The 51,925-nt window shown below is 71.5% G+C and carries 49 protein-coding genes (1 of these 49 running past the window's edge); 16 read left to right on the forward strand and 33 right to left on the reverse strand.

Annotated features, from left to right (window positions below; genetic code table 11):
- Together CLV40_RS29775 and aspS are read right to left on the reverse strand one after the other, a co-directional pair.
- Nucleotides 1-146 carry the 5' portion of a DUF389 domain-containing protein gene (locus tag CLV40_RS29775; protein WP_104482330.1) on the reverse strand. The gene continues 796 nt to the left of window position 1, outside the view, so only the first 146 of its 942 coding nucleotides appear in the window; its start codon is at nt 144-146; its stop codon lies off the left edge, out of view.
- Between the two features lie 6 nt (nt 147-152).
- A complete protein-coding gene (aspS, locus tag CLV40_RS29780; protein WP_104482331.1) occupies nt 153-1,964 on the reverse strand; it encodes an aspartate--tRNA ligase in 1,812 nt (603 codons plus the stop codon).
- Between the two features lie 417 nt (nt 1,965-2,381).
- Between aspS and CLV40_RS29785 the strand changes: the two genes are divergently transcribed.
- Nucleotides 2,382-3,305, forward strand: coding sequence for a helix-turn-helix domain-containing protein (locus tag CLV40_RS29785; RefSeq protein WP_104482332.1), 924 nt, complete (start codon nt 2,382-2,384; stop codon nt 3,303-3,305).
- A 321-nt stretch (nt 3,306-3,626) separates the two neighbouring features.
- Here the strand turns inward: CLV40_RS29785 and cobA are convergent, their stop codons facing one another.
- The gene (gene cobA, locus CLV40_RS29790; RefSeq protein ID WP_104482378.1) at nt 3,627-4,838 is read right to left on the reverse strand and encodes a uroporphyrinogen-III C-methyltransferase; all 1,212 of its coding nucleotides are present in this window, start codon (nt 4,836-4,838) and stop codon (nt 3,627-3,629) included.
- A 163-nt stretch (nt 4,839-5,001) separates the two neighbouring features.
- Here cobA and CLV40_RS29795 point away from each other — a divergent pair, with 163 nt between their 5' ends.
- Complete coding sequence (locus tag CLV40_RS29795; protein WP_104482333.1) at nt 5,002-6,444, forward strand: flavin-containing monooxygenase; 1,443 nt, start codon at nt 5,002-5,004, stop codon at nt 6,442-6,444.
- Here CLV40_RS29795 and CLV40_RS29800 read toward each other — a convergent pair whose 3' ends face one another.
- The 4 genes from CLV40_RS29800 to CLV40_RS29815 form a co-directional block, all read right to left on the reverse strand.
- Nucleotides 6,445-7,365 (reverse strand): hypothetical protein, encoded by a 921-nt coding sequence (locus CLV40_RS29800; protein ID WP_104482334.1) that lies wholly within the window; start codon nt 7,363-7,365, stop codon nt 6,445-6,447.
- 135 nt (nt 7,366-7,500) lie between these two features.
- Entirely contained in the window at nt 7,501-8,331 is an 831-nt protein-coding gene (locus CLV40_RS29805; protein WP_146108287.1) for an alpha/beta hydrolase, read from the reverse strand.
- Nucleotides 8,332-8,766: 435 nt separating this feature from the next.
- Complete coding sequence (locus tag CLV40_RS29810) at nt 8,767-9,912, reverse strand: bifunctional cobalt-precorrin-7 (C(5))-methyltransferase CbiE/decarboxylating cobalt-precorrin-6B (C(15))-methyltransferase CbiT (RefSeq protein ID WP_104482336.1); 1,146 nt, start codon at nt 9,910-9,912, stop codon at nt 8,767-8,769.
- A gap of 32 nt (nt 9,913-9,944) precedes the next feature.
- On the reverse strand, nt 9,945-10,910 hold the full coding sequence (locus tag CLV40_RS29815) for a cobalt-precorrin-4/precorrin-4 C(11)-methyltransferase (protein WP_104482337.1): 966 nt from the start codon (nt 10,908-10,910) through the stop codon (nt 9,945-9,947).
- Between the two features lie 63 nt (nt 10,911-10,973).
- Between CLV40_RS29815 and CLV40_RS29820 the strand changes: the two genes are divergently transcribed.
- Nucleotides 10,974-12,140, forward strand: a complete 1,167-nt coding sequence (locus CLV40_RS29820; RefSeq protein WP_104482338.1) for an 8-amino-7-oxononanoate synthase — start codon at nt 10,974-10,976, stop codon at nt 12,138-12,140.
- An 803-nt stretch (nt 12,141-12,943) separates the two neighbouring features.
- Here CLV40_RS29820 and CLV40_RS29825 read toward each other — a convergent pair.
- Both CLV40_RS29825 and CLV40_RS29830 read right to left on the reverse strand, forming a co-directional pair.
- Nucleotides 12,944-13,378: a GNAT family N-acetyltransferase gene (locus CLV40_RS29825; protein WP_104482339.1), complete on the reverse strand. Its 435-nt coding sequence runs from the start codon at nt 13,376-13,378 to the stop codon at nt 12,944-12,946.
- Nucleotides 13,379-13,391: 13 nt separating this feature from the next.
- Nucleotides 13,392-14,156, reverse strand: a complete 765-nt coding sequence (locus CLV40_RS29830; RefSeq protein WP_104482340.1) for a S1 family peptidase — start codon at nt 14,154-14,156, stop codon at nt 13,392-13,394.
- Nucleotides 14,157-14,300: 144 nt separating this feature from the next.
- Between CLV40_RS29830 and CLV40_RS29835 the strand changes: the two genes are divergently transcribed.
- From CLV40_RS29835 to CLV40_RS29845, 3 genes are all read left to right on the forward strand, one after another.
- Nucleotides 14,301-15,218: a M15 family metallopeptidase gene (locus CLV40_RS29835; protein WP_245931648.1), complete on the forward strand. Its 918-nt coding sequence runs from the start codon at nt 14,301-14,303 to the stop codon at nt 15,216-15,218.
- Nucleotides 15,219-15,220: 2 nt separating this feature from the next.
- Nucleotides 15,221-15,553, forward strand: coding sequence for a YnfA family protein (locus tag CLV40_RS29840; RefSeq protein ID WP_104482341.1), 333 nt, complete (start codon nt 15,221-15,223; stop codon nt 15,551-15,553).
- 219 nt (nt 15,554-15,772) lie between these two features.
- Nucleotides 15,773-15,997, forward strand: a complete 225-nt coding sequence (locus tag CLV40_RS29845) for a hypothetical protein (RefSeq protein ID WP_146108288.1) — start codon at nt 15,773-15,775, stop codon at nt 15,995-15,997.
- Nucleotides 15,998-16,044: 47 nt separating this feature from the next.
- On the opposite strand, the gene CLV40_RS29850 is transcribed toward CLV40_RS29845, so the two are convergent.
- On the reverse strand, nt 16,045-17,097 hold the full coding sequence (locus CLV40_RS29850; protein ID WP_245931649.1) for a M48 family metallopeptidase: 1,053 nt from the start codon (nt 17,095-17,097) through the stop codon (nt 16,045-16,047).
- Between the two features lie 158 nt (nt 17,098-17,255).
- Between CLV40_RS29850 and CLV40_RS29855 the strand changes: the two genes are divergently transcribed.
- Nucleotides 17,256-17,792 (forward strand): YbhB/YbcL family Raf kinase inhibitor-like protein, encoded by a 537-nt coding sequence (locus CLV40_RS29855; RefSeq protein ID WP_104482344.1) that lies wholly within the window; start codon nt 17,256-17,258, stop codon nt 17,790-17,792.
- A 57-nt stretch (nt 17,793-17,849) separates the two neighbouring features.
- Nucleotides 17,850-19,244 (forward strand): mycothione reductase, encoded by a 1,395-nt coding sequence (locus CLV40_RS29860; RefSeq protein ID WP_104482345.1) that lies wholly within the window; start codon nt 17,850-17,852, stop codon nt 19,242-19,244.
- Here the strand turns inward: CLV40_RS29860 and CLV40_RS29865 are convergent.
- A complete protein-coding gene (locus CLV40_RS29865; RefSeq protein ID WP_245931650.1) occupies nt 19,237-20,391 on the reverse strand; it encodes an MFS transporter in 1,155 nt (384 codons plus the stop codon). The two genes, CLV40_RS29860 and CLV40_RS29865, sit on opposite strands and share 8 nt — an antisense overlap.
- Nucleotides 20,392-20,571: 180 nt before the next feature.
- Here CLV40_RS29865 and CLV40_RS29870 point away from each other — a divergent pair, with 180 nt between their 5' ends.
- Nucleotides 20,572-21,243, forward strand: coding sequence for a FadR/GntR family transcriptional regulator (locus CLV40_RS29870; RefSeq protein ID WP_181043815.1), 672 nt, complete (start codon nt 20,572-20,574; stop codon nt 21,241-21,243).
- Here CLV40_RS29870 and CLV40_RS29875 read toward each other — a convergent pair.
- Nucleotides 21,240-22,760 carry a cobyric acid synthase gene (locus tag CLV40_RS29875; RefSeq protein WP_104482347.1) on the reverse strand — a complete coding sequence of 507 codons (1,521 nt, stop codon included), beginning with the start codon at nt 22,758-22,760 and terminating at the stop codon, nt 21,240-21,242. The genes CLV40_RS29870 and CLV40_RS29875 overlap by 4 nt on opposite strands.
- Nucleotides 22,761-22,809: 49 nt before the next feature.
- Here CLV40_RS29875 and CLV40_RS29880 point away from each other — a divergent pair, with 49 nt between their 5' ends.
- Nucleotides 22,810-23,532 (forward strand): alpha/beta fold hydrolase, encoded by a 723-nt coding sequence (locus CLV40_RS29880; RefSeq protein ID WP_104482381.1) that lies wholly within the window; start codon nt 22,810-22,812, stop codon nt 23,530-23,532.
- On the opposite strand, the gene map is transcribed toward CLV40_RS29880, so the two are convergent.
- The 7 genes from map to dxr all read right to left on the reverse strand — a co-directional run bounded on the left by map (nt 23,519) and on the right by dxr (nt 32,916).
- Nucleotides 23,519-24,376 carry a type I methionyl aminopeptidase gene (gene map / locus CLV40_RS29885; RefSeq protein ID WP_104482348.1) on the reverse strand — a complete coding sequence of 286 codons (858 nt, stop codon included), beginning with the start codon at nt 24,374-24,376 and terminating at the stop codon, nt 23,519-23,521. The two genes, CLV40_RS29880 and map, sit on opposite strands and share 14 nt — an antisense overlap.
- A 24-nt stretch (nt 24,377-24,400) precedes the next feature.
- The gene (locus tag CLV40_RS29890) at nt 24,401-26,203 is read right to left on the reverse strand and encodes a penicillin-binding transpeptidase domain-containing protein (protein ID WP_104482349.1); all 1,803 of its coding nucleotides are present in this window, start codon (nt 26,201-26,203) and stop codon (nt 24,401-24,403) included.
- A 36-nt stretch (nt 26,204-26,239) separates the two neighbouring features.
- Nucleotides 26,240-28,243, reverse strand: a complete 2,004-nt coding sequence (locus CLV40_RS29895) for a tetratricopeptide repeat protein (RefSeq protein WP_146108289.1) — start codon at nt 28,241-28,243, stop codon at nt 26,240-26,242.
- A 99-nt stretch (nt 28,244-28,342) separates the two neighbouring features.
- Nucleotides 28,343-29,200, reverse strand: a complete 858-nt coding sequence (locus tag CLV40_RS29900) for a GNAT family N-acetyltransferase (RefSeq protein WP_181043816.1) — start codon at nt 29,198-29,200, stop codon at nt 28,343-28,345.
- Nucleotides 29,201-29,244: 44 nt separating this feature from the next.
- Nucleotides 29,245-30,408, reverse strand: a complete 1,164-nt coding sequence (gene ispG / locus CLV40_RS29905) for a flavodoxin-dependent (E)-4-hydroxy-3-methylbut-2-enyl-diphosphate synthase (protein ID WP_104482352.1) — start codon at nt 30,406-30,408, stop codon at nt 29,245-29,247.
- A gap of 17 nt (nt 30,409-30,425) precedes the next feature.
- On the reverse strand, nt 30,426-31,643 hold the full coding sequence (locus CLV40_RS29910; protein ID WP_104482353.1) for a M50 family metallopeptidase: 1,218 nt from the start codon (nt 31,641-31,643) through the stop codon (nt 30,426-30,428).
- Nucleotides 31,644-31,647: 4 nt separating this feature from the next.
- On the reverse strand, nt 31,648-32,916 hold the full coding sequence (gene dxr, locus CLV40_RS29915; RefSeq protein WP_181043817.1) for a 1-deoxy-D-xylulose-5-phosphate reductoisomerase: 1,269 nt from the start codon (nt 32,914-32,916) through the stop codon (nt 31,648-31,650).
- Between the two features lie 208 nt (nt 32,917-33,124).
- Between dxr and CLV40_RS29920 the strand changes: the two genes are divergently transcribed.
- From CLV40_RS29920 to CLV40_RS29930, 3 genes are all read left to right on the forward strand, one after another.
- Nucleotides 33,125-33,397 carry a GlsB/YeaQ/YmgE family stress response membrane protein gene (locus tag CLV40_RS29920; protein WP_104482354.1) on the forward strand — a complete coding sequence of 91 codons (273 nt, stop codon included), beginning with the start codon at nt 33,125-33,127 and terminating at the stop codon, nt 33,395-33,397.
- A 110-nt stretch (nt 33,398-33,507) separates the two neighbouring features.
- Entirely contained in the window at nt 33,508-33,777 is a 270-nt protein-coding gene (locus CLV40_RS29925) for a DUF2631 domain-containing protein (protein ID WP_104482355.1), read from the forward strand.
- A 279-nt stretch (nt 33,778-34,056) separates the two neighbouring features.
- Nucleotides 34,057-34,545 carry a beta-class carbonic anhydrase gene (locus CLV40_RS29930; protein WP_104482356.1) on the forward strand — a complete coding sequence of 163 codons (489 nt, stop codon included), beginning with the start codon at nt 34,057-34,059 and terminating at the stop codon, nt 34,543-34,545.
- A 120-nt stretch (nt 34,546-34,665) separates the two neighbouring features.
- Here the strand turns inward: CLV40_RS29930 and CLV40_RS29935 are convergent, their stop codons facing one another.
- From CLV40_RS29935 to CLV40_RS29950, 4 genes are read right to left on the reverse strand one after another with little or no spacing between them, the layout of a single operon-like run.
- Nucleotides 34,666-35,097: a type II toxin-antitoxin system VapC family toxin gene (locus tag CLV40_RS29935; RefSeq protein WP_104482357.1), complete on the reverse strand. Its 432-nt coding sequence runs from the start codon at nt 35,095-35,097 to the stop codon at nt 34,666-34,668.
- Nucleotides 35,094-35,381, reverse strand: a complete 288-nt coding sequence (locus tag CLV40_RS29940; RefSeq protein WP_425428246.1) for a FitA-like ribbon-helix-helix domain-containing protein — start codon at nt 35,379-35,381, stop codon at nt 35,094-35,096. Before CLV40_RS29940 ends, CLV40_RS29935 begins: the two co-directional genes overlap by 4 nt.
- A gap of 22 nt (nt 35,382-35,403) precedes the next feature.
- Nucleotides 35,404-36,510: a dual-specificity RNA methyltransferase RlmN gene (gene rlmN / locus CLV40_RS29945; RefSeq protein ID WP_104482359.1), complete on the reverse strand. Its 1,107-nt coding sequence runs from the start codon at nt 36,508-36,510 to the stop codon at nt 35,404-35,406.
- Nucleotides 36,511-36,546: 36 nt separating this feature from the next.
- Nucleotides 36,547-37,071 carry a hypothetical protein gene (locus CLV40_RS29950; RefSeq protein ID WP_146108290.1) on the reverse strand — a complete coding sequence of 175 codons (525 nt, stop codon included), beginning with the start codon at nt 37,069-37,071 and terminating at the stop codon, nt 36,547-36,549.
- A gap of 254 nt (nt 37,072-37,325) precedes the next feature.
- Between CLV40_RS29950 and CLV40_RS29955 the strand changes: the two genes are divergently transcribed.
- A complete protein-coding gene (locus CLV40_RS29955) occupies nt 37,326-38,018 on the forward strand; it encodes a PadR family transcriptional regulator (RefSeq protein ID WP_245931651.1) in 693 nt (230 codons plus the stop codon).
- Between the two features lie 6 nt (nt 38,019-38,024).
- Here the strand turns inward: CLV40_RS29955 and CLV40_RS29960 are convergent, their stop codons facing one another.
- Both CLV40_RS29960 and CLV40_RS29965 read right to left on the reverse strand, forming a co-directional pair.
- On the reverse strand, nt 38,025-39,491 hold the full coding sequence (locus CLV40_RS29960) for a S8 family serine peptidase (RefSeq protein WP_104482361.1): 1,467 nt from the start codon (nt 39,489-39,491) through the stop codon (nt 38,025-38,027).
- Between the two features lie 169 nt (nt 39,492-39,660).
- On the reverse strand, nt 39,661-40,413 hold the full coding sequence (locus CLV40_RS29965; protein WP_181043818.1) for a class I SAM-dependent methyltransferase: 753 nt from the start codon (nt 40,411-40,413) through the stop codon (nt 39,661-39,663).
- 133 nt (nt 40,414-40,546) lie between these two features.
- Here CLV40_RS29965 and CLV40_RS29970 point away from each other — a divergent pair, with 133 nt between their 5' ends.
- A complete protein-coding gene (locus tag CLV40_RS29970; protein ID WP_245931652.1) occupies nt 40,547-41,398 on the forward strand; it encodes a VOC family protein in 852 nt (283 codons plus the stop codon).
- Here the strand turns inward: CLV40_RS29970 and CLV40_RS29975 are convergent.
- The 5 genes from CLV40_RS29975 to rpsB all read right to left on the reverse strand — a co-directional run bounded on the left by CLV40_RS29975 (nt 41,395) and on the right by rpsB (nt 45,505).
- Nucleotides 41,395-42,246: a phosphatidate cytidylyltransferase gene (locus tag CLV40_RS29975; protein WP_104482362.1), complete on the reverse strand. Its 852-nt coding sequence runs from the start codon at nt 42,244-42,246 to the stop codon at nt 41,395-41,397. The two genes, CLV40_RS29970 and CLV40_RS29975, sit on opposite strands and share 4 nt — an antisense overlap.
- Nucleotides 42,247-42,337: 91 nt before the next feature.
- Nucleotides 42,338-42,895: a ribosome recycling factor gene (gene frr, locus CLV40_RS29980; RefSeq protein ID WP_104482363.1), complete on the reverse strand. Its 558-nt coding sequence runs from the start codon at nt 42,893-42,895 to the stop codon at nt 42,338-42,340.
- Between the two features lie 41 nt (nt 42,896-42,936).
- Entirely contained in the window at nt 42,937-43,662 is a 726-nt protein-coding gene (pyrH, locus tag CLV40_RS29985; protein ID WP_104482364.1) for a UMP kinase, read from the reverse strand.
- Between the two features lie 88 nt (nt 43,663-43,750).
- The gene (gene tsf / locus CLV40_RS29990; protein WP_104482365.1) at nt 43,751-44,566 is read right to left on the reverse strand and encodes a translation elongation factor Ts; all 816 of its coding nucleotides are present in this window, start codon (nt 44,564-44,566) and stop codon (nt 43,751-43,753) included.
- A gap of 84 nt (nt 44,567-44,650) precedes the next feature.
- Nucleotides 44,651-45,505 carry a 30S ribosomal protein S2 gene (gene rpsB / locus CLV40_RS29995; RefSeq protein WP_104482366.1) on the reverse strand — a complete coding sequence of 285 codons (855 nt, stop codon included), beginning with the start codon at nt 45,503-45,505 and terminating at the stop codon, nt 44,651-44,653.
- Between the two features lie 353 nt (nt 45,506-45,858).
- On the opposite strand from rpsB, the gene CLV40_RS30000 reads away from it, so the two are divergent.
- On the forward strand, nt 45,859-46,428 hold the full coding sequence (locus CLV40_RS30000) for a M23 family metallopeptidase (RefSeq protein ID WP_104482367.1): 570 nt from the start codon (nt 45,859-45,861) through the stop codon (nt 46,426-46,428).
- A 1,216-nt stretch (nt 46,429-47,644) separates the two neighbouring features.
- On the opposite strand, the gene CLV40_RS30005 is transcribed toward CLV40_RS30000, so the two are convergent.
- The 3 genes from CLV40_RS30005 to dprA all read right to left on the reverse strand — a co-directional run bounded on the left by CLV40_RS30005 (nt 47,645) and on the right by dprA (nt 51,020).
- Entirely contained in the window at nt 47,645-48,580 is a 936-nt protein-coding gene (locus CLV40_RS30005) for a FliA/WhiG family RNA polymerase sigma factor (protein WP_181043819.1), read from the reverse strand.
- Entirely contained in the window at nt 48,552-49,679 is a 1,128-nt protein-coding gene (locus CLV40_RS30010; RefSeq protein WP_342752317.1) for a tyrosine recombinase XerC, read from the reverse strand. Before CLV40_RS30010 ends, CLV40_RS30005 begins: the two co-directional genes overlap by 29 nt.
- A 210-nt stretch (nt 49,680-49,889) precedes the next feature.
- On the reverse strand, nt 49,890-51,020 hold the full coding sequence (dprA, locus tag CLV40_RS30015; RefSeq protein ID WP_104482369.1) for a DNA-processing protein DprA: 1,131 nt from the start codon (nt 51,018-51,020) through the stop codon (nt 49,890-49,892).
- Nucleotides 51,021-51,925 lie beyond the last annotated feature (905 nt).

The raw sequence follows: 51,925 nt of genomic DNA on the forward strand, positions 1-51,925 counted from the left end.
GCGACGTCGGCCTCGATGACGTCGCCCGCGGGCTCGACGGCCGCGCCGCGGAACAGGACCAGGTGCGTGGCACCGGCGTGCTCGCGCAGGAGGGCGACCGCCCGCTCGGTGATCCCGGGCGGGCAGATCGCCCTCAGGTGCAGCACCGGCGCCTACTGCGCGGCGGGTTCCGGCTTCGCGGTCTCCGGCTTGGGCGGCGCGGGCTTGAAGTCGACCCCGGCCTCCTTGCGCTGCTCGGCGGAGATCGGCGCGGGGGCGCTGGTCAGCGGGTCGAAGCCGCCGCCGGTCTTGGGGAAGGCGATGACCTCGCGGATCGAGGACTCCCCGGACAGCAGCATGACGATGCGGTCCCAGCCGAAGGCGACGCCGCCGTGCGGGGGCGGGCCGTAGGAGAACGCGTCGAGCAGGAAGCCGAACTGCTCCTGGGCGGTCTCCCGGTCCAGGCCCATGACGTCGAAGACCCGCTCCTGCACGTCGCGGTTGTGGATACGGATCGACCCGCCGCCGATCTCGTTGCCGTTGAGCACGAGGTCGTAGGCGTAGGCCAGGGCGTTGCCCGGGTCCTGGTCGAACCGGTCGATCCAGTCCGGGGTGGGCGAGGTGAAGGCGTGGTGCAGCGCGGTCCAGCGGCCACCGCCGACGGCGACGTCACCGGCGCTCTCGGCGCGGGAGGCCTCCTCGAACATCGGGAAGTCGACGACCCACAGGAAGGCCCACGCGGACTCGTCGATCAGCCCGCAGCGGCGGCCGATCTCCAGGCGGGCCGCGCCGAGCAGGGCGCGGGCGTCGTCGGGGTGGCCCGCGGCGAAGAACACGCAGTCGCCGGGCTCGGCGCCCGCGGCCTTGGCCAGGCCGTCGCGCTCGGCCTCGGAGAGGTTCTTGGCGACCGGGCCGCCGAGGGTGCCGTCCTCCCCGACGAGCACGTAGGCCAGGCCCTTGTGGCCGCGCTGCTTGGCGAACTCCTGCCAGGCGTCGAGCTGCTTGCGCGGCTGGCTCGCCCCGCCCGGCATGACCACGGCGCCGACGTACGGGGCCTGGAAGACGCGGAACGGGGTGTCGGCGAAGTACTCGGTCAGCTCGGTCAGCTCGACGGCGAAGCGGATGTCGGGCTTGTCGGAGCCGTAGCGGGACATGGCCTCGGCGTAGCTGAGCCGGGGCAGCGGGGCGGCGATGTCGTGGCCCGTCAGCTCGCGCCAGATGGCGCCGATGATCCGCTCGCTGAGCGCGATCACGTCGTCCTGGTCGACGAAGCTCATCTCGATGTCGAGCTGGGTGAACTCGGGCTGCCGGTCGGCGCGGAAGTCCTCGTCGCGGTAGCAGCGGGCGATCTGGTAGTACCGCTCGAGCCCGCCGACCATGAGCAGCTGCTTGAACAGCTGCGGCGACTGCGGCAGCGCGTACCAGGAGCCGGGCCGCAGCCGGGCGGGGACCACGAAGTCGCGCGCGCCCTCGGGCGTGGAGCGGGTCAGCGTGGGGGTCTCGACCTCGACGAACCGCTCGGTGTTGAGCACGTCGCGGGCCACCCGGCTGACCTCGCTGCGCAGCCGCAGCGCCTTGGCGGGGGCGGAGCGGCGCAGGTCGAGGTAGCGGTAGCGGAGCCGGACCTCGTCGCCGACGCTGAGGTGGTCGTCGAGCGGGAAGGGCAGCGGCGCGGACTCGCTGAGCACGGTCAGCTCGGTGACCAGCACCTCGATGGCGCCGGTGGGGATCTCCGGGTTCTCGTTGCCCGCCGGGCGGGCGGCGACCTCGCCGACGACCTTGACGCAGAACTCGGCGCGCAGCCGGTGCGCGCGCTCGGCCATCTCACCTTCGCGGAAGACCACCTGGGAGACACCGGAGGCGTCGCGCAGATCGATGAAGATGACCCCGCCGTGATCGCGCCTGCGGGCCACCCACCCGGTGAGGGTGACGGTCTGCCCGGCGTGCTCGGCGCGGAGGGTTCCGGCCTCGTGCGTGCGGATCACGGTGTGCGCTCTCCTGTCCAGATCTTGGGATCGTGCGCGGGATCGAGCCAACGGCGTCCCGCGCGTGTGCCGGTCAGGCTAACCGGTGCCGCGCCGCGACCGCCGGCAGGATTCCGCGAGCGCTTCCAGCCTTCCCGACCAGCCGCGATGTCTGGGAACGCGCGGGAACGAAGTGAACCCTTTGGCGGTGAAACGCCGACTGATCGGCGGTATAGCACCGGGGCCGTTCAGCCTATCCGGTGACGCCAGGCAGCGAACTGGTTACCCATGAATTAACACTGACGCTATCCAGCGGGCCCCCTAGGACGTAATGTGACCGACAGGGCGTAAGGGGTAACCCAGGGAGTGAACATGGGTAGCGGTATCACCCGCGAGCCAGTTCGTGAGCTTCACCAGAACGGGAGTGTTCGCCATGCGTTGACCGCCGACCAGCCGGAATCGCTGGCGGCGGACGCTTTCCCCACCGCGCTGAGGTCCGCGATCCAGGCCAGTGGTTTGAGCCTGGACCGCATCCAGTACCGGTTGCGTGCCCGCGGGGTGTCGATCAGCGTCACGGCGCTGAGCTACTGGCAGTCCGGGCGCCGCAGGCCGGAGCGCGCGGAGTCCTTGGCCGCACTCGGCCACCTGGAAGACGTCCTCGGGGTGCCCACCGGATCGCTGATCGCCCTGCTGGGGCCGCCGCGACCGCGCGGGCGGGTCAACCGGGAGTCATCCCGGTTGACGGTCGAGGCGCTGTGGGGCAACAGCGAGCCCGTCTCGCACCTGCTCAAGCGCATCGATTTCACGACGGACGCCGCGCTGACGAAGCTCAGCCAGCACGACAAGATGGAGATCGCCGTCGACCGCGGCGAGAAGGCCCTGCACATCCGCCAGGTATTCCGCGCCGAGCGGGATGGGGCCGATCGCACGCTGATGGTGTACGACCTGGAGGTCCCCGGGAGACCGTTCCCGGAGATCGTCGCGGGTGACACGTGCCGGATCGGGCGTGTCGCCCAAGACCCCGCGGCGGGTCTGGTCGCCGCGGAGATCCTGTTGGACCAGCCGCTGAACCGGGGCGAGACGACGATCGTCGACTACTCCCTGCGGCACCCGGGACCGCCGTACTCGCGCGGCGACGACAGCTACTGCCGGAAGTTCCCGGGTCCGGTCCGCGAGTTCGTGCTGGAACTGCGCTTCGACCCGCGGGCGCTGCCCGCGTATCTGGAGCAGTACACCGTGGATATGGACGACCAGGTGACGAACCGGCGCAAGCTGGACGTCACCCTGGACGGCAAGGCGCACGCCGTGGCCTTGGACTTCGGTCCCGGGATCCTCTGCGCGCGCTGGGAGTGGCCGGACTAGCGCCGGTCCGTCGGACACGGTCAGGGTGAGTGGGAACCCGTGTCCGCCACCGAGGTGGCGGGGATGGGGTGGGGACCAGTGGTTCCGCGGCCGTCCGGTGGCCGACGACGAGTATCCGCGCTCGTCGACGACCCCCGGGGACGCGTTGGGGTTGGCACGCCCGCCGACGCCACCGCACGCGGCAACGGGCAGACCCGGTCCCATCAGGGCTCTTGGGCGGCGGGACTCCGGTCCCGCCGCCCAAAACCGTGTCCGGACACGGCTTCCGAGATTTCCAGTATGCCCCAGCGCCGAGATCTCGGGGGAGATTTCGGGTTAACGCTACGCGAGTTCCCCGACCATCCCAGCCACTGGACCGATCACCGTCACCGCGGGCGGCCGGAACCCCTGGGCCTCGACGTCGGCGGCCACCGCGTCGAGGGTCGACCGCAGCACGCGCTGGGCGTGGGTCGTCCCCTCCTGCACGACCGCGACCGGCGTCGAGGCCGGGCGACCGCCCGCGATGAGCGCGTCGGTGAACCGCGCCAGCTTCTCCACGCCCATCATCAGCACGATGGTGCCGGTGAGCCGCGCCAGCGCCGACCAGTCGGTCAGCGAGGCGGGGTCGTCGGGGACGATGTGGCCGGAGACGACGACCACCTCGTGCGCGACGCCGCGGTGCGTCACGGGCACGTCGGCGACCGCAGGCACCGCGAACGCGGAGGTGACGCCCGGAACCACGGTCACCGGCACGCCCGCCTTGGCGCAGGCGATGAGCTCCTCGAAGCCGCGGCCGAACAGGTACGGGTCGCCGCCCTTGAGCCGCACCACGAACCGGCCCGCCTTGGCGTGCTCGACCAGTGCCTCGTTGATCGCGTCCTGGCTGGCCGCGCGGCCGTAGGGGATCTTGGCCGCGTCGATCACCAGCACGTTGGGCGGCAGCTCGTCGAGCAGGTCGCGCGGGCCGAGCCGGTCGGCCACGACCACGTCGGCGCGGGCCAGCAACCGCCTGCCGCGCACCGTGATCAGCTCGGGGTCACCCGGCCCGCCGCCGACCAGCGCCACGCCCGCGGGCTGCCGGTCCTGGGCGCTGGCCCGGCCCTCGCGCAGGGCGTCGAGCAGGCCGTCGCGCACGGCGGCCGAGCGCTGGTGGTCGCCCTGGGCGAGCACGCCGACCAGGAGCCCGTCGTGGTCCCCGGTGGCCGGGGTGACGGCGCTGCCCGCGATGCCCGCGTCCGCGCGCACGCAGAACACCCGCACCCGCTCGGCCTCCGCGGCCACGGCGGCGTTGACCTCGGTGACCGACGTGCAGCACAGCACGTACCACGCGTCGGCGAGGTCGCCGTCCCGGTAGGGCCTGCGGTGCCAGGTGACCTCACCGGCGTCGGCCATGGCCTGCACGGACGGGGTGACCTCCGGCGAGACGACCTCGACCGAGGCGCCCGAGCGGACCAACCGGGGCAGCCGCCGCTGCGCCACGGTGCCGCCGCCGACCACGACGACGCGGCGCCCCGCGAGGTCGAGGCCGGCCAGGTAGTGCTGCTCCACTGACATGCCGGACAGCATGCCCGGTGGGACCCACCGGACCGGAGTGCGCCGCACGACAGTGTGATCGAGGTGACCGGGCGGGTGACCGGGTGCCGCCCGACCGGGTATGACGCTGGGTGATTGGTACGGTGCCCGCCGGATCGGGCCGGATCCGCCGGAGAGGAGCGCCATGCCGCACGAGCACGTCGACGTCCTGGTCATCGGGGCCGGGTTGTCCGGTGTCGCCGCCGCCTGCCACCTGCGCACCAGGGTGCCGGACGCGAGCGTGGCGGTGCTGGAGGCGCGGTCGGCGATCGGCGGCACGTGGGACCTGTTCCGCTACCCGGGCGTGCGGTCGGACTCGGACATGTACACGCTGGGCTACTCCTTCCGCCCCTGGCCGGGCGCGTCGGCGATCGCCGACGGGACGTCGATCCGCGAGTACATCGTCGACACCGCCCGCGAGTACGGCGTCGACCGCCTGGTGCGCTTCGACCACCGGGTCACCGCGGCCGAGTGGAACTCCGCGACCGGCCGGTGGACCGTCACCGCCGCGCACGGCTCCGAGACGGTCCGGATGACGTGCGGCTTCCTGTTCTCCTGCGCGGGCTTCTTCGGCTACGAGCACGGCCACACCCCGGAGTTCGCCGGTCGGGACCGGTTCGGCGGGACGGTGGCGCACCCGCAGCGCTGGCCGGAGGACCTGGACTGGACCGGGAAGCGGGTGGCCGTCATCGGCAGCGGTGCCACGGCCGTCACCCTGGTCCCGGCGCTGGCCGAGCGGGCCGCGCACGTGGTGATGGTGCAGCGGTCGCCGAGCTACGTGGTCTCGCTCAGCTCGCGGGACCCGGTCGCCGGGCTGCTGCGCCGGGTGCTGCCCGGTCGCGTCGCGCACCCGGTGCTGCGCTGGAAGAACGCCTTGTTCGCGCTGTCGTTCTTCACCCTGGCGCGGCGCAGGCCCGCCCTGGTGCGCAAGCTGATCCGCTGGGGCGCGCGTCGGCAACTGCCCGCGGACTACCCGGTGGACACGCACTTCCGGCCGGACTACGACCCGTGGACGCAGCGGGTGTGCTTCGCCGCCGACGGGGACCTGTTCCGGGTGCTGCGCACGGGCCGCGCCGAGGTCGTCACGGACCGGGTCGAGTCGTTCACCGAGCGCGGCCTGGCGCTGGCCTCCGGCGGGCACGTGGACGCCGACATCGTGGTCACCGCGACGGGTCTGCACGTCGTGCCGTTCGGCGGGGTGGCGATCACCGTCGACGGCGTCGAGGTCGACTACTCGGACACGGTGACCTACAAGGGGATGCTGCTCGGCGGCGTGCCGAACCTGGCCGTGGCCATGGGCTACACCAACGCGTCGTGGACGCTCAAGATCGACCTGGTGGCCCAGTACGTGTGCCGGTTGATCATCCACATGCGCGAGCGCGGGCTCAGCCGGGTGACGCCGCGCCCGCCGGAGGGGCAGGCGACGGAGCCGTTCGTGGACTTCACCTCCACCTACGTGCGGCGGACGGTGCACCTGATGCCGCGCCAGGGCGAGGCACCGCCGTGGCGGCTGTACCAGAACTACCCGAGGGACGTCGCCCTGCTGCGCCACGGCCGGATCGAGGACCCGGACCTGGTGTTCGGCTGATCAGCCCGCGACGCGCCAGAGGCCCTCGATGCCCTCGGTGCGGGCGCGGTGGTCGACGTAGAGCAGGGTCTGCACGGTCTGCGTGAACGGCGTGATCACGGTGGTGGCCAGGATCGTGACCACCGCGTCGACGGCGCCGTTGTCGTGGGTGACCGTGGCCAGCAGCGCCGTGAGCGCGCCGAGCACGAGCCCGGTCATGGCGCCCACCAGCGCCATGTACCCGAAGACCCGCCACCAGCCCACCGCGTGCACCAGCGACTTGGACCGCGCCAGCGCTTCGGCCGGGCCGAGGCCCTCGACCACGGCGACCGACGGCGCGAACGACCACGCCGTGGCCAGGTAGGCGATGATGCCGAACACCGGCAGGACGAGCAGCGAGCCCGACTGGCCGGTCGCGACGATGCCGAACACCGCGATGGCGCCGATCAGCAGGTAGACGAGCCAGGACAGCAGGCTGACCCCGATGAGCTTGCCCACCGACGGCCGCAGCCCGCGCAAGGCGGCCGAGGCGCTCGTGCCGTGCCCGAAGACCGCGCGCGGGACCACGACGTTGACCACGCCCGAGATGACCACGCTGAACAGGCCGATGATGACGATCAGGAGGCCGAAGCTGCCCAGCAGCGACCACAGCCCGGACCAGTTCACCTTCGTCGAGTCGACCGCGGTGGACGTCACCACCTGGGTGGCGCTGCTCGCCGAAGCGCCCGCGATGAGGCGGGTGAGCACCTCGGACGCCGCCGTGACGAGCAGCGACACCCCGACCAGCGCCCCCGCGTTGAGGCGCAGCGCCTGCCACGCGCCGCTGAGGATGTCGCCGAGTTTCAGCGGCCGCAGGGGGACGATGCCCAGCCGCAGCGCCCCGGTGTGGTCGGTGGCGGGCTGCGGCGCCATCTCGGGCATGGGCTCGTGCTGCTCACTCATCGCGTCAAGGTCCCCAGTTCACGCGCGCGGGTTGTCCACGCGAGGAAGCAAGGCTACCCGGCGCCCACCCCGGGGCTGTGTCCCATAAGTCCTACCCCACAGTCAGCCGCCCACCTGTAACGGCGCGGAGGGGCCCTACAGGTGCTCGGCGGCGAAGGCCAGCGCCTCGGGGAGCGCGGTCTTGAAGTAGTCCGGGGTGTGGCCGCCGGGGGTGAACGACGCCTTGGCCGCCTTGGCGCGCTCGGCGAGCTGCCGGGCCCGCGCGATGTTCGGCGCCTCTGTGCCGCACCACACGCCCAGCGGGACGTTGCCCAGTTCCGTGCTGTGCCGCAGCGGCTCCGACCGCTCCCACTGGCCGCGATCGTCGAAGATCTTGCTCTTGTCCGCGTCGGCCCAGCTGTCGAACAGCGCGGGGCTGATCATGGCCACCGCGGCGAAACCGGGGTTCTTGGCCTGGTTGAACGCGCCGGAGGCGCCCTCGCCGACGCCGATCACGGCGAACGGGGTGCTGGCCAGGTCGTGGTAGGTCAGCCAGCCGGGGAGGTCCTGGTTGAGCATCCGCTGCGGCTCGTCGTCCTTGTCGCCGACCCAGTTGCCGCCGTCGACGGCGGCGACCGCGAAGGGCGGGGCGCCGCTCGCGACGACCTTGTCGAGCATGGCGGGCAATCCGTACTCCAGGAACGCCTTGGCGCCGCCCGGCCGGTCGTGCAGGGCCACGCAGACGGGCAAGGAGGCCCGCACGCCGGTCGGCCGGATGATGACGATGTCGACCTCGCGGTACCGACCGGGCGAGAGCACGCGGTCGGTGACGACGGGTTGGGCGTCGGTGGAGTCGGTGAGCGGCTGGGCGGTCTGGGGCGGCGGGGCGCCCTGCGCCTGGCAGCCCGCGATGAGCCCGGCGCCGAGTCCCACGCCGACGGCTAAGAGCGACCGCCGGGAGAGTCGAACAGTTCGCGCAGTGTTCACAATTTCTCCGCTCGTCCCGAACCCCTGCGGCGATCCTATTGGTCTAGCAACGGTCCGTGGGCCACTGTGCCGAACCTGTTGCGCGATCCGGTTCGGCACATTGCCGGGGAGCGCTCCCGGGACGATTGCGCCGGTCGACAACGGACGTGGGGCGTCCTTCTTGAATGGTCAACCGATAACCGTCGTGGGCCGAAAAGCCGGTGATCCACTTTCGATCGGCAAGTTGCGTTTTTCCTTGCGCACAAGCGTTCCGGCCAGTGACTCCCGACCTCGAGCGGGCGGCAAGGCACGTGATTCACCGGAATTCCCGCGGCTCCGACGGCGAACTGGCGCGGCGCCAAGCCGGTTCCCGCGTTTTCCACCGGACACACGGGGTTGACCGGGCGTTATCCGCGCACCGACGTAGACCAGTTCGCGATCCGCGCGGTTAAGCGATCAGTCGCGGGCGGCCCAGATCAGGAACGTGGAGCGGGCCGTGGTGCTGCCGTCGAGGCGCGTCGCGGTGAGGTGGCAGGCGTCCGGGGCGTAGCCGGCGTCGGCGAGGACCGCGCGGGTGCGGCCCAGTTGGTCGAGGCCGTCGTCGGCGGTGATGACGAGCCGGGCCGGGTTGGCGGCGGCGCAGGCGCGGACGACGTCGGGGTCGGTGGTGCCGAGGTGGATGGCGTCCGGGCGGGGCAGGTCGGCGAGGGACCGGGGTGGGGGCTCGTCGACCAGGAGGAGGTCGACGGCGTGCGCGGCGGCGTTGGCGACGATCCGCACGCAGAGGCCCGGGTCCGGTTCCACCGCGATGACGGCGGCACCGAGCCGGGCCGCCTCGACGGCGACCGCGCCCGCACCGGCGTGGACGTCCCACACCAGGGTGCCGGGTCGGGGTGCCAGGCGGGACAGGGCGACGGCGCGGGCCTCAGCCGGGAGGACGACACCTTCCCGGGTGGCGAAAGCGCTTTCGTCCAGGGCCCAGGACGGCGGCGGGACCGGGTCGCCGCCCGCGATCCAGGTGTCGTGGCCCGCCGACTCGGGATCGGCGAGGCACAGGACGAGAGTGGGCTCGCGCCACACGCGCCGCGCGGCGGTCGCCGCGTCCACAGTGGACAACTGCTCGGCGGACCCGCCGACTCCCTCGACCACGGTGAGGGTTCGGCGCCAGCCCACCAACTCCGCGCCGAGTTCGGCGGGACCGGCACCGGGGGCGGTCAGGACCGCGACGGCCTTGTTGGCGCGGCAAAGGTTAACCGCGCGGCGGTAGTCCCTACCGCGCGCGCTTACGACCTTGATGTCGTCCCAGGGCCGTCCGAGTGTGGCGGCGAGACGTTGCACGTCGGTGAGCGTTGGTACTACGGCGATAGGTAAGCCGTGTGCGCGGAGAGTGCGTAAGACACCGAAGAAGCCGGGATCGCCGTCGGTGACCACTACGGCGGATTCGGCCGTTCTCAACGCTTCCAGCGCGGACTCGTCGAGTGTCGTGAACACGCGCTCGTCGCCGGTGTCGGACAACGCGCGCGGGCCGACGACCACATCGGCCTTGGCCAGCGCGGCCACCAACGCACCGGAGTCCCCGAACCCCACCACGGTCACCGTCATGGCGGGTATTCGACCACAGCGCTACCGGCCGGTCAGGACTTGCGGGGTGCCCGCTTGGCCGTAGTGGTCCGGGCGCGCGGCTGCTGCTTCTTGGCCGCAGCGGCGGGCTTGGTGGTCTTGGCGGCCGCAGCGGGCTTCGGCGCGGGCTCGGGCACGTCGGCCTCGGGTTCGGGCGTCTCCGGCTCGGGTGCCTCGACCACCGCCACCGAACCGTTGCCCCGCTTGGACCAGCTCTCGCCGGACTTGGCCGACCGCCAGCTCCGGGACGTCCAGCGGCGGCCCGGCTCGGACTCGCGCGGCGCGTACCCGGCTCGCGGCTTGGACTCGCGCACCGCGTCGCCGACCAGGAACAGCGCGTGCCGCCACAGGTTGGCGGCCTTGACCTCGGCCGCCAACTCGCCGAGGGTCGTGCGCAGCAGCACCTCGTCGGACCGGCTCACCTTGTAGGCGACCACCACCGGCACCTCCGGGTCGAGCCCGGCCAGCGCCTCGGCCAGTTCGGCGGCGCGGGCGGCGGGGGCGTGCACCGCGACCGTCCGCCCCTCGACGGCCAGTTCCCGCACCCGGTCGAACTCGGCCTCGGTGAAGACGAACGTGTCCACCCCGCCCAGCTCGGTGACCGCGTTGCCGGTCGCCGCCGCGGCGGCCGAAACCGGCGAGATACCCGGGACGACCTCGACGTCGAGCCCCAGCTTCCCGCACAGCTCGCGCTGCTCGCGCAGGTCCGGGCTCAGCGCGGGGTCGCCCGCGACCAGCCGCACCGCGCGGTGGCGGCGGCTGGCGAGCCTGCGGTACAGCTCGGCGAGCTCGTCGGCGTCCAGGCGCGCGTGGTCGACCAGTTCGGCGTCGACGCGGACTTGGCCGCGCAGCCACACCGGATCGGTCGTGCCCGGCGTGTACAGCACCAGGTCCGCCTCGGCGATCCGGCTCGCCCCGCGCAGGGTGATGAGGTCGGCCGCACCCGGTCCAGCTCCCACGAAACTCACGGCGCCACGCATTGCACGACCGTATCGTCCGGCCCCGAGGGCACCCGGACCTGGGCCGGTGCGAGACTCGCCCGCGTGAACCCCGACGCACCCGACCCCGCCGACCAGGTCTTCGACTGGCTCGACGCGCACGCCGACGACCGGCGCCGCGCGGGCCTGGCCAGGCAGCTGCGCCCGCGCGCGCACGACTCGGACCTGCTCGACCTCGCGGGCAACGACTACCTCGGCCTGGCCAGGGACAAGCGGGTCATGGGCGCGGCGGCGGCCGCGGCGCTGCGCTGGGGCACGGGGTCGACCGGGTCGCGGCTGGTGACCGGGAGCACGGACCTGCACAGCGAGCTGGAGTTCGAGCTAGCCAGGTTCTGCGGGACCCAGGCGGCGCTGGTGTTCTCGTCGGGCTTCACGGCGAACCTGGGCGCGGTGACCGCGCTGTCGGGCAAGAACTGCTCGATCGTCACCGACTCCCACATCCACGCGTCGCTGATCGACGGGTGCAGGCTCTCCCGGGCCGAGATCGCGGTGACCGGGCACTGCGACCCGGCGGCGGCGGCGCGCGCGTTGTCCACGCGGCGGACCGAGCGGGCGGTGTTCGTCACCGACTCGGTGTTCAGCGTGGACGGGGACCTGGCGCCGCTGGCGGAGTTGGCGGCGGCGTGCCGTCAGCACAAGGCGGCGTTGATCGTGGACGACGCGCACGGCCTCGGGGTGCTGGGTGAGGGCGGCCGGGGCGCGGTCGCGGCGGCGGGGTTGGCGGGGGCGCCGGACGTGGTGATCACGGCGACGCTGTCGAAGGCCCTGGGGGCGCAGGGCGGGGTGGTGCTCGGCCCGCGGCGGGTGATCCGGCACCTGGTGGACAACGCGCGCAGCTTCATCTTCGACACCGGCCTGGCCCCGGCGAGCACGGCGGCGGCGTTGGCGGCGCTGTCGGTGGTGAAGGAGGAGCCGGAACGGCCGGCGCGGGCACTGGAGGTCGCGCGGACCCTCGCCGAGCGGTTGGCGGCGGCGGGGTTGGCGGTGAGCGAGCCGACGGCGGCGGTCGTGTCGGTGCGGGCGCCGTCCCCGGACGCGGCGGTGACCTGGGCGAGCGAGTGCCGGGAGGCGGGGGTTTGGGTGGGGTGCTTCCGGCCGCCGTCGGTGCCGGACTCGATCTCGCGACTGCGGTTGACCGCGCGCGCGGACCTGAGCGAACGGGAGATCGACCGCGCGGTGGACGTGATCACCCGGCACGCGCCCCGGGCGTGACCTGACGCGGCGCGCGCGGAGGTCTGGGTGGGCGACGCGCCTTCGGCCGTCCTGTCCTGGCACGACATCCGCACACGGATCGACCAACCCCGACCCGTGCGCCCGGAGACACATGGGGCGCCAGCCCGGGCGTGCACGGGGCGGCACCCGCTCACGCGGCGCGAGCCGAGTCTGGGTCGGAGCAGGCGACACGCCTTCGGCAGTCCCCTCCTGGCACGACATCTGCTCAGGGATCGACTAACCGCGCCCGAAGGCCCTCGGTGGCGCACTTTGTCCCGAGACGTGCCCCACGCGGCACGAGCGGAGGTCCGGGTAGGCGACGCGCCTTCAGCAGTCCTGTCCGGCACGACATCTACACACTGATCGACCAACCGCGACTCACGCCCCCAGAGTCCCCCGGCAGCGTGCCCAGCCTGTTGCGAGGCTGCTGGAGTCGCAACCGGAGGCGATCAGGGCTGATCGCTTGGGGTTGTCCGCGTGCACGCACGACCCCCGGTAGCGCGGCGAGCATGTCCGACCGCTCGCAGGCGACCGATCTGTTGATCAGGAGATGCGGGGCTCGGAACCGCGCGTCCGAATGCCCGCCAGTTGATCAAGACGCGCCTCCGGCCCCCGGTATCCAGCTTACCGGCGGCGACCGACGGTACCGGCGGGTAGAGACCATGCCTGTGGACAAGTCCGACCCCGGGTGGGATGGCGGCCGGGTTGTCCACAGGCATGATCGTCTTCGCCCGGAAACGTCGGTGCGGGCCGGGAAAATTGATTCCGGGGGCCGGAGGCGTGCGCCTGGTCGGTTCGCCCGGTCAGCTCGCCGGGCGGCGCATGCGGATGTGCGGGATGCCGTCCTCCAGGAACTCCTCGCCCTCCGCCACGTAGCCGAACCGCGCGTAGAGGCCCTGGGCCTGGGTTTGGGCGTCGAGCACGCTCTCGTCCGCGCCTACGACCGCCAGGGCCGCGGCCATCAGCTTCCCGCCCAGGCCCGTACCGCGCGCGGACTCCGCGGTGCACACCCGGCCGATCCGGCGTTCCGTGCCCGGCGCGCCGAGTACCCGGAGGTAGGCCGCGAGCGCGTCCGGCTCCTGCCACCACAGGTGGACGGTGTCGGGGTCCAGGTCGCGGCCGTCGACGTCCTGGTAGGCGCAGTCCTGCTCCACCACGAACACCGCCGCCCGCAGGCGCAGGATCGCGTACAGGTCGGCGGGTTTCAGGTCCGGGCCGGTCGCGCGGTGCAGTGCCACGTCGACATGGCTATCACACGTGCGCGGCGATGAGGTCCGCGTAGGCCGCCACGCGCGTGTAGACGCCCGGCTTCCCGGCCTCCGCGCAGCCCTCGCCCCAGGAGGCGATGCCGACGAGCCTGCCGTCGACCACCAGGGGGCCGCCCGAGTCGCCCTGGCAGGTGTCGACGCCGCCCTGGGGCAGGCCGGCGCAGACCATGGCGGACGCGTAGAAGCTGTCGTAGTCGCCCGCGCACTCGAGGTCCGACACCAGGGGGACCTGCGCGCCCAGCAGGTACCGCGACGAACCGCCCGACGGGGTGGTGCGGCCCCAGCCGAGGATCGTGGCGTCGGTGCCTGCCGTGTACAGGGTCCGGTCGCCCGCCAGGGGCAGCGGGCGGTACGGCAGGCGGTCGGCGAGGCGCAGCACCGCGACGTCGTCGCCGCGGGTGACGTCGACGTAGTCGGGGTGGACCCAGATACCCGTCACGGCGGTGATCACCCCCGCGCCGCCCTGCTTGTCCTCGCGGCCCGCGACCACGCGCACGTCGGCGGGGTCGAAGGCGACGGCGCAGTGCGCGGCGGTGACCACGCGGTCCGGGGCGACCAGGGTGCCGCCGCAGAACTGGAAGCCCTCCGGGGTGACCAGGTAGACCGCGTACGGGTGGTCGGCGATCGACACGCGGCCGCCGCCGACGATCTGCTCGCTGGCGTCGGCCTTGAAGAACTGGCCGAGGATCGCGGCGACGACCGCGAAGATCGCCAGGCCGCCGAGGATCCGGCGGGTGAGACGGCTCATGGCTTGGGCTCCTGTCGAGGGGACCGCGGGGAGGCACCCCGGAACCGGGGAGTCGGGTGACGACGCTAGGTCAGAACGCGTCCGGACCGTAACTCTGCGTTGTCGCTAGATCGGGTGGAATCGCCGGTGCGGCATGCTGGAGCCGTGCACCGCACCGCCGTCCTCGCCGCCGCCGCGCTCACCGCCCTGGTCACCGTGGCGGGCTGTGTCACGCCCGAGCAGCAGCGGGCCAGCCAGCTCCAGACCACCCCGCCCAGCCGACCGGCACCCACGGTCACCACTCCCCCGCCGACTCCCCCGCCGACGACAACAACCACCGCGTCCCCCACGCCGACCACCACGACCGCCCCGCCGACCGCGGCCGCCCCCGCCTGGGTCGTCGGCGCCCACCCCCTGCCCCGGCGCTCCGACGGTTTCGGCGAGGTCCTGACCACCCCGCCCGTGCTGGTCAACCGCTCCCTGCCGACCAAGGACCTGCTGCCACCGCCCGCGGGCGACGGCTACCGGTCCACCGTCGCCGAGGTGCCCGACGCGGTGCTCAACCGCAGCACCTGGCAGCCGTCCTGCCCGGTCACGCGGGCCGACCTGCGCTACCTGACCATGTCCTTCTGGGGGTTCGACGGTCGCGCGCACACCGGGGAGATGATCGTCAACGCCCGGGTGGCCGCCGACGTCACCAGGGTCTTCGGTCAGCTCTTCGCCGCGCGCTTCCCGCTGGAGGAGATGCGCGTCACCGCACTGTCCGAAATGGACTTGCCGCCGACCGGTGACGGCAACAACACGGGCGCCTTCGTCTGCCGCCCCACCCGGGGCGCGACGACCTGGTCCGCGCACGCCTACGGGCTGGCCGTGGACGTGAACCCGTTCTGCAACCCCTACCGCAAGGGCAGCCTGGTACTCCCCGAACTCGCATCGTCCTATGTGGACAGGTCGAACCGCCGCCCCGGCATGGTGCTGCCAGGTGAGGTGGTCACCCGCGCGTTCGCGGGCATCGGCTGGGCCTGGGGCGGCACCTGGACCTCGCCGGTGGACCTGCAGCACTTCAGCGCGACCGGGAAGTAGCCGTGGACGTCCTGCGCTCGATCGGCTTCTTCCTGCTCGCCGCCGTGGCCGAGATCGGCGGCGCGTGGCTCGTGTGGCAGGGGGTGCGCGAACACCGGGGCTGGCTGTGGGTGCTCGGCGGGGTGGTCGCGCTCGGCGCCTACGGCTTCGCCGCGACGCTGCAGTCGGACGCGCACTTCGGCCGGATCCTGGCCGCCTACGGGGGTTTCTTCGTGGCGGGCTCATTGGCCTGGGCCGTTGTGGTCGACGGCTTCCGCCCGGACCGCTGGGACTACCTCGGCGCCGCGCTGTGCCTCGCCGGGGTCGCGGTGATCATGTGCGCACCGCGCACCTAGCCCGGATACCGCTCGTCGCGCGATAACCGCCACCCGTCGGAACTCTGTAACGGCGCGCACAGGCCCCGCGACCCTGGTATGGATCGCGCGGACGACAGGGAACCCGTGGCACAGCGGCGTTTTCGCAGGTATCGACAGTGCAAGGGTCCAGACCATTCGCCCGCACTCGTCGGTGCGCCGCGCGGTCGGGACTGGTGCGACTCAAGGAGGACGCAGGTGGTGACGAGCACGAAGTCGGAGCCCAAGAGCGGCCGGGTATGGCTCTTCCTGGCGGTCTGGCTTCTCTGGTTCGCGGTCGGTTTCCCCTACTCGGCCCCGACCTGGCAGACCACGGCGGGGGTCGCCGCGGTGGCCACGGGCGCGGCCACGCTGATGGTCGGGGCGGCCACGGCCATCGGCTGGTGGCAGCACCGGCCGAAGCACTCCAGGCATCGCCAGGACTGACGCGGAAACCCGGGTTCCCCCGCCTGCGCCGGGGGAACCCGCGCACGTCACTCGGTGTCGCCGCCGGTGCCGTTGGACCCGCGGTCGCCGCCGAACCGGTTGAACACCCTGCCCGCCGCGCCGGACACCACGTCCCCGACCTCGCTGAGCATCTTGGCCAACGGGTCCACCGAGTTGGCGAAGGAGTCGCGGTACGAGCGCGCCGCGGACTTCACGTCGTCGGCCAGCGAGCCGGTGGCGTTGTCGTCGTCGCGGCGCTGGTACTCGCCCGCCAGGATCGACCGGTACTCCTCCGACGCCGCCCACCGCTGCAGCTGCGCGGCGCGGACCACGGAGAACGGGTGGGTCATCCCCTCCACGTAGCGCAGCTTGTGGATGCTGTCGCGGATGTCGTCGACCTCCTCGTACTCCTTCGCCTGCTGGAGGAACGACGGGATGTCGATCTGCGTGAGGTCGGTGCCGCCCGAGAGGTAGACGTGCGTGCGCAGCGCGGCGGCCGGGTCCTGCGAGACCAGCAGCCCGGCGCGGTCGCAGGTCAGCTCCGCCTTGCGGAACCACTCGCGCAGCGCGGCGATGATCGCGCGCAGCCCGAGCGCGCCCGCGGGCACGAAGGCCACCGTCTGGCTCAGGTTGATCAGGCGGATCAGCAGCGTGCGCAGCACGGCGTGCCCGGAGAGCACGTGGCCCATCTCGTGGCCGATGACGAACCGCAGGCTCTCGGTGTCCAGCGCCTCGACCAGGCCGGTGCTCAGCACGATGAACGGCTCGTCGATGCCGATGGTCAGCGCCTGGGCCTCGGCGGAGCGCATGACGTACAGCGGCGTCGGGGTATCCAGGTCCAGCGTCTCCGCGGCCTCGTTGCGCAGCCGGTCCAGCTTCGGGTACTGCTTCTCCCCCACGCGGATGGTCGAGGCCAGGGCGAGCAGCCGCTCGCCGCGCTCGGAGAACAGCCCGGACGCGGTCTTGAGCACGTCGGACAGGCCGGGGACGGCCCGCAGGCTCGCCATGGTGCCGCGGTCGGCCGGGTGCTCGTAGGCGCGCGGGCTGATCCGCGGGAACCGCACCCGGCTGGTCGACTGCGAGACCTCGTTGTCGGTCACAGAACTGTCCTCCCCATGTATCCCCTGACTGTGCTCCCCAGAGTAAGCGCAGACCAGGGTCCGGTTGGTCCGCATTCGGGGAGGACCCGTCCCACGACCGCCCCCGCGCGCGACTAGATTCGCCCGCGGGAGAGTCACCACCTCTGGAGGAAGAGCCCATGAGCCTGGAACGCCCGGTCGCCCCGGACCCGTACGAGCTGCTGCCGCGGGTCGGGTCGTTCACCGTGACCTCGACCGACGTGCGCGACGGCGAGATGCTGGACCTGGCGCACGCGCACGACTCGGCGGGCGGTCGGAACACCTCCCCGCAGCTCGCGTGGAGCGGCGCGCCGGAGGGCACCAAGAGCTACGTGGTCAGCTGCTTCGACCCGGACGCGCCGATCCCGAGCGGGTTCTGGCACTGGGTCGCGGTGAACCTCCCGGCGGGCACCACCGAGCTGCCCACCGGCGCGGGCGCGGGCGACGACAGCCTGCCCGGGGACGCGTTCCACGTCCGGTCGGACTTCGGTTCCCGCGCGTACGGCGGCGCCGCGCCGCCGCAGGGCGACCACGACCACCGGTACTACTTCGTCGTGCACGCCGTGGACGTCGAGAAACTGGATGTGGGCCCCGATGTGAGCCCGGCCGTGGTCGGCTTCAACCTGGCCTTCCACACCCTGGCCAGGGCGATCATCACCCCCACCTACGCGCACTGACCGCGGGCCCGGCCGGTCCGGGAATGCGGTGTCCCGGATTTGGGGTTGGATGGCGGTGTGGCCCACTACGACCTGGTGATCATCGGTACCGGCTCCGGGAACTCGCTGCTCGACCCGCGGTTCGCGGGCCTGCGCGTCGCGCTGGTCGAGCGCGGGGTGTTCGGCGGGACGTGCCTGAACGTCGGGTGCATCCCGACGAAGATGTTCGTGCACGCCGCCGACCTGGCCGCCGTACCGTCCACCTCGTCCCGGTTGGGGGTGGACACCACGTTGGACGGTGTCCGGTGGACCGACGTCCGCGACCGGATCTTCGGCCGGATCGACCCGATCGCCGCCGGGGGTCGTGAGTACCGGCAGCAGCACCCGGACAACGCGAACGTCACCGTCTACCTCGGTTCGGCCAGGTTCACCGGTCCGCGCGCGCTGACGGTCACGCCGAACGACGGGTCACCGGTCGAGGAACTGACCGCGGACCGGGTCGTGCTGGCCGCCGGGGGCCGCGCGGTCGTTCCGGACATCCCGGGACTGACCGAGGTGGACTTCCACACCAGCGACACCGTGATGCGTTTGGACGAACTGCCGCGCAGCATGGTCATCCTCGGTGGCGGGTTCGTGGCCGCCGAGTTCGCGCACGTGTTCTCCGCGTTCGGCGTGGCGGTCACCGTGGTCAACCGGTCCGACCGGCTGCTGCGCGCCGAGGACCGCGACGTCAGCCTGCGGTTCACCGAGCTGGCCCGGGAGCGCTGGGACGTGCGGCTGGAGCGCAAGGCGGTCCGCGTCGAACGCGCGGGCGCGGGTGTGCGGCTGCACCTGGAGGGCCCTGGCGGCGCCGAGTCCGTCGAGGCGGACTCGCTGCTCGTGGCGACCGGCCGGGTCCCGAACTCCGACCAGCTCGACGTCGCCGCGGGTGGGATCGAGGTCGCGCCGAGCGGTCACGTGCTGGTCGACCAGTACCAGCGGACCACGGCGGAAGGCGTGTGGGCGCTGGGCGACATCTCCTCGCCGTACGAGCTCAAGCACGTGGCCAACCACGAGGCCCGGGTCGTGCAGCACAACCTGCTGCACCCGGACGAGCCGATCGCGTCGGACCACCGGTTCGTGCCGCACGCGGTGTTCACCTCGCCGCAGATCGCGTCCGTCGGGGTCACCGAGCAGGAAGCCGAGGAGCGCGGGCTGCGCTGGGTCAGCGCGACCCAGGCCTACGGCGGCATCGCCTACGGCTGGGCGATGGAGGACACCACCGGGTTCGCCAAGGTCATTGCCGACCCGGACACGGGTCTGCTGCTCGGCGCGCACATCATCGGCCCGCAGGCGCCGACGGTGATCCAGCCGCTGATCCAGGCCATGAGCTTCGGCTTGGACGCCCGCTCGATGGCCCGGGGCCAGTACTGGATCCACCCGGGCATGCCGGAGGTCGTCGAGAACGCCCTGCTGAACCTCCCGCTCAGCTAGACCGCACGGTGCCGGGACGGCCCGCGGCCCAGCCGAAACAGGCCTGCACCGCGAGCACGACGAGGACCAGGACCAGCGACGTCGTCCAGCCGCCGGTCAGGCCGCGCAGCAGGCCGAAGAGGAACGGGCCGAGCGCGCCGATGAGGTAGCCCGCGCTCTGCGTCATGGCCGAGAGCGCGGCGGTGTCGGCCGGGTCGCCGGTGCGCAGCGCGATGAGGGTGATGGCCAGCGGGAACACGCCGCCCATGCCGAAGCCGATCAGCAGCGTCCAGAGCAGCGGGGCGGCCGAGGGCGCGGCGAGCAGGCCCGCGATCCCAGCGGCGCCGAGTGCCGTGGTCAGCACGATGACGACGGACTGGGACCGGGCCCGGACCGCGAGCGGGGGCAGCAGGAGGCCTAGCGGGACGCCGAAGAGGCTGGTGATCGCCAAGTGGACACCGGCGGTGGTGCGGTCGACGCCCGCGTCGATCAGCACCTCGGGCAACCAGCCCATGACGACGTAGGCGAACAGCGCCTGCAGACCGAAGAACACGGTCACCGTCCAAGCGAGGCGGTCGCGCAGCAACGACCCGACCGGACGCGGCGGTGCCGCCGCCACCGCCCCCGGCGCGTGCCGCGCGCCCAGCGACCAAGCGGCGAGCGCGGCGGCCCCGAGCAGCGCCCACGCGCCCAGCGCCATCCGCCAGTCGCCCAGGGCGTCGGAGAGCGGTGCGGAGACGGCCGCGCCGAGACCGCCACCCGCGGACAGGGAGGCCATGTAGACGCCGGTCATCAGACCGAGGCGGTTCGGGAACGACTGCTTGACCACGACCGGCAGCAGCACGTTGCCCACCGCGATGCCCGCGCACGCCACCAGCGTGCCGCCCAGCACCGCGGCGGACGCGAAGGCCCCGTGGCCGAGCACCCGCAGCAGGAGGCCGACCGTGATCAGGACCAGCGCCGAACCGACGGCCCGAGCCAGGCCGAACCGGGCGCCCAGCCAGGGCGCGACCACCCCGGCCACGCCGAAGCAGACCACCGGGACGGCGGTCAACGCGCTGGCCCAGGCGTGGCCCGCGCCAACCGAGGTGCGGACCTCCTCCAGCAGGGGTGCCAGACTGGTGACGGCGGGCCGGAGATTCGCCGCCGCCAAGGCCACCCCGAACACCAGCGCCGTGCTGCCGATCAGGGCAGTGGTTCGGGCACTGTTTCCGGTCGAGTGCGTCGAGTGTGTCCCACGTGACGGTGTCGACGTGGCAATCTTGACGTCCTCGGTGTTCCGCCCGTGGTGGATCGCCATAGTCTCAAGTATCGCAAACATAGGATGTTTGGCTGAAAGGATGGCGCTGTGCCGCTGGCCACTACCCGGCGTTCCGGCCTCGTCGACCAGGTGATCGAGCAGATGCGCTCGGCCATCTCAACCTCCGAGTGGAAGGTCGGCGAGCGCATCCCGACCGAGCCAGAACTGGTGAACGCCCTCGGTGTCGGGCGCAACACCGTGCGCGAGGCGGTCCGCGCGCTCTCGCACGCGGGCCTGCTGGAGGTGCGCCAGGGCGACGGCACCTTCGTGCGCGCCACCAGCGAGTTCTCCGGCGCGGTGCGCAGGCTCGCGGGCACCGAGCTGCGCGACGTGCTCCAGGTCCGCCGCACCCTCGAGGTGGAGGGCGCGCGGCTGGCCGCCGCCCACCGCACCGAGGAGGAGCTCGCGGAGCTGACCGGGCTGCTCGACGCGCGTGACCGGTCCATGACCGCCAAGGACTACGACCTCGGCGTCGACCAAGACGCCCAGTTCCACCTGGCGGTCGTGCGCTGCTCGCACAACCCCCTGCTCGCCGAGCTGTACCAGGGGCTCACCGAGGTGGTGCGCGCCTCGGTCGCCAGCACGGTCAGCACGAAACCGAACCTGGCGACCCTGGACCACCAGGGCCTGCTGGAGGCGATCCGCGCGCAGGACACCGAACGCGCCGCCGCCGAGGCGGGCGGGTTCCTCGACGAGCTGCTGGCCGACCTGGACGATTAGTCCGCGCCTGGCGAGAGCAGGCGGGGATTCGCGGGTGGTCCGTGGTCGATGAGTCGCTGGACCGCGTCCGTGTCCAGGTGGTCGGCGACCAGGTCGCCCAGCAGGTCGAGCTGCGCGGCGCGCGCGGCGGCGAAGTCGGTGTCCGGCGCCGGGCGGAATCCGGACCGGTCGGCGAGACCGGCCGCCCACGCCAGCAGGGCGCGGCGCACGCCGTCGTTCTCCAGGAGTCCGTGCCAGTGCGTGCCCAGGACCGGACCGTCGACCGCGCCTTCCGACCTACCGTCGGCCAAAGCGACCAATCCGGGTAGGCCGTTGCGCACCACCCGGCCGTGGTGGATCTCGTAGCCCGTGGCGTCCTCGCCGAACGCCGTGCCCACCGGGCGGTCGAGCGTCTTCGCCGCGGCGAACTCGATGTCGACGTCGAGCAGGCCCAGCCCGTCGACGGCACCCGCGCCGGACTCGACGCGGTCATCGATGCGGCGGCCGAGCATCTGGAAGCCGCCGCAGATCCCCAGCACCGGCAGCCCCGCGGCGGCGTGCGCGGTGACGGCGTCCGCCAAACCGGTGCGCCGCAGCCACGCCAGGTCGTCCACAGTGGACTTGGAGCCGGGCAGCACGACCAGGTCCGCGTCGGCCAGCCGTGACGGCTCGGTGACGAACCGCACCGACACCCCCGGCTCGCAGGCCAACGCCTCGACGTCCGTGGCGTTGGAAACCCGCGGCAGCCGCACTACGGCCACTCTCAGCCACTGCGTACCCACCGGGGGTGCGGGACGGCCGACTACGCCATCCGCGGTGTACGAGAGAGTGTCCTCGGCGTCGAGCCACAGTTCCTCCCGCCACGGCAGGACACCCAGGACGTCACGTCCGGTAAGAGCGCGCAGTTGGCGCAACCCGGGCTCCAACAGCGCCGGGTCGCCACGGAACTTGTTGATGACGAAGCCGCTAATCAACGCCTGGTCGGCGGCATCGAGCAACGCGAGCGTTCCGTAGAGGTGCGCGAAGACGCCACCCCGGTCGATGTCGCCCACTACGAGCACGGGTAGGTCCGCCGCGCGCGCCAAGCCCATGTTGGCGATGTCGTTCGCGCGCAGGTTGATCTCGGTGGGCGAGCCCGCGCCTTCGCAGATCACGACCTCGTAGTCCGCGCGGAGGTCCTTGAGCGTGGCCAAGACCACGTCCATCAGCTCCGCCTTGCGCCGGCGGTAGGACAGCGCGGTCGCGGTACCGGTCGGTTTGCCCAGGACCACGACCTGGGAGCTGCGGTCGGAGCCCGGTTTGAGCAGGACCGGGTTGAACCGCACGCTCGGCTCCAGACCGCACGCGGCGGCCTGCACGGCCTGCGCACGGCCTATCTCCCCGCCATCACCGGTTACCACTGAGTTGTTCGACATGTTCTGCGCCTTGAAGGGCGCCACGGCCACCCCGCGGCGCGCCAACCAGCGACAAAGCCCGGCGACCAGGACGCTCTTGCCCGCGTCCGAGGTCGTCCCGGCGACCAGCAGGGCCCCGGCCATCGCACCCACCCCCTCCCGTGATCCCCCGCGCACTGCCATCATCGCCGTTATGCCCGTCGCACCCATCACCGCCGTCCTGGTGCACAGTCCCTTCCTCGGACCAGCCACCCTGCGCCCGCTCGCGGACGAACTCGCCACGCTCGGCCTCCCCACGGTCCTGCTGGACCTGCAGCCCAGCGTCGCCGCGCCACCGGTGCACCAGCGGATGATCGGGGCCTTCGCCGACGCGGTCTCCGACACCGTGCTCGAAGAGCCCACCATGACCACCGGACCGCTGATGCTCATCGGCCACAGCGCCGCCGGTCCGCTGCTGCCCGCGTTCGCCGACGACCTCGAGGGCGAGGTCCACGGCCTGCTCTACCTCGACGCCGACCTGCCCACCCCCGGCCAGAGCTGGCGCGACACCGTGGCGCCCGAGCGCTACGCCGAGTTCCGCGACCGGAGCCGCGACGGCCTGCTGCCGCGCTGGACCCAGTGGTCCGACGACGACCCGCTGGTCCCCGTGACCGACCCCGTGCTGCGCGCCGACATCACCGACGAGGCGCCGGAGGTGCCGCTGGCGTTCCTCAAGGAGACCCGGCCGGTGGTCGACTGGTCCGGCCCGTCCGGCTACGTCGCGCTGTCGGCCGAGCACCGCGCGGACGCGGTCAAGGCGGGTGCGGACGGCTGGCCGGTGCGCGAACTGGACCTGCACCACCTGGCCTGCGCGACCGACCCGGAGCCGGTCGCGCGGGCCGTGCTGGAGGTGCTGCTGGCGCTCAGGGGAGAGTGAGGACCTCGGCACCGCTGTCGGTGACGACCAGCGTGTGCTCGAACTGGGCGGTCCACGACTTGTCCTTGGTCGTGGCCGTCCAGTCGTCGGCCCACATGTCGTAGTCGATGCCCCCGAGGGTGATCATCGGCTCGATGGTGAAGGTCATGCCGGTCTCGATGACGTTCTTGTCGGTCAGGTCCTCGTAGTGCAGCACGACGAGTCCACTGTGGAACGACCGGCCGATGCCGTGGCCGGTGAACGCGCGCACCACGCCGTAGTCGAAGCGCTTGGCGTACTTCTCGATCACCCGGCCGATGACGTTGAACGGCCTGCCCGGGCGCACCGCGGCGATGGCCCGCATGGTGGCCTCGTGGGTGCGCTCGACCAGCAGCCGGGCCTCCTCGCGCACGTCACCGGCCAGGAACGTGGCGTTGGTGTCGCCGTGCACGCCGCCGATGAAGGCGGTGACGTCGATGTTGACGATGTCGCCGTCCTCGATCACCGTCGAGTCCGGGATGCCGTGGCAGATCACCTCGTTGAGCGACACGCAGCACGACTTGGGGTAGCCGCGGTAGCCCAGCGTCGACGGGTAGGCGCGGTGGTCGAGCAGGAACTCGTGCACCACGGCGTCGATGTCGTCGGTGGTGGCGCCCGGCTTGACCGCCTTGCCGCCCTCCTGCAGCGCCTGCGCCGCGATCTTGCTCGCCACCCGCATCGCCTCGATGATCTCCGGCGGCTGCACCCACGGGTCGGTGTTCTTCGCGGGCGCGGGGCGGTCCACGTACTCGGGCCGGACGATGGTGGACGGCACGACCCGGCGCGGAGACTGCTTCCCGGGCGTCAACAGGGCACGAACGGACATGGGGTCCACCCTACGACCCCCGGTCTACCCCATGGCCGCCAGGAACCTCCCGGTCGCCTGCGTGGCGGATCCGGACTGGCCCGCGTCGGTGATCAGGACCGCGAACGCGAGATCGCCGCGGTAGCCGACGAACCACCCGTGCGAGTGCGTGCCGTCACCGAACTGCGCGGTGCCGGTCTTGCCGCGCACGTCCCCGTAGGCGCGCAGGGAGCCCGCGGTGCCGCCGGTGACGACCTCGGCCATCATCGTGCGCACGCCGTCGAGGACCGCGCCGGGCACCGGGTCGGGGGTGGTGTCGCTCTTGGTCTGGGTGTCGCGGACCAGCACCGGCTTGGGCACCGCGCCGGAGGCGACGGTGGCCGCCACCACGGCCATGCCGAACGGGCTGGCCACCACCTTGCCCTGGCCGAAGCCGTCCTCGGCGCGCTCGACCTTCGCCGTGGCCTCGGGCACCGAACCGGTGATGGTGGTGACGCCGGGGAGCACGTAGTCGACGCCGAGGCCGAGGTTCTTGGCCATCTTGGTCAGGTCGTCCGGCCCCATCTGCACGGCGAGTTCGGCGAAGGTGGTGTTGCAGGAGAACGCGAACGCGCTGCGCAGCGGGATGACGCCCTTGTCGAACTTGTTGCTGTTGGGGATCACCCGGCCGTCGATGGTGGTGGTGCCGGGGCAGCCGAGCGGGGTGTCGGCGGTCGCCTTGCCCGAGGCCAGCGCCTCGGCCGCGGTGACGATCTTGAAGGTGGAGCCGGGCGGGTAGCGGCCGGTCAGCGCGAGGGTGCCCTGCTTGTCGGCGGCCTCGTTCTGCGCGACGGCCAGCACGTCACCGGTCGACGGCTGGATCGCCACCACCATCGCGGGCGTGGCCTCGCCCGCGATGGCCGCCTGCGCGGCGTTCTGCGCCTTGCTGCTCATCGCGAGCCGGACGGCCTTGGCGGGCTCGGCGGGCTTGGCGTAGAGCTCCTCGGCCTCGGCGCCGGTGCTGTCGACGGTGTAGACCCGCCACCCGGCCTTGCCCTTGACCTGCTCCTCCACCAGCTTCCGCACGGCGGGCAGCAGCGTCGGGGCGAACTTGCGGTCGGTGGCCAGCAGCCGCGACTCGGAGGTGAAGCGGACGCCCTGCAGGTCGTAGATCTGGGCCCGGACCTTCTGGTAGTCGCCGTCGCGCAGCAGGATTACCTGGTAGGCCTGCCCGTTGGACTTGTTCGCGCCGTCGACGATGCCCTGGGCCGTGATCGTCGGGTCGATGCCCTTGAGCGCGGTGGCCAGCTGACCGGCGACGGCGTTCGCGTCCCCGGCCTTGGCGGGCTCGAACAGCACGGAGATGACCCGCTCCGGCTGGAGCACGGCCGTCCCGTCGCGGTCGAGGATGGGGGCCAGCGAGGCCTCCGCGTCCTGCACGGCCAGCCCCTGCTGGGCGCCGAGCTTGGGGTGCAGGACGGTCGGCTCCCAGTGCACCTTCCAGGTGTCCTCCTGCTTGCGCAGGTCGAAGCCGCTGGGATAGGTCCACTGGCGCCCCCGCCCCAGGTCCCAGGTGATCTCGAAACTGGCGTGCGCGTCCCCCTGCCCGGGCGTGTCGACCTTGGTGACCTGCGCCATCACGGTCGCGGGCTTGAGCGCCCCCCGCGCCTTGTCCATGAGCGCCTTGGCCGCCTCGACGGCATCGGTCTGCCCGGACGCGGTGTTGGTGTCACCCCCCGCGAACGCCGCGACGAACTGCCGCGCCGCGTCCTCGGGCCCGGGCTCGGAGCCGAGAGTGCACGAGGCCAGCGGCACCGCCGTGACCAGCGCCAACAACAACGCAACGGGGCGACGAAGAGTGGAACGCACGGCCCGCAGTATGCCTGCCCGGACGCCAGAAGGGGGTTAACTTCGCACCTCGCGCCCGAATCGTCCGGGCATGATCACAGTCTTCACCAGCGCTTCGCGCACCTGCCCGGCCTCCGGTCGCCCCAGGTACTCGAAGACGGCAGTGGCCTGGCACCACGCCTCGATCGCCTCCCGCTTCCGACCGAGCGCGAGGTGCGACAAGCCGATCTGGAAGAACACCTGGGCCGCGTAGTAGCCATCCCCCAGCGCCACGTCCAACTCCAAGGAGGCCGCGTAGTGCGCGAACGCCTGGTCATACCGCCTCAGCGAATGCCATGCGGTGCCGACCGCCCGCCGCGTCAAGGCGATCCCCTCCTGGTTGCCGACCTGGCGGAACAGCTCCAGGGCGACGGCGCCGTACACGATCGATTCCGCCGCGTTGCCCAGGCGAACCGCGTTCCAGCTGATCCGGCTGAGCGCACCGGCCCGCAGGTTCGTGTCGCCCACCGCCTCCGCCAGTGCGAGGGCACGGCGGATGTCCGACTCGGCGGCGGTGTGCCTGCCACGCACCCGGTGCGTGGCGCACCGGGCCATCAGCGAACCCGCTTCCGCAGCCGCGTCACCTGACGCGTTGAAGAGGTGGACCGCCCGGTCGTGCAGGCTCTGCGCCTCGGTGAAGCGCCAGGCGTCGACCAGGGTCTGGCCCAGCAGGAGGCTGATCTCCGCCTCCGCGTACTGGTCACCGATGGCCCGAGCCGACGCCAAGGCGACACGCTGGGTGGCCTCGCAATCCTGGTGGTGGCTGAACCGGCGCAGGTAGGTGGACGTCACCCAGGCCAGTTGCCAGGCGTGCCGGTGGAAACCGAACCTCGCCGCGTGCGCCACCGCCCCCACCAGCACGTGCTGCTCCGACACGCACCAACGCACTGCGGATTCGTAGTCCTGCGGCTCCCGGACGACGGCCCCGGGCCTTGGCGGGAGCGGATCCCGGCGCAGCCGGTGCGGGCTCAGTACCCGGTCGGCAGCCGCTGTCGTGTGCAGGTAGTGATCGAGGAGGCGTTCTACCGGGAGCTGCTGCTCGTCCACCACCAGGCACTCGCGGGCGTATTCGCTGAGCAGGTCGTGGAGGCGGTACCGGCCGGGTAAGTGCTCCTCAAGCAAGTTCGCCCTGGTCAGTTCGCCCAGCACGCCCCTGGTCCAGCCAGGTGCCTCACCCATCAGGGACACGACAGCCGGGAAGCCGATATCGGCACCCGGCGTGGCGCCCAGCAACCGGAACATCTGCTGCGCCGAAGGCGACAACGCCTGGTACGACCAGGAGAACACCGACCTGACCGTGGTTCCGGGGTCGCCGGTGTCGAGCACATCGAGACGGCGCCGCTCAGTGCGCAGTTCGGCCACCAGCGCGCTCAACGGGAACGACGTGCGTTCCGCCGCCCGACCGGCCGCGACCGCGAGCGCCAAGGGAAGCCCGCCGCATTGCGCGGCCAGGCCGGACAGCGCACTCGCGTCCGCGGGGCCACCAAGCCTGCCCGCTATGAGTGACTTCGCGTCCCTGCTGCCCAAGTGCGAGAGACCGATGCGGCGAACACCGAGAACGATCAGCCCCGTGAGTTCAGCCCGGCTGGTGACGACCGCCGCGCACCGGGATCCGGCGGGTAGTAGGTCGCGGACCTGGTCGACGTCCCTGGCGTTGTCGAGCACGACCAGGACCTGCTTGACCGCGGTCACACTCCGGTAGAGGCCGACCTGGGCGTCGTAGGAGTCCGGTATCCGCTCCGGTGGGACACCCAGCCCGTGGAGGAAGCCCCGAACCGCCTCCCCCGAGGTCATCGGCGGATGCACCGGATCGAAGCCGCGCAGGTTGACGTGGAGCTGACCATCGGGGAAGCGATCGGCGACGGAGTGCGCCCAGTACAGGCTGAGCGTGGTCTTCCCGATTCCCGCGGTGCCGCAGACCAGCGCCGTGCCGCCGGGCACATCGAGCACTTCGTTCAACTCGGCGAGTTCGACGTCGCGACCTACGAGAGCGGTCGCGCACCTCGGCAGTTGCCTAGGCATACCGACACCCACCCGCGCCTCTTGCGGGTGGATGTTGACCACCTGCGCTTGCACCGCAGAACCGTGCACGGTCCCCCGGAGCTCGTTACTCGACATCGCCTAGAAAAGAACCGTCGCGTATTGGCCGACCTGGGTGAAGCCGATCCTGTCATACACCGCCCTGGCCGGGGCGTTGTATCCGTTCACATACAGGCTCGCCGTCCGGCCCATCCCGGCCACCAAGCGCTGGGCTACGGCGGCGGTGCCCCCCGCGCCGTAGCCGTGGCCGCGGTGGTCCGGGGATACCCAGACGCCCTGGATCTGGCCCACCTGGCTCGACAGCGCCCCGATCTCGGCCTTGAACACGACCTCGCCGCCCTCGAACCTCGCGAAGGCCCGGCCCCCCGAGATCAGCTCAGCGACCCGCGCGCGGTAGCCGGCGCCGCCGTCGCCCACGCAGGGGTCGATGCCGACCTCTTCGATGAACATCCGGATCGCCGCGGGCAGGTAGCGGTCCAGCTCGTCCGGCCGCACCTGGCGCACCTGGGGGTCCGGGGTCACCAGCGGCGTCGTGGAGATCGACATCAGCGGCTGGTCGTCTCGGACCTCGCGGGCCGGGCCCCAGTCGTTCTCCAGTTCGGCCCACAGGCCGAGGACCTGTTCGGCCGGGCCGACCATCGACGAGCACATCCGCCGCCGCCGGAGGGCGCGGTCGGCGAAGGCGCGCAGGGCGGAGCGCTTGCCGCGCAAGGGGACCAGGTTGGGTCCGGCGAAGCAGAGGGCGTCGATCCGGCCCACGGTGCGCAGGCCGCGCAGGTCGCAGCCCCACAGCTCACCGCCGAGCCGCCACGGGTCCAGGCCCGCCGACTCGACCCGGGCGGCGACCATGCAGGACGCCACCGGGTCGGCGGTGAGCACAGCGCGCACCGCCTGACCGTCACGCTCATCGAGCAGCCGCGCTCCGGCTAGCCGCAACACCTCTTAAGCGTGCCAGAAAGCGCGCCGCGCGGAAAACGGAACGCTCAGCCCATCGCCACTACGGTGGGCGCGCCTTCCTCGCCGTCGATGGGTTCGCCCATCTCCTCGGCCAGGCGCATGGCCTCTTCGATCAGGGTCTCCACGATCGCGTGCTCGGGGACGGTCTTGATGACCTCGCCCTTGACGAAGATCTGGCCCTTGCCGTTGCCGGAGGCCACACCCAGGTCGGCTTCGCGGGCCTCACCCGGTCCGTTGACGACGCAGCCCATGACCGCGACCCGCAGCGGCACGGTCATGCCCTCCAGCCCGGCGGTGACCTCGTCAGCCAGCTTGTAGACGTCGACCTGCGCGCGCCCGCAGGACGGGCAGGACACGATCTCCAGCTTGCGCGGCTTGAGGTTGAGCGACTGCAGGATCTGCAGCCCGACCTTGACCTCCTCGACCGGCGGCGCCGAGAGCGAGACCCGGATCGTGTCGCCGATGCCCTGCCGCAGCAGCGCCCCGAACGCCACCGCCGACTTGATCGTGCCCTGGAACGCCGGGCCCGCCTCGGTGACGCCGAGGTGCAGCGGGTAGTCGCACTGCTCGGCCAGCAGCTCGTAGGCGCGCACCATGACCACCGGGTCGTTGTGCTTGACCGAGATCTTGATGTCGTGGAAGTCGTGCTCGGCGAACAGCGACGCCTCCCACATGGCCGACTCGGCCAGCGCCTCCGGGGTCGCCTTGCCGTACTTGGCCATCAACCGCGGGTCCAACGACCCCGCGTTGACGCCGATCCGGATCGGGGTGCCCCGGTCACGGGCGGCGTGGGCGATCTCCTTGACCTGGTCGTCGAACTTGCGGATGTTGCCCGGGTTGACCCGGACCGCCGCGCACCCGGCGTCGATCGCGGCGAAGACGTACTTGGGCTGGAAGTGGATGTCGGCGATCACCGGGATCTGCGACTTGCGCGCGATCGCCGCCAACGCCTCCGCGTCGTCCTGCGACGGGCAGGCGACCCGGACGATGTCGCAGCCGGACGCGGTCAGCTCCGCGATCTGCTGGAGCGTGGCGTTGACGTCGGCGGTCACGGTGGTGGTCATCGACTGGACCGAGATCGGATGGTCGCTGCCCACACCCACGGACCCCACCTGGAGCTGGCGGGTCTTGCGCCGCGGTGCGAGCACCGGCGGCGGGGCGGTGGGCATACCGAGCATGACGTCGGTCATGGAGACCTCTCTGGAACCTAGGGCAGTCGGATCGGGTTGACGATGTCGGCGGTGACGGTGAGCAGCACGACCGCGCCGCCGAGGACCACGAGCACCATGGTGATGCCCGCGAGCTTGTTGTAGTCGACGGGCCCCGCCGGGGCCTTGCCCCGCGCGCGCCGCAGGGCGTCGCGGATCTTCTCGTAGAAGATGATGGCGATGTGCCCGCCGTCGAGCGGCAGCAGCGGCAGCAGGTTGAACACGCCGACGAAGAAGTTCAGCGCGGCCAGCACGAAGACGAAGATCTCCCAGATGCCCTGCTCGGCGGCGTCCGCGCCGATGATGCTGGCGCCGACCACGCTGACCGGCCGCTCCGGGTCGTTCTCGCCGCCGATGGCGCGGATGACGGCGGGGATCTTCTCCGGGAACTTCATCAGGCCCTGCCAGGTGCTGACGAACATCTCCCCGGTGAACTCGACCGTGGCGGGGACGGCGGCCAGCGCGCTGTACTGGGTCATCGCCCCGCGCTCGATGCCGATGGCGCCGACCTCGACGGGCTTGTTGTCCTTGCCCGCGGCGGCACCCGCCTCCAACCGCTGCACAGTGCGCACATCGATGCTCACGGTGCGTTCCGCGCCGTCGTGCTCGATGACGAAGTCGGTCGGGCCGCGCAGCGCGCGGATCTTGACGACGAGGTCGTTCCAGTCCTGGATCTTCTGCCCCTGGACGCTGACGATCCGGTCGCCCGCGACGACGCCCGCGGCGGCCGCCGGGGAGGCGTCGGCGGCGGTGCAGTCGGCCACCTTCAGCGTCTTGGGGTCCTGGGTGGCCGCGGCGCAGGAGGTGTTGCCGACGACCGCGTGCCCGACCACCGCGGTGGGCAGGCCCATGGTGACGGCCATCAGGTACAGGATGATGAAGCCGAGCAGGAAGTGCGTGATGGAGCCCGCGGACATCACGATCACGCGCTTCCACGCGGCGAAGCGCCACATCGCGCGCGGCGCCTCCTCCGCGGTGACCTGGTCGAGGGCGGTCATGCCCGCGATGTCGCAGAAGCCACCGGCCGGGATCGCCTTGAGGCCGTACTCGGTCTCGCCGCGGCGGAAGGAGAACAGGGTGGGCCCGAAGCCGATGAAGTACCGGCGGACGCGCATGCCGAACCACTTGGCGGTGAGCATGTGCCCGGCCTCGTGCAGGGCGACCGACAAGCAGATCCCCAACGCGAAGAGCACGAGCCCCAGGAGCCAGTAGAACACCAGATCAGTCCCTTCCCAGCCCCGCCGGATCACGCGGGACGGCAGTCACAGCGAGGAGTTCCCGCGCGCGGGCGCGGGCCCAGTGCTCGGCCGCGAGCACTTCCTCGACGTCGCGCGGCGCGGCGTGCCAGGCAGCCGCGTCGTCGAGCACCCGACTGACAGTGTCCACGATGACTGTGAAGGTGGTGTCGCCTCGCAGGAAGGCCGCGACGGCCTCCTCGTTCGCGGCGTTGAACACCGCGGGCAGGCAGCCCCCGGTCTCGCCTGCCGCCCTGGCCAGCCGGACCGCGGGGAAGGTGTCGTGGTCCAGCGGCTCGAAGGTCCACTGGGTGGCCCGGCTCCAGTCGCACGGGCGGGACGCGCCGGGCACCCGGTCCGGCCAGGCCAGGGCCAGCGCGATGGGCAGCCGCATGTCCGGCGGGCTGGCCTGGGCCAGGGTGGAGCCGTCGGTGAAGGTGACCATCGAGTGCACGACGGACTGGGGGTGCACCACGACGTCGACCCGGTCGTAGGGGACGCCGAAGAGCAGGTGGGCCTCGATCAGCTCCAGCGCCTTGTTGACCAGGGTCGCCGAGTTGATGGTGATGACCGGGCCCATCGCCCAGGTCGGGTGGGCCAGGGCCTGCTCGGCGGTGACCCCTTCGAGCTCCGCGCGGACGCGGCCGCGGAAGGGGCCGCCGGAGGCCGTGAGCACCAGGCGGTCGACCTCGTCGGCCCGGCCGCCGCGCAGGGCCTGGGCCATGGCGGAGTGCTCGGAGTCGACCGGGACGAGCTGCCCCGGCTTGGCCGCGGCGAGCACGAGGTCGCCACCGGCGACCAGGGACTCCTTGTTGGCCAGGGCCAGGGTGGCGCCGGTGGCCAGGGCCTTGAGGGTGGGGGTCAGGCCGCGCGAGCCGGTGATGGCGTTGAGCACGACGTCGGCCGGGACGGCCTCGATGAGGTCGGTGACCGCGTCCGGGCCGGTGAAGATCCGGGGCACGGCGAACTCGCCCCTGGCGTAGCCGGCGCGCTGGGCGGCGGCGTAGAGGGCGAGTTGGAGGTCCTCGGCGGCGGTGGACCTGGTCACCGCGACGGCCCGCACCCCGAAGCGCAGCGCCTGGTCGGCCAGCAGCGCGGGGTCGGAGCCGCCCGCGGCCAGACCCGCCACGGTGAACCGGTCGGGGTTGGCGGACACGAGGTCGAGCGCCTGGGTGCCGACCGATCCGGTGGAGCCGAGCACGAGCAGTGAGCGCCGGGGACCGCCCGGCGCGGGGGATGCACTCATCGACGCCATTGTTCCCGATCCGTGGATACGGACTGCAACCACCAGGGGGTGAAGTCGGGACCGGACGTTCCACCCACCGTGTCAACCACTCCCCCGAACGGCGCAACCCGAAAAAAGTTCCGCTCCTAACGAGTGAAATCGACGAAGTCAGGGAACTTCTCCGGCAGCACGGTAGGACCGCCCGGGCAAAAGGGCGGTCATGAGGAAGGAGCTTTCGATGGGCATTCTCGGCTGGATCGTTCTCGGTTTGGTCGCCGGCCTCATCGCCAAGGCCATCATGCCTGGTAGCGACCCGGGCGGCATCATCGTCACGATCCTGATCGGCATTGTCGGCGCGATTCTCGGCGGCTTCATCGGCAACGCGATCTTCGGCGGCGGGCTCGGCAACTTCTTCGACCTCCGCACCTGGCTGCTGGCCATTCTCGGCTCGGTGATCCTGCTCGCGATCTACCGGGCGGTCACCGGCCGGGGCCGCAGGGCACGCGTATGACGTGGGCGTGACCAGCCCCACCCTGAGGCGCCGTGGACACCCACGGCGCCTCAGGTGTGCCAGGGGTGTGGAAGGATTGGCCCGCAGGGACCGAACAGCCAGGAGGAACAGTGGCCAACACGGAGCTGGAGAAGCGGAAGACCACCGCGGCGGGCACCGTGAGCCCCGCGGAGGAGCCGTCGGCGGAGTGGGGCTGGCACGGGTCGTTCCCCAAGGCCACCCTGATTGCGGGCGTGCTCGTCGGCATCGCGATGTTCTTCATGCTGATCGGCAACCACACCGGTCACACCGAGGACCTCTGGCTGATCGGGGTCGGCGTGGTGCTGCTCGGCGGCGTGGGCTGGAAGGTCCACCGCAACCGCACCTCTTGGCGGCGCTAGCGCAAACGAGCAGCCCGTCCGGGGGTTACTGCTCGCTCAACTGGTGGTCGTCTGTTGCGGGTGTGCGCAGGTGACCACTTGGCTGTGGTCCATGCCACCCCACTACCTCCAGCCGTTCTGGCCCTCGCGCCGAACCCGGCTGTTCGACGAGGCGTGTCCGGTGGCCGCCCGGGTCTGATCCCGACCCGCGCGGCCGTGCCGTCAGGTATGCCATCCCGGCGTCCTCCCGACGGTGTGCCACCGGGATGGTCCGATTCCGACACCCCCGGAGAGACCATCATGTCCGTCACGGACGAACTGCTCGCCAACAACGCCACCTACGCCGAGTCCTTCACCGGTCCGCTGCCGCTGCCGCCCGCCAAGCAGGTCGCGGTGGTGGCGTGCATGGACGCGCGGATCAACGTCTACGGGGTCCTCGGCCTCAACGAGGGCGATGCCCACGTCATCCGCAACGCCGGTGGCGTGGTGACCGAGGACGAGATCCGCTCGCTGGCGATCAGCCAGCGACTGCTCGGCACCCGCGAGGTCATCCTGATCCACCACACCGACTGCGGCATGCTCACCTTCTCCGACAAGGACTTCCGCGACGGCATCCGCGACGAGACCGGCGTGCGCCCCGCGTGGTCGGCGGAGGCGTTCGACGACCTCGACGTGGACGTGCGGCAGTCGATCGCCCGGATCAAGGCCAGCCCGTTCATCCCGCACACCGACCAGGTCCGCGGCTTCGTGTTCGACGTCGCCACCGGAAAGCTCAACGAAGTGGCGTGAGCCCCCGACGGGGACGCGCCCCGCGCGCGTCCCCACGGGCATGATCTCGGGGTGCCCCTCGGACGCCGCACGGACAACGCCACCGCGATCGCGATCAGGATCGGTTGATCCCGGACAAGGTCACCGTCGCGGGTCGTCCAGCCACGGGTTCGCGAGCGTGACCCCGGTGCCCACGAAGTCCTTTGTGTTGCGAGTGGCAAGGCGCGCGCCGTAGCGCAAGCAGATGGCAGCGATCTGCGCATCCGCCATGCTGACCGGGCGACCAGCGTGCTCTCGCGCGGCGGCGATCACCCCGTACCGCTGAGCCGCCACTTCGTCGAACGGCAGGACGCGGTCGCGGAAGTCCTCGGCCAGCAACTCGGAGACCTTCCGGAGCAACACTTCCCGCCGTTGCCCGGCGGGCAACCTCGCCGCACCGTAAGCGAGTTCGGCGGCCGACACGGCGGTGATGAACACCTCGTCGGCCGAGTAGTGGTCCACCCACCGGACGACGGCGTCATCCGGACTGTGCCGCATCAGCTCGGATACGACGTTGGTGTCCAAGACGATCACTCGGGCAGCTCCACGATCCGCGCGGGCTCATCCCGCGCAGGCAGGTCGAACGACGCGTCGTCCAGATCGCTGAACCGCTGCCGGATCCGCGACCCCATCCCGGGCCCGGGCGCGAGCTCGACCAACACCTCGGCCAGGATCGCGCGCACCTCGGCCTCCATCGAGCGACCGTGCTCAGCGGCGCGAACCCGCAGCTTGGCCTTCAGAGCCTCGTCCACGTCGCGAATCGTCAGAGTAGCCACGTCACACCTCCGTACTTGCGTGCATGCACAGCTTGCATGCACGCATGCAATGCTGTCAATGCTGTCAGCCCTCGGCGGCGAGCTGGCCGCAGGCGGCGGCGATCTCCTGCCCCCGGGTGTCGCGGACCGTGCACTCCACGCCCTGGTCCTTCACCCGCCGGACGAACTCGCGCTCGACCGGTTTCGGGGACGCGTCCCACTTCGAGCCCGGAGTCGGGTTGAGCGGGATGACGTTGACGTGCGCCAGCTGACCCAGGTGCTTGCGCAGCAGCTTGCCGAGCAGGTCCGCGCGCCACGGCTGGTCGTTGATGTCGCGGATCAGGGCGTACTCGATCGACACTCGGCGGCCCGTGCGGTCGGCGTAGGCGCGGGCGGATTCCAGGACCTCGGCGACCTTCCACCGCGTGTTGACCGGCACCAGCGTGTCCCGCAGCTCGTCGTCGGGGGTGTGCAGGGACACCGCCAGCCGGACGTGCAGACCCTCTTCGGTCATCTTCCGGATCGCGGGCACCAACCCGACCGTCGACACCGTCACCGACCGCTGGGAGATGCCGAGGCCGTCCGGCGCCGGGTCGCAGATGCGGTGCACCGCGTCGATCACCCGGCGGTAGTTGGCGAGCGGCTCGCCCATGCCCATGAACACGATGTTGGACAGCCTGCCCGGCTCCCCCAGCTCCCCGTCGCGGACCGCCGCGGCGGCCAGGCGGACCTGGTCGACGATCTCGGCCGTCGACAGGTTCCGCTGGAGCCCGCCCTGGCCGGTGGCGCAGAACGGGCAGGCCATGCCGCACCCGGCCTGACTCGACACGCACAGGGTGACGCGGTCCGGGTAGCGCATCAGGACGCTCTCCAGCAGCGTGCCGTCGTGCGCGCGCCACAGGGTCTTGCGGGTGTCGCCGTCGTCGCAGGCCACGTGGCGGACCGTGGTGAGCAGGGGCGGCAGCAGGGCCTCGACCAGGCGGTCGCGGGTGGCCGCCGGGATGTCGGTCATCGCGGCGGGGTCGGCGGTCAGGCGGCCGAAGTAGTGGTTCGCGAGCTGGTTGGCCCGGAACGGCTTCTCCCCCAGTTCGGCGACCGCGGCCCGGCGCTCATCGGCGGACAGGTCGGCGAGGTGCCGCGGCGGCAGGCCGCGGCGGGGCGCATCGAACACGAGGGGGAGTGAAGTAGTCATGGCGACCCCATTCTCCCACGACCCGGGAGCGGGCCGTCAGCGCGTGGTGGTGGGCGTCGCGCCGATCTCCACGCAGGTGGGGGCGAACGGGGCGGCCGCGACGAGTTCGTCGGGCAGGTCGGCGGCACCGACCAGCTCCACCGAGTGCTGCAGCGGCGGCAGCCCCTCGGACAGCCGGTTGACCGCCGCGCCGTAGGCCTCCTCGGTCGGCGGGTTCGCGGACTCCATCCGGCTCTTGGCCTGACCGACGGCGTCGCGGGCCTCGGTGACGTTCTTGGTCAGCTCCTTGATCATCGGTTCGACCGCGGGCGCGGGCGCGTCCTTCAGCTCCCGCAGGTCGCCGAGAACCGCGTCGAGCAGGCCGACCAGCCGCCCGGTCATGTCGAGGAACTGGCGCCGGAAGACGGTCAGGTTCGTGGTGTTCGTCGGCGCCTGCACGGAGTCGCCGACGTTGATCATCCGCTTGGACATGGTGCAGAAGCGGTTCATCCAGCGCACCTCGGGCGTGCCGGACTTCGGCTTCGGCTTGGTCGTCTTCGGCGGCCTCGTGGTCTCCGTCACCGACTGCGTTGTGGTCCCCGCCCCCCTGGCGGCCACCGGCAACCCCTCCACCGGCTTGGCGCAACCGGCCACGACCAGCAGCAACACGGATCCGAGCAGTACTCCCCTGACTGCACCCATGGACCTGAGACGCGCGCCGGTCGCCGTCGGTTCCGACGGTCGTCGCGAGAAGAACGTTGCATCGCGACATGTTCCGATATATCGTTGAGCTATCGCGAGCTACCGCTGGCGAAGAACCCACAGGGGAGAGAACAATGCGTGTTTCACACGACCACGACCGCAGGCGCGGACCTTGGCGCAGGCAGCGCCACGACCACCACCCGGGCCGACCGGGCTTCCCCGGCTTCGGCGCCGAGATCGACCCGGAGGATGAGATGACCCCGCCCTTCCCGCCGCGGCCCCCGTTCCCGCCGGGACCGCCGTTCGGCTTCGGCGGCCGGGGGCACGAGCGCGGCCGGGGCCGCAGGCACGGCGGCAGGCAGCGCCGCGGCGACGTGCGCGCCGCCCTGCTGGCCCTGCTGACCGAGCGGCCCATGCACGGCTACGAGATGATCCAGGAGATCGCCGAGCGCAGCGGCGGGTTCTGGAAGCCCAGCCCGGGCTCGGTCTACCCCACGCTGCAACTGCTGGCCGACGAGGGCTTGGTGCGCGGGGTCGACGGCGAGGGCGGCAAGCGGCTCTTCGAGCTGACCGAGGACGGTGCCGCCGCCGCGGCCCAGCTGGACAGCACCCCGCCGTGGGAGCAGGCCACCGCGGGCGTCGACCGCACCGAGGTGTCCCTGCGCGAGGCCATGGGCCAGCTCGCCGCCGCGGCGATGATGGTCTCGCAGGCCGCGAACCCGGCGCAGAAGGACCGGGCGGCGGACATCCTCACGGCCGCCCGCCGCGAGCTGTACGCCATCCTCGGCGAGGACACCCGCGCCGAGGAGCGCCCCGCCGAGGACTGACCGGCGCTACCCGAAGGACACCACCCACTTGTCCAACCGTCCGACGGCGCCGGGCCGCCGGTCGGCCACCCGCAGCGTCCAGGGGCCGTTGCGGTCGCTCCCGGACGGGGACACGCCGTAGATCCGCCGGACCTGACCCGAACCGTCGTCACCGCCCGCTGTTTCCAGGGGGAATACGCGGCCGGTGGGGTCGATCAGGTCGATGGCGAGGTCACCGACGCGCGGGTGGTCCAGGTAGACCCGCACCCGCCCGGGCGCACCGGTCGGCGGGCAGCCGCCGGGGGTGATGACCGAGATGACCGAGGTTCCGTCGTCCGGGATGGCGACCGGGTTGGGGTTACCGCCGCCCTCGCACGTCGGTACCTCGGAGTCCATGGGCCAGGCCACGTTGGCCTGCTGGTTCGGTGAGCCCGCACCGGGGTTCACGACGGCACCGGACACGACCGCCCGGCTCAACGCCACCCGCACGTCCTGGGGCATGGCGTAGGGGTGGCGAGCCAGGTAGCCCGCGGCGATTCCCGCGACGTGCGCGGCGGCCATGGAAGTCCCGGACATCACCACCTCCGTGCCGTTGCGGCCAAGAGAGGGGATTTGGCCGCCGGGGGCGAAGAAGTCCACGCAGCGCCCGTAGTTGGACGACGGCAGCCGGGTGTCGGTGCGGTCGGTGGCGGCGACGGTGATCGCCTCCTCCGTACGACCGGGTCCGAACCCGCAGGCGTCGGCACCGTCGTTGCCCGCTGCGACCACGGTGGTGAACTCGGCGTCGACCATCCGGCGCACCGCTTCGGCACCCACTTCGGCCTGGTCCATGGTCAATCCCAGGACCGCGACGCCGGGGTGGGTGCCGTTGCGCGTGACCCACTCGACGGCGTCGAGTACCTGGGAGTCGGCGCCTTGGCCCTGGCAGTTCAGGACTCGGAGGGCAACCAGGGCGGTCTCCTTGGCCACGCCGTACGTCTTGCCGCCCACGGTCCCGGCGACGTGTGTGCCGTGCCCGTGGCAGTCGGTGCCGTCACCGCCGAGGAAGTCCGCGCCGACACTCGCGCGCGTACCGAACTCGGCTTCGTTGCGGGTGATCCCGGAGTCGATGAGGTACACGACCGCACCCGCTCCCCCGCGCGAGTAGAACGGGGCGTAGTCCAGCGGGAGGGCGCGCTGGTCGATCCGGTCGAGCCCCCACGGTTGGGACGCGGCACGGGTTGTGCCGTCTTGGTAGACCGTGCGCACGATGGGGTCTTCCGCCAGCCGGTTGGCCTGTGTGGCGGTGAGACCTTGAGTGGTGAAACCGCGCAAGGTGGCGCGGTAGAAGGACTTCGGCTTACCGCCGTACCGACGGGACAGTGTGGACGCGGTCCGCTCGATCTGCGTAGTGGGGACAGCGTCGTTCAGCAGGACGATGTAAGAGCCGGAAATCGGCTTGGCCGCCTTGACGACAGGCCCACTCGCCGCTGTCGCGACAAGGGCACCCGACATGGCTAAGAGGGACACGGTCAGCGGTATCAGGCATCTACGAAGAGTGCGACGCACGGGGTCTCCATCCGTGAAAGCACCGCCCTGGCAGGGTGGACATGGGCGGACGCACGCGAAGATGCCTCGAACCGGCGGGTAGGACAACCGCCGGGTTTCCTAACCTTTTCCCAGTTCAGCGCAGGATCAGCCCGCGCGGCTTGCGGCGGATCAGGACCCGGTAGCCCACGGGGAACTCCAGGCCGGGCACCGTCGCGATCGCGCGCTCGGCCACGGCGGCGGAGAACTCGATGCGCAGCACGGCTTCCAGCGTCGCGCGGTCCGCGAAACGCCAGCGGGTGCGGACGCGGTGGAGTTCGAAACCCTCGATCTCGAAGAACCGGTCCACCTCCCCCGCGTCGTAGGACGGCAGGTCGGCGCGCATCCACGACCCGTAGGGCGGAAAGGTCGCGTCCAGGTCCACCACCACCAACGCGCCACCGGGACGCAGGACGCGGTCTGCCTCGCGCAACCCCGGCTCGCAGCCGGGACCGAAGAAGTAGGCGGTGCGCGCGTGCACCACATCGAACCCACCGTCGTCCACGGGCAGGTCGTGGGCCGCGCCCAGCCGCACCGCCACGCCGGTCAGGCCCGCTATCCGGGCTTGAGCCCGCTCGACCAGGGGCGGGTGCGGCTCCACACCCACCACCGTCGCGGCGCGCTCGGCGAAGCGCGGCAGGTGGAAACCGTCGCCGCAGCCGACGTCGAGGACGTCACCACCCCAGTTCGCCAGGTCCGCCAGCAGTGCCCATACGGCACCGTCCACGTCCTGGGCGCGGTTCTCCGCCTCGTAGACCTCCGGCCACTGCCAGATGTTGGGGCTGGGCAGCACCTGCGACGGGCGCAGCGACGCCGTCAACCGCGCCCGCGCCCTCGACACCAAACCCACGTCGTCCAGCAAAGCACAGCCGATGCCCGCCGTGCCCCCTGGTCAAACGCGCAAAAGATCACCACCGGGCGGCGGCTGACCGGATCGGCCCGGGGGCACTAACCTCGCAAGCAGACCTGCGAGGGAGGTCACGATGATGCCGACGGACGCGATCAGCGCCATCGAGGAGGTGCCCGAGGGCACCCCGGGCAGGCCGTGCTGGGTCGAGGTGGCCACCCCGGACCCCGTCGCCAGCAGCGCGTTCTACGAGGGCCTGTTCGGCTGGACGTACCGCGTCGGCGACGACGGGTACGCCATGGCCTACGTCGGCGACATCGCGGTCGCCGGGCTCTACACCCCGCAGGGCGGCCAGCCGAGCCAGTGGACGCTCTACCTGACCGTCCACGACACCGGCAACACCACCGACCGGGTGCTGCAGCTCGGCGGGCAGATCCTCACCGCGCCCCGCGAGATCCCCGGCCAGGGCGGCCTGCTCATCGCCACCGACCCCAGCGGCGGACCGATCGGGTTCTGGCGCCAGGACCGCGGCTGGGACCTGGGCACCGGCTTCCCCGGCGCGTTCACCTGGGCCGAGCTCAACACCTGGGACGGCGAGGCCGCGGACGAGTTCTACCGGGCGCTCTTCGGCTTCGAGCAGACCCAGATCGGCGACGGCGTCGCCTTCGACTACACCAGCTGGAAGCTCAGCGGCGACGAGGTGCTGGGCAGGCTCCGGATGGGCCCAGAGTTCCCCGCCGACCAGGCCCCGTTCTGGATGGTCTCGTTCGAGGTCGACCCCGAGATCGGCACCGACGCCACGGCCGCGCTCGCGGTCCGCCTCGGCGGCCGGATCACCGTCCCGCCGTTCGACTCCCCGTACGGCCGCGCCGCCGTCTTGGCTGACGTGACCGGTGCGGAGTTCACCGTCCTCGACCGCTCACTACGGCTACCGGTGGTGCCGGAGGAGGAGATCGGCGCGGAGGTCGACGACCCGTACGACGACTAAGCGGGGATGAAGAGCCGCAGCAGCAGCCACGAGACGACCGCGGACGGCAGCAGCGAGTCCATCCGGTCCATCAGGCCGCCGTGGCCGGGCAGCAGCGTGCCCATGTCCTTGATGCCCAGGTCGCGCTTGATCACCGACTCCACCAGGTCGCCCAGGGTGGCGGTGGCGACCAGGGCGGCGCCGAAGAGCACGCCCTGCCACCACCGGCCGTCGAGCATCAGGGTGACCGTCAACCCACCCGCGACGACACCGGCGACCAGCGAACCGGCGAAGCCCTCCCAGGACTTCTTCGGGCTGATCGTCGGTGCCATCGGGTGCTTGCCGAACAGCACACCGGCGATGTAGCCGCCGGTGTCCGAGCTGACCACGAGGATGAGGAAGCACAGCACCCGGTCGGTGCCGTCCGCGGGCAGCACCAGCATCGCCGCGAACGCCGCGAAGAGCGGCACGTAGGCCGCGGTGAACACCGAGGCCGTGGCGTCGCGCAGGTAGTTCTCGACGCCACCGCGCAGCCGCCACAGCAGGCAGGCCAGGATCGTGACGACGAACGCGGCGAGCACCCCGTCGCGGCCGAACGGCCACGACAGCCACACCATCGCCTGACCGCCGAGCAGCACCGGCCAGCGGGCCACGTCGATGTCCGCGCCCCGCTTGAGCGCGCCCGCCAACTCCCAGGTGGCGACCGCGACGGCGACGGCGACGACGCCGACGAAGCTCTGGCGCACGGTCAGCAGGGACAGCAGCAGCACCGCGCCGAGGCCGACCCCGACCCCGATCGCGGCGGGCAGGTCGCGCCCGGCCCGCGGCGACTTCGCCACCGGCTGCTGCCCGGCGTTCCCGACCGTCACCGGTGGATCCCCGACCGACTCATGCTCCAGCTCCCCAACGGGCCCGGCCACCATGTGCGCGTTCCTCATCTACGCCGAGATCGTGCCGAGGTCAGACCTCCAGCAGCTCGGCTTCCTTGTGCTTGACCAGCTCTTCGACCTGGTGGACGTACTTGTCCGTGAGGTTCTGCAGCTCCTTCTCCGCCCGCACGACGTCGTCCTCGCCGGACTCGCCGTCCTTGACCAGGCGGTCGAGCTCCTCCTTGGCCTTGCGGCGGACGTTGCGGATGGAGATCTTCGCGTCCTCGCCCTTGGTCTTGGCGACCTTGACCATCTCCCGGCGGCGCTCCTCGGAGAGCTGGGGGATGACCACGCGGATGATCGTGCCGTCGTTGCTCGGGTTGACGCCCAGGTCCGAGTCGCGGATGGCCTTCTCGATGGCGTTGAGCGAGCTGGCGTCGTAGGGCTTGATGATCGCCAGGCGGGGCTCGGGGATGTTGACGCTGGCCGCCTGGTTGAGCGGCGTGTACGTCCCGTAGTACTCGAAGGTGATCCGGGAGAACATCGCCGGAGTCGCCCGGCCGGTGCGCACCGCGCCGAGGTCGTCCTTGGCCACCGTCACCGCTTTTTCCATCTTCTCCTCGGCGTCGAGGAGTGTGTCGTCGATCAAGGGGGCTCCTTGTCCATCTCCCGGTCGGTGGCCCGGCCGGGTCACGCAGTGGGCGTGCTGACCAGCGTGCCGATCCTCTCACCACGCACGGCGCGGGCGATGTTCCCCTCCGTCAGGAGGTTGAACACGATGATCGGCATGTTGTTGTCCATACACAGGCTGAAGGCGGTCGCGTCGGCCACCTTGAGGTTGCGCTCGAGCACCTCGCGGTGGGTGATGTCGGTGAACATCTTCGCGTTCGGGTCGAGGCGCGGGTCGGCGTCGTACACGCCGTCCACGGCCTTGGCCATCAGCACCGCGTCGCAGCCGATCTCCAGCGCGCGCTGGGCGGCGGCGGTGTCGGTGGAGAAGTAGGGCATGCCCACCCCGCACCCGAAGATCACCACGCGGCCCTTCTCCAGGTGCCGCTCGGCCCGGCGCGGGATGTAGGGCTCGGCGACCTGGCCCATGGTGATGGCGGTCTGCACCCGGGTGTCGATGCCTTCCTTCTCCAGGAAGTCCTGCAGCGCCAGGCAGTTCATCACCGTGCCCAGCATCGCCATGTAGTCGGCGCGGTCGCGGTCCATGCCGCGCTGGCTCAGCTCCGCGCCGCGGAAGAAGTTGCCGCCACCGATCACGATGGAGGTCTGCACGCCGCCGCGCACCACGTCGGCGACCTGCCGGGCGACGGTGTACACCACATCGGGGTCGACGCCGATCTCGCCGCCGCCGAACATCTCGCCGCCGAGCTTGAGCAGCACGCGGCGGAAACTGCCGTTCTGAGTCACGTCGTAGACCCCTCCTCGTGACTATGCCCCGCCCTCGGGGAACCGAGGACGGGGCACAACCCTAATCACTCCAGGCGGCGCGGGCGGGTCAGGACTGGCCGACCTCGAACCGCGCGAAGCGGGTCACGGTGACCCCGGCCTCGTCCAGCAGCGCCTTGACCGACTTCTTCGAGTCGAACACCGAGGACTGCTCGGTGAGCACGACGTCCTTGTAGAAGCCGTTGACCCGACCCTCGACGATCTTGGGCAGGGCCGCCTCCGGCTTGCCCTCCTCGCGGGCGGTCTCCTCTGCGATGCGCTTCTCGCTGGCCACGAGGTCCGCCGGGACCTCGTCGCGGGTGACGAAGCGCGGCTTCATCGCGGCGATCTGCTGGGCGGTCTGCTTGGCCGCCTCCTCGCCCGCGCCGGTGTACTCGACCAGCACACCGACCGCCGGGGGCAGATCGGACGAGCGGCGGTGCAGGTACAGGCTGACCGTGCCGGTGAAGTTCGCGACCCGGCGCAGCTCCAGCTTCTCGCCGATCTTCGCCGAGAGGGCCTGCACGGCCTCCTCGACGGTGCCGCCGTCGAGCGGAGCGCCCTTGAGGGCGTCGAGGTCGGTGGCGCCGGAGGCCTGCGCGGCGGCGACGACCTTGTCCGCCAGCTCCTGGAACTCCTCGTTCTTGGCAACGAAGTCGGTCTCGCAGTTCAGCTCGACCAGGACACCGTCCTTGGCGGCGACCAGGCCCTGGGCGGTGGCGCGCTCAGCGCGCTTGCCGACGTCCTTGGCGCCCTTGATCCGCAGGATCTCGACTGCCTTGTCGAAGTCGCCGTCGGTCTCGGTGAGCGCCTTCTTGCAGTCCATCATGCCTGCGCCGGTCAGCTCCCGGAGCCGCTTGACGTCGGCGGCGGTGATGTTCGACATCGTGCGTTTTCCGTCCTTCTTCGGGTACGCGCGTGGGTGTGGCGAAACCCCGGCGGGCAGTACGCGCCCGCCGGGGTCGGTGGATCAGGACTCCGCAGGGGCCTCGGCGGCCGGGGCCTCGGCAGCGGGCGCCTCAGCGGCCGGCGCGGCGGCGGCGGGGGCGTCGGCACCCGCGAGCAGGTCCTGCTCCCACTCGGCCAGCGGCTCGTTGCTCGCGCCGACCTCGGGCTTGTCGCCGCCGCCACGCGCACCGGAACGGGCGATGAGCCCGGCGGCGGCGGCCTCGGCGACGACCTTGGTCAGCAGCGCGGCCGAGCGGATCGCGTCGTCGTTGCCCGGGATCGGGTAGTCGACCTCGTCGGGGTCGCAGTTCGTGTCGAGGATCGCCACGATCGGGATGTTGAGCTTGCGCGCCTCGCCGACGGCGATGTGCTCCTTCTTGGTGTCCACGATCCAGATGGCGGATGGGACCTTCGCCATGTCGCGGATACCGCCGAGGGTGCGCTCCAGCTTGTCCTTCTCACGGGTCAGCATCAGGATCTCCTTCTTGGTGAGACCCTGGAAGCCGCCGGTCTGCTCCATCGCCTCGAGCTCCTTGAGGCGCTGCAGGCGCTTGTGCACGGTGGAGAAGTTGGTGAGCATGCCGCCCAGCCAGCGCTGGTTGACGAACGGCATCCCGACGCGCAGCGCCTCGTTGGCGATGGCCTCCTGCGCCTGCTTCTTGGTGCCGACGAACAGGATGGAGCCGCCGTGCGCGACGGTCTCCTTCACGAACTCGTACGCGCGGTCGATGTAGGTCAGCGTCTGCCGCAGGTCGATGATGTAGATACCGTTGCGGTCAGTGAGGATGTAGCGCTTCATCTTCGGGTTCCAGCGGCGGGTCTGGTGCCCGAAGTGCACGCCGGAATCCAGCAACTGCTTCATGGTGACGACGGCCATGGCCGGTTTCGCACCTCTTCGTTCAGGCGCCCCGGGTTCGACCCCGGAACGCGGCTGCGGTTGTCGCCGCGAACCCCGGTGGGTTCACGGCCCTGGTGCCGAGCGGACACCCGGACCCGCTGGTGGCGAACACCATCGAGACCGCCGGGCGTCGGTCGCCGAGACCCGCGCGGGGCCTCGGACGCGCACTGGCACGCGAAGTCGCCCCATGGAGCCACAGGGCGCGGGCAAAGTGTACGCCGATCGGTCTCGGATCCTTGAATCGGACCGGCGAGTTATCCACATACCGCCGCCCCATCCACAGATCCCACCGACCGATTGGCTCACCCCCACCACCCGGGCAAACTAGCCACATGCCCACTGACCAGCCAAAACGTCGCCTTTTCGGGCTGATCTGCGCCTTGCTGGCGCTGCTCACCAGCGCCACCCCGCTCAGCGCCGCCCCGCCCGCACCACCCCCGGCAGCCGCGACCACACCACCCGCCTTCCTCTCGCCCCTGCAACCACCCCGCCCCCCGACCAGGGCGTTCCAGGCCCCGGCCACCCCCTACGGCCCAGGCCACCGAGGCGTCGACCTGCCCGGAGCCGCCAACGAGCAAGTCCACGCGGCAGCGGACGGCCTGATCACCTACGCCGCCGACTTGGCCGGTCGAGGCGTGATCGCCATCGACCACCCCAACCACCTGCGCACCACCTACGAACCCGTAACCCCAACGGTCACGGCCGGTGCGGCTGTCCTCCGAGGCGAGCAGATCGGCCTCCTACAACCAGGCCACCCAGGCTGCCCCCCAGCCACACCCGCCTGCCTCCACTGGGGCCTCCGACGCGGCCGGACGTACCTGAACCCGATGTTCCTGCTCCACCGCCCACGCGTCCGCCTCCTGCCCGACCCGGTCGCCGCTCCCGGTCGAGGTCCGCCTTGAACAGGCAACCCACGGCCACCACACTCCGAGCCACCTCGTCAGGCAAGGCGTGCGTGTGGATCCCCGCCAGAGAGCCGCGAGACCGCCGCGGTGGGGTGACCGGGGCGACCACCTCGGCCTTTCGCGGACTATGCGAGCCACTTCATCCGGCCCGACAGGGGCGCGTGGGCGTCGCCGCCGCACAGGAGAAGCGGCGGTGCCCACTGCGATGGGGTGACCCGGGTGACCACCTCAGCCTTCGCGGTCAGGCATCCCGCATGGAGCGGATCCCCCGGTACGCCTCGACCACGCAACCTCGCGGACTGCGTGAACCACCTCATCCGGCCTGACAAGGGCCGGCGGGTGGGTGTCGCCGCCGTACGGCGATACCCACTGCGGTGGGGTGACCGGGCAACCACCTCGGCCGCCGGCGATCGAGGCATCCCGCACCGAGAGCCCTGAGTTCTACTCCCGATTCGATGGCCCCAGCCGTGGCTAGGCACTCCGCGATGCCCCGGTCATGCCGACGCACCGCGCGCCACCTCATCCGCATCCCGAGTCGGCAAGGCGTGCCGAGCCAGCCCTCGCCGCCGCACCGCTGGGCGGCGTGGCCCGGCGCGGTGACCCGGCACCTACCTCGTCCGCCGGCGATCGAGACATCCCGAACTGAGCGATCCTCAGAATTCGACTCCACCCCGATCCGAGTGCGTGACAGCGGCCCGAGTCGCACAGGCACTTCCCGACCACCGGGCCATGCCGACGCCCTTCAAGACACCTCGTTCGACAAGCGCGCCGAACTGGTCCTCACCACGGGGCGACAAGACCTGGCGATCGCCTCCGCCACGAGCAGTCGGAGCAACTCTCGCAGCACGATCTCCCAAGTTCGACTCCTCCACGGCTCGACGCCCTGGTCGTTGCCCATCTCGACCAGGCACTACCCGGTCGCCCCACTGGGGCTGACGCGCCTTGAGTCGCCTCGTCCGACAAGGCGTGCCGCGCCGGGCCGCACCGCTGGGCGGTGCGGCCCGGCGCGGTGCGGCACCTTAGCGTCCACCTCGGCCGCTGGCAGGCGAGGCATCTCGCGTGGGGCGGTCGCCCAGACCAGTGGCTCCTCGTTCGCACCGTGGGCGCTCGCTCTCCTGGCATCGGCCACGTGGGCGCGCCGGTGCCCGGGAGGTAAGTGCGCATGTCAGCCATGTGCCGGCTGCGGACCGGGTGGTCGCGCGCCGCCCGGGCGTCAGACGTCGACGGTTTCCATCAGTTTCGCGCGCAGGCGCAAGACCGCTCGGGTGTGCAGTTGGCACACGCGGGACTCGGTCACGCCGAGGACGCGACCGATCTCGGCGAGGGTGAGGTTCTCGAAGTAGTAGAGGGTGACCACGACCCGGTCGCGTTCCACGAGCAGGCCGATGGCCTCGGCGAGCTGGCGGCGGTTGTCCTGGTCGACCAGCAGCGCGACCGGGTCCTCGGCGGCCTCGTCCTCCAGGACGTCGGCCAGCGAGTTCACCCCGCGACCGGCGGCGGCCAGTTCGTCGAGGGCCACGACGCTGGTGAGTTGCAACTGGGCGTAGACGTCGCGCAGTTCGCCGACGGAGAGGCCGAGTTCACCCGCGAGTTCGGCGTCGGTCGGGGTGCGCTGCAGTTTGGCGCCGAGCCGCTCGATGCCGCGTTCCACCTCGCGGGCCCGGCCGCGCACGGTGCGCGGCACCCAGTCCTGGGCGCGCAGGTCGTCGAGGATGGCGCCGCGGATGCGCTGCATGGCGTAGGTCTCGAACTTCAGGCCGCGCTCGGGCTCGAACTTCTCGATGGCGTCGACGAGCCCGAAGATGCCGGACTGGATCAGGTCGGAGACGTCGACGTGCGCGGGCAGACCGGTGCCGACCCGGCCCGCGACGTACTTGACCAGCGGCGCGTAGTGCAGGACGAGGCGGTCGCGCAGCACCTGCGCGCGCTCCTCACCGAATCGCCGCCAGAGCGCGACGATGCCCGCCTCCACGTCGTCGGCGGTGCGGTGGTCGCCGGGCAGCACACCGGATGCCCGGCCCTCGCCGTAGGGGGCGGCGCGGCCGTTCACCTGGTTCGCGGAGCCACCGGCGGTGGACACCCGGGAGGGTTCCACCGGTGCCCGAGAACCATTCCCGGTGTCATCGGGAACGGGGGTGGGTTCGGTCATGGATCGCCTTCAGCCGTTCGACGGTCACGTGGGTGTAAAGCTGGGTTGTTGAGAGCGTAGCGTGACCGAGTAACTCCTGGACGCTACGAAGGTCGGCACCTCCTTCGAGCAGGTGTGTCGCCGCTGAGTGACGGAGGCCGTGGGGCCCCAGGTCCGGCGCACCCGGGACAGCGGCCACCACATCGTGCACGATACGCCGTACGGCGGTGGCGTGGAGCCGTCCGCCGCGGATCCCCAGCAACAGTGCCGGCGGGGAATCGGCCCCGACAAGTGACGGACGGCCCTGGTCCAGCCACTGGACGACGGCGTCGTGGGCGGGCACGCCGAACGGCACGGTCCGTTCGCGCCCACCCTTGCCCAGCACCCGCACCAGCCGCGATCGGAGATCGACGTCGTCCACGTCGAGCCCGCAGAGCTCGGACACCCGGACCCCGGTCGCGTACAGCAACTCGACGATGGCGTGATCACGCAGTGCGACCGGGTCCAGTTCCCGCGCGCCACCAGCGGCCGCGGACATCACCGCGCCTGCCTGGTCCTGCCGCAACACCGACGGCAGCACCCGGTGCCGCCGGGGGGCGACCAGCCGCGCACCCACGTCGACACCCAGGTGACCGCGCCGCTGCGCCCAGGCGGTGAACCCGCGCGCCCCGGCCGCGCGCCGGGCCAATGTCGTCCGCCCCGCTCCCCCGTCGCGCTGCGCGGCCAACCAGGCGCGCATCCCGGGCAGGTCCACACCGACGTCCAACACCCCACCCGGCACCTGCGCACCGTGATCGGCGGGCGCCCCGCCGCTCACGGACCCCACCGGGTGATCGTTGTGTTCACAACTCCCAGGGTCGCTCGAACAAGAGCCGACGTTTCCCGCCCCGCCCACCGCTTCCTTACCCCGATCGAGCACCCCACCCCCCCGACCAGGGGAATCAACACCCACCTCCACACCCAGGGAATCACTCGATCGAGTTGTTTCTCCCTCACCCGGGTTGCCCGAATCGGCGTACAGGAAGCCCAAGAGCGAGACCACGTCCCCGACGTACGCCCGCACCGTGTTGGCCGAGAGCCCACGTTCCAGCCCGAGGTGGCGCTCGTACTCGTCGACCACCCCCCGCACCGGCGCGGGCAACCCACCCCGAACCCGAAGAAGATCGACCCGAGGCGACTGGCGAGGAGAACGCGGCACTCTCGCCACGCTGATCCACCCGACGCCCCCCGTCAAGCATCGCCACGCCCTCATCCCACATGGCCGCCTCCAGCCCAGGCGAAAATCCGGCGCAGCACACACAACCCGCCCGGGTCTTGGGCAGCCGCCCGGTCAGCGTTTTGGACCCAGCCAGCCCTCCTCACCGCTCCGCGTCAGGCCCATCAGTTCCAGTTCGGGCAGCAGTGCGCGGACGCGGTCGAGCGGGACGCCGGAGTCGCGGGAGATCGCGTCGACCAGTCGGGGTTCGCGTGGGCTCAGGGCGTCGAGCACCCGGACGGCCGCGTCGCCCAGTCGGTCGGAGGGGCGTTCGGGTGCGTTCTCCGGTGACGCCAGTTCGCCGATGGCGCCGATCGCCTCAAGGACGGTGGCCGAGGAGGTGGCCACCTGGGCCGTTCCGCTGCGCAGGAGGTCGTGGCAGCCCTGGGACATGGTGGAGTTGACCGGCCCCGGTACGGCCAACAGCGGCTTCCCCAGCGCGGCGGCTGATGAGGCGGTGTTCCGCGCGCCGCTGCGCGCCCCCGCCTCCACGACCACCGTGCCCTGGGCCAACGCCGCGATGAGGCGGTTGCGGACCAGGAAGCGGAACCTCGCTGGAGACGTGCCCGGCGGGTATTCGCTCACGACCGCGCCTGTCTCCGCGATCCGCTGGAGCAAGGTCGTGTGCGCGGTCGGGTAGCTGATGTCGACACCGCAGGCCAAGACGGCGATCGTCGTACCGCCCGCCGCCAACGCACCCCGGTGCGCCGCGCTGTCGATGCCGAAGGCCGCGCCCGACACGATCGCGGCCCCGGCCTGGACGAGGTCGTACGCGAACTCCGCCGCCACTGTCTCCCCGTACGGGGTCGCCGCCCGCGCACCGACGATCGCGACGGACCGCTGCAGCACCTCGTCGAGCGACACCGCCCCACGCACCCACAAACCCAACGGCGGCCCGGCCCACCGCAGCCCCCGGTTGCGGGCATTGGCCAAGCACAACAACGGCCATGACGGCCACTCGGGATCTTCGGGGACCACCAACCGAGCCCCCACCTCCGCCGCCCTGGCGAGATCGGCCTCCGCCAACTCCACCCCTTCCCGCGCCGAGGTCTCGTCCCGAACCCCACTGGGCACATCCCCACCCCGAACCCGCGCCGCCGCCGCGACCGGCCCCACCCGCTCGACAAGCGCCCCCAACGCCACCCCGGGCGCCTCGGCGACCCGCATCAAAAACGCCCGCGCGAGCTGGATCTCGTCAGCACTCACCGCGCACCTCGTCGACAACTGCGAACGTCTCGGCAGGCGAGCGCGACAGTCGGTTGCCGCCTATCCGAGGTGGGAACGGTCGTGGCTGAGCCGCCAAGCGAACCCGGCCCGGCTGCGCGACGACCATCTCCAGCCTGCGCAACGCATACGACTTCCGCACGGTCGTCGGCACCCGTGTTAGGCCAGTGGCACCCACCGTCGGGTTGATGGCCGCGAAGATGAACCACGCCCGCGATCAGCGCGGGCGAGACGGCGGCCGCGCTGATCGGGGTTGAGGTAGGTGTTGTGAACGGACTTGGCCATGCCGATCGTGAGCACGCCGACGAACTGGGTGTCCATACCGAGGTCGCGGACTGCGCGCTTGGCAACCTCGTCGTCGTGCTGGGGCGAGCCTTGGTCACGCCGTGGGACTCACCGGCAGAAGCAGTGACGAGGCCCGAATAGCCGGGGACATGGCCCGGCTTGCCGTCGCCGCGAAGGTTGGGCGGTGACGTGCGTGCAAACCCGCGGCCCCCTCCCCTGCCACACGCCACACCTCCGGCCCGGCCATGCCCTCGCCCACTCCACCCCACTAGCTCGACACCACCGCACCACGGCAGGCGCCACGGTCGCCCACGCGCACTGCGTGGAGGGCTGCTGCGGTGATCGGGCGGTGCCGTGAGCACAGCCCCGCATCCGCTACTCCTTCCGCACGCGGTACCTCCCTGCCGACCAAGTTCAGACGAACCACCATGACCGGCCCTTCGCCGACGCAACCCCACTAGCCCGAGATCACCACGCCACAACAGGCTCCGAAGTCGCCCATGCCTGTGAGGTGCTTCGAAGTTTCCGGACAGTGGACCAAGTAGAATTGGGTTCTCTGGAAGGAGACGGTTTTGGCGGGATCAAGGAGGAGTTTCTCTCGG

It is taken from the genome of Actinokineospora auranticolor (assembly GCF_002934265.1).
Taxonomy (GTDB): domain Bacteria; phylum Actinomycetota; class Actinomycetes; order Mycobacteriales; family Pseudonocardiaceae; genus Actinokineospora; species Actinokineospora auranticolor.

Coding starts and splice junctions, on each gene's coding strand:
- cobA (WP_104482378.1), bottom strand. CDS start 4,838: ATGTCAGTGGAGCAGCACTACCTGGCCGGCCTCGACCTCGCGGGGCGC.
- CLV40_RS29795 (WP_104482333.1), top strand. CDS start 5,002: ATGCCGCACGAGCACGTCGACGTCCTGGTCATCGGGGCCGGGTTGTCC.
- CLV40_RS29800 (WP_104482334.1), bottom strand. CDS start 7,365: ATGAGTGAGCAGCACGAGCCCATGCCCGAGATGGCGCCGCAGCCCGCC.
- CLV40_RS29810 (WP_104482336.1), bottom strand. CDS start 9,912: ATGACGGTGACCGTGGTGGGGTTCGGGGACTCCGGTGCGTTGGTGGCC.
- CLV40_RS29815 (WP_104482337.1), bottom strand. CDS start 10,910: ATGCGTGGCGCCGTGAGTTTCGTGGGAGCTGGACCGGGTGCGGCCGAC.
- CLV40_RS29830 (WP_104482340.1), bottom strand. CDS start 14,156: ATGAGCCGTCTCACCCGCCGGATCCTCGGCGGCCTGGCGATCTTCGCG.
- CLV40_RS29855 (WP_104482344.1), top strand. CDS start 17,256: ATGAGCCTGGAACGCCCGGTCGCCCCGGACCCGTACGAGCTGCTGCCG.
- CLV40_RS29875 (WP_104482347.1), bottom strand. CDS start 22,760: ATGGCCGGGGCCCTGCTGGTCGCCGGGACGACCTCGGACGCGGGCAAG.
- CLV40_RS29880 (WP_104482381.1), top strand. CDS start 22,810: ATGCCCGTCGCACCCATCACCGCCGTCCTGGTGCACAGTCCCTTCCTC.
- map (WP_104482348.1), bottom strand. CDS start 24,376: ATGTCCGTTCGTGCCCTGTTGACGCCCGGGAAGCAGTCTCCGCGCCGG.
- CLV40_RS29895 (WP_146108289.1), bottom strand. CDS start 28,243: ATGCCTAGGCAACTGCCGAGGTGCGCGACCGCTCTCGTAGGTCGCGAC.
- ispG (WP_104482352.1), bottom strand. CDS start 30,408: ATGACCGACGTCATGCTCGGTATGCCCACCGCCCCGCCGCCGGTGCTC.
- dxr (WP_181043817.1), bottom strand. CDS start 32,916: ATGGCGTCGATGAGTGCATCCCCCGCGCCGGGCGGTCCCCGGCGCTCA.
- CLV40_RS29920 (WP_104482354.1), top strand. CDS start 33,125: ATGGGCATTCTCGGCTGGATCGTTCTCGGTTTGGTCGCCGGCCTCATC.
- CLV40_RS29930 (WP_104482356.1), top strand. CDS start 34,057: ATGTCCGTCACGGACGAACTGCTCGCCAACAACGCCACCTACGCCGAG.
- rlmN (WP_104482359.1), bottom strand. CDS start 36,510: ATGACTACTTCACTCCCCCTCGTGTTCGATGCGCCCCGCCGCGGCCTG.
- CLV40_RS29955 (WP_245931651.1), top strand. CDS start 37,326: ATGCGTGTTTCACACGACCACGACCGCAGGCGCGGACCTTGGCGCAGG.
- CLV40_RS29960 (WP_104482361.1), bottom strand. CDS start 39,491: ATGTCGGGTGCCCTTGTCGCGACAGCGGCGAGTGGGCCTGTCGTCAAG.
- CLV40_RS29970 (WP_245931652.1), top strand. CDS start 40,547: ATGATGCCGACGGACGCGATCAGCGCCATCGAGGAGGTGCCCGAGGGC.
- tsf (WP_104482365.1), bottom strand. CDS start 44,566: ATGTCGAACATCACCGCCGCCGACGTCAAGCGGCTCCGGGAGCTGACC.
- rpsB (WP_104482366.1), bottom strand. CDS start 45,505: ATGGCCGTCGTCACCATGAAGCAGTTGCTGGATTCCGGCGTGCACTTC.
- CLV40_RS30000 (WP_104482367.1), top strand. CDS start 45,859: ATGCCCACTGACCAGCCAAAACGTCGCCTTTTCGGGCTGATCTGCGCC.
- CLV40_RS30005 (WP_181043819.1), bottom strand. CDS start 48,580: ATGACCGAACCCACCCCCGTTCCCGATGACACCGGGAATGGTTCTCGG.